This window comes from uncultured Pseudokineococcus sp. (assembly GCF_947499845.1).
Taxonomy (GTDB): Bacteria; Actinomycetota; Actinomycetes; order Actinomycetales; family Quadrisphaeraceae; genus Pseudokineococcus.
In genome coordinates this window covers 1-57671 of sequence record NZ_CANMPM010000009.1, presented here as the reverse complement: position 1 = coordinate 57671, position 57671 = coordinate 1, and the positions used below count along the sequence as shown (strand labels likewise).

At 77.3% G+C, this 57671-nt stretch carries 47 protein-coding genes, 2 tRNA genes and 1 pseudogene (1 of these 50 running past the window's edge); 12 read left to right on the top strand and 38 right to left on the bottom strand.

Annotation, left to right across the window (positions count from 1 at the left end; translation table 11 throughout):
- Nucleotides 1-1578, bottom strand: partial view of an ATP-dependent DNA helicase RecG gene (recG, locus tag Q0789_RS10120; RefSeq protein WP_366917710.1) — the 5' portion only. It extends 714 nt beyond the left edge of the window; 1578 of the gene's 2292 nt are visible here — the first part of the coding sequence; the start codon lies at nt 1576-1578; its stop codon lies off the left edge, out of view.
- Between the two features lie 395 nt (nt 1579-1973).
- Here recG and rpmB point away from each other — a divergent pair, with 395 nt between their 5' ends.
- Entirely contained in the window at nt 1974-2159 is a 186-nt protein-coding gene (gene rpmB / locus Q0789_RS10115; protein WP_171203836.1) for a 50S ribosomal protein L28, read from the top strand.
- A gap of 143 nt (nt 2160-2302) precedes the next feature.
- Here the strand turns inward: rpmB and Q0789_RS10110 are convergent, their stop codons facing one another.
- On the bottom strand, nt 2303-3361 hold the full coding sequence (locus tag Q0789_RS10110; RefSeq protein ID WP_298804748.1) for a thiamine-phosphate kinase: 1059 nt from the start codon (nt 3359-3361) through the stop codon (nt 2303-2305).
- Between the two features lie 404 nt (nt 3362-3765).
- Between Q0789_RS10110 and Q0789_RS10105 the strand changes: the two genes are divergently transcribed.
- Nucleotides 3766-3996, top strand: coding sequence for an Lrp/AsnC ligand binding domain-containing protein (locus Q0789_RS10105; RefSeq protein ID WP_171202175.1), 231 nt, complete (start codon nt 3766-3768; stop codon nt 3994-3996).
- The gene (locus Q0789_RS10100) at nt 3993-4457 is read left to right on the top strand and encodes a DUF3515 family protein (RefSeq protein ID WP_298804745.1); all 465 of its coding nucleotides are present in this window, start codon (nt 3993-3995) and stop codon (nt 4455-4457) included. Before Q0789_RS10105 ends, Q0789_RS10100 begins: the two co-directional genes overlap by 4 nt.
- 24 nt (nt 4458-4481) lie before the next feature.
- On the opposite strand, the gene Q0789_RS10095 is transcribed toward Q0789_RS10100, so the two are convergent.
- On the bottom strand, nt 4482-5693 hold the full coding sequence (locus tag Q0789_RS10095; protein WP_298804744.1) for a D-alanine--D-alanine ligase family protein: 1212 nt from the start codon (nt 5691-5693) through the stop codon (nt 4482-4484).
- 133 nt (nt 5694-5826) lie between these two features.
- On the opposite strand from Q0789_RS10095, the gene Q0789_RS10090 reads away from it, so the two are divergent.
- Nucleotides 5827-7014 (top strand): PLP-dependent aspartate aminotransferase family protein, encoded by a 1188-nt coding sequence (locus Q0789_RS10090; RefSeq protein ID WP_298804742.1) that lies wholly within the window; start codon nt 5827-5829, stop codon nt 7012-7014.
- A gap of 113 nt (nt 7015-7127) precedes the next feature.
- Here Q0789_RS10090 and Q0789_RS10085 read toward each other — a convergent pair whose 3' ends face one another.
- Nucleotides 7128-7829 (bottom strand): pentapeptide repeat-containing protein, encoded by a 702-nt coding sequence (locus tag Q0789_RS10085; protein WP_298804740.1) that lies wholly within the window; start codon nt 7827-7829, stop codon nt 7128-7130.
- Between the two features lies 1 nt (nt 7830).
- Nucleotides 7831-8835: an NAD(P)H-dependent glycerol-3-phosphate dehydrogenase gene (locus tag Q0789_RS10080; protein ID WP_298804738.1), complete on the bottom strand. Its 1005-nt coding sequence runs from the start codon at nt 8833-8835 to the stop codon at nt 7831-7833.
- 173 nt (nt 8836-9008) lie between these two features.
- On the opposite strand from Q0789_RS10080, the gene Q0789_RS10075 reads away from it, so the two are divergent.
- Complete coding sequence (locus Q0789_RS10075) at nt 9009-9761, top strand: hypothetical protein (protein ID WP_298804736.1); 753 nt, start codon at nt 9009-9011, stop codon at nt 9759-9761.
- 38 nt (nt 9762-9799) lie between these two features.
- Here the strand turns inward: Q0789_RS10075 and murA are convergent, their stop codons facing one another.
- The 4 genes from murA to leuC form a co-directional block, all read right to left on the bottom strand.
- Nucleotides 9800-11161, bottom strand: a complete 1362-nt coding sequence (gene murA, locus Q0789_RS10070) for a UDP-N-acetylglucosamine 1-carboxyvinyltransferase (protein WP_298804933.1) — start codon at nt 11159-11161, stop codon at nt 9800-9802.
- Between the two features lie 212 nt (nt 11162-11373).
- Nucleotides 11374-11994, bottom strand: a complete 621-nt coding sequence (locus tag Q0789_RS10065; protein WP_298804734.1) for an HU family DNA-binding protein — start codon at nt 11992-11994, stop codon at nt 11374-11376.
- A gap of 121 nt (nt 11995-12115) precedes the next feature.
- Nucleotides 12116-12706, bottom strand: coding sequence for a 3-isopropylmalate dehydratase small subunit (leuD, locus tag Q0789_RS10060; RefSeq protein WP_298804732.1), 591 nt, complete (start codon nt 12704-12706; stop codon nt 12116-12118).
- A gap of 76 nt (nt 12707-12782) precedes the next feature.
- On the bottom strand, nt 12783-14210 hold the full coding sequence (leuC, locus tag Q0789_RS10055) for a 3-isopropylmalate dehydratase large subunit (protein WP_298804730.1): 1428 nt from the start codon (nt 14208-14210) through the stop codon (nt 12783-12785).
- Between the two features lie 146 nt (nt 14211-14356).
- Between leuC and Q0789_RS10050 the strand changes: the two genes are divergently transcribed.
- Nucleotides 14357-15076 (top strand): IclR family transcriptional regulator, encoded by a 720-nt coding sequence (locus tag Q0789_RS10050; RefSeq protein WP_298804728.1) that lies wholly within the window; start codon nt 14357-14359, stop codon nt 15074-15076.
- A 343-nt stretch (nt 15077-15419) separates the two neighbouring features.
- Here the strand turns inward: Q0789_RS10050 and Q0789_RS10045 are convergent.
- From Q0789_RS10045 to Q0789_RS10030, 4 genes are all read right to left on the bottom strand, one after another.
- Nucleotides 15420-15492, bottom strand: a tRNA-Glu gene (locus Q0789_RS10045).
- A 42-nt stretch (nt 15493-15534) separates the two neighbouring features.
- Nucleotides 15535-15606: transfer RNA gene (locus Q0789_RS10040), tRNA-Gln, on the bottom strand.
- Nucleotides 15607-15749: 143 nt separating this feature from the next.
- Nucleotides 15750-17237 (bottom strand): glutamate--tRNA ligase, encoded by a 1488-nt coding sequence (gene gltX, locus Q0789_RS10035; protein ID WP_366917709.1) that lies wholly within the window; start codon nt 17235-17237, stop codon nt 15750-15752.
- A gap of 95 nt (nt 17238-17332) precedes the next feature.
- The gene (locus Q0789_RS10030; protein ID WP_298804724.1) at nt 17333-18109 is read right to left on the bottom strand and encodes a fumarylacetoacetate hydrolase family protein; all 777 of its coding nucleotides are present in this window, start codon (nt 18107-18109) and stop codon (nt 17333-17335) included.
- A gap of 106 nt (nt 18110-18215) precedes the next feature.
- On the opposite strand from Q0789_RS10030, the gene Q0789_RS10025 reads away from it, so the two are divergent.
- Nucleotides 18216-19136 carry a 3-methyladenine DNA glycosylase gene (locus Q0789_RS10025; RefSeq protein WP_298804723.1) on the top strand — a complete coding sequence of 307 codons (921 nt, stop codon included), beginning with the start codon at nt 18216-18218 and terminating at the stop codon, nt 19134-19136.
- Nucleotides 19137-19314: 178 nt separating this feature from the next.
- Here the strand turns inward: Q0789_RS10025 and Q0789_RS10020 are convergent, their stop codons facing one another.
- The 3 genes from Q0789_RS10020 to Q0789_RS10010 all read right to left on the bottom strand — a co-directional run bounded on the left by Q0789_RS10020 (nt 19315) and on the right by Q0789_RS10010 (nt 22453).
- On the bottom strand, nt 19315-20502 hold the full coding sequence (locus Q0789_RS10020; RefSeq protein ID WP_298804721.1) for a branched-chain amino acid aminotransferase: 1188 nt from the start codon (nt 20500-20502) through the stop codon (nt 19315-19317).
- A gap of 64 nt (nt 20503-20566) precedes the next feature.
- The gene (locus Q0789_RS10015) at nt 20567-21610 is read right to left on the bottom strand and encodes a 3-isopropylmalate dehydrogenase (RefSeq protein ID WP_298804719.1); all 1044 of its coding nucleotides are present in this window, start codon (nt 21608-21610) and stop codon (nt 20567-20569) included.
- Between the two features lie 57 nt (nt 21611-21667).
- On the bottom strand, nt 21668-22453 hold the full coding sequence (locus Q0789_RS10010) for an alpha/beta fold hydrolase (protein WP_298804717.1): 786 nt from the start codon (nt 22451-22453) through the stop codon (nt 21668-21670).
- Between the two features lie 102 nt (nt 22454-22555).
- Here Q0789_RS10010 and Q0789_RS10005 point away from each other — a divergent pair, with 102 nt between their 5' ends.
- Nucleotides 22556-22870: an antibiotic biosynthesis monooxygenase gene (locus Q0789_RS10005; protein WP_298804715.1), complete on the top strand. Its 315-nt coding sequence runs from the start codon at nt 22556-22558 to the stop codon at nt 22868-22870.
- Between the two features lie 15 nt (nt 22871-22885).
- Here Q0789_RS10005 and Q0789_RS10000 read toward each other — a convergent pair whose 3' ends face one another.
- The 3 genes from Q0789_RS10000 to Q0789_RS09990 all read right to left on the bottom strand — a co-directional run bounded on the left by Q0789_RS10000 (nt 22886) and on the right by Q0789_RS09990 (nt 25499).
- Complete coding sequence (locus Q0789_RS10000) at nt 22886-23827, bottom strand: NADP-dependent oxidoreductase (protein ID WP_298804713.1); 942 nt, start codon at nt 23825-23827, stop codon at nt 22886-22888.
- 97 nt (nt 23828-23924) lie between these two features.
- Nucleotides 23925-24470: a hypothetical protein gene (locus Q0789_RS09995; protein WP_298804711.1), complete on the bottom strand. Its 546-nt coding sequence runs from the start codon at nt 24468-24470 to the stop codon at nt 23925-23927.
- Between the two features lie 141 nt (nt 24471-24611).
- On the bottom strand, nt 24612-25499 hold the full coding sequence (locus tag Q0789_RS09990; protein WP_298804709.1) for a LysR family transcriptional regulator: 888 nt from the start codon (nt 25497-25499) through the stop codon (nt 24612-24614).
- Nucleotides 25500-25642: 143 nt separating this feature from the next.
- On the opposite strand from Q0789_RS09990, the gene sdhA reads away from it, so the two are divergent.
- A complete protein-coding gene (sdhA, locus tag Q0789_RS09985) occupies nt 25643-27409 on the top strand; it encodes a succinate dehydrogenase flavoprotein subunit (RefSeq protein ID WP_298804707.1) in 1767 nt (588 codons plus the stop codon).
- Nucleotides 27410-27509: 100 nt separating this feature from the next.
- Here sdhA and Q0789_RS09980 read toward each other — a convergent pair whose 3' ends face one another.
- The 13 genes and pseudogenes from Q0789_RS09980 to Q0789_RS09920 all read right to left on the bottom strand — a co-directional run bounded on the left by Q0789_RS09980 (nt 27510) and on the right by Q0789_RS09920 (nt 43814).
- Entirely contained in the window at nt 27510-28691 is a 1182-nt protein-coding gene (locus Q0789_RS09980) for a zinc-dependent alcohol dehydrogenase (RefSeq protein ID WP_298804705.1), read from the bottom strand.
- Nucleotides 28692-28785: 94 nt separating this feature from the next.
- Nucleotides 28786-29334, bottom strand: a complete 549-nt coding sequence (locus tag Q0789_RS09975) for an ASCH domain-containing protein (RefSeq protein ID WP_298804703.1) — start codon at nt 29332-29334, stop codon at nt 28786-28788.
- Between the two features lie 186 nt (nt 29335-29520).
- The gene (gene ilvC / locus Q0789_RS09970; RefSeq protein ID WP_363326029.1) at nt 29521-30546 is read right to left on the bottom strand and encodes a ketol-acid reductoisomerase; all 1026 of its coding nucleotides are present in this window, start codon (nt 30544-30546) and stop codon (nt 29521-29523) included.
- Between the two features lie 91 nt (nt 30547-30637).
- A complete protein-coding gene (gene ilvN / locus Q0789_RS09965) occupies nt 30638-31204 on the bottom strand; it encodes an acetolactate synthase small subunit (protein ID WP_298804699.1) in 567 nt (188 codons plus the stop codon).
- The gene (locus Q0789_RS09960; protein WP_366917708.1) at nt 31201-33027 is read right to left on the bottom strand and encodes an acetolactate synthase large subunit; all 1827 of its coding nucleotides are present in this window, start codon (nt 33025-33027) and stop codon (nt 31201-31203) included. Before Q0789_RS09960 ends, ilvN begins: the two co-directional genes overlap by 4 nt.
- A gap of 547 nt (nt 33028-33574) precedes the next feature.
- Nucleotides 33575-35137: an aldehyde dehydrogenase family protein gene (locus Q0789_RS09955; RefSeq protein WP_366917707.1), complete on the bottom strand. Its 1563-nt coding sequence runs from the start codon at nt 35135-35137 to the stop codon at nt 33575-33577.
- A gap of 178 nt (nt 35138-35315) precedes the next feature.
- Nucleotides 35316-36740: a VOC family protein gene (locus Q0789_RS09950; RefSeq protein WP_366917706.1), complete on the bottom strand. Its 1425-nt coding sequence runs from the start codon at nt 36738-36740 to the stop codon at nt 35316-35318.
- Between the two features lie 110 nt (nt 36741-36850).
- A pseudogene (gene lat, locus Q0789_RS09945) lies at nt 36851-38218 on the bottom strand (L-lysine 6-transaminase); the annotation flags it as partial.
- Between the two features lie 86 nt (nt 38219-38304).
- Nucleotides 38305-39156 carry a DUF1028 domain-containing protein gene (locus tag Q0789_RS09940; protein ID WP_298804692.1) on the bottom strand — a complete coding sequence of 284 codons (852 nt, stop codon included), beginning with the start codon at nt 39154-39156 and terminating at the stop codon, nt 38305-38307.
- A gap of 37 nt (nt 39157-39193) precedes the next feature.
- Nucleotides 39194-40213 (bottom strand): hypothetical protein, encoded by a 1020-nt coding sequence (locus Q0789_RS09935; RefSeq protein WP_298804691.1) that lies wholly within the window; start codon nt 40211-40213, stop codon nt 39194-39196.
- A gap of 170 nt (nt 40214-40383) precedes the next feature.
- Nucleotides 40384-40848, bottom strand: a complete 465-nt coding sequence (locus Q0789_RS09930; RefSeq protein ID WP_298804689.1) for an Lrp/AsnC family transcriptional regulator — start codon at nt 40846-40848, stop codon at nt 40384-40386.
- 123 nt (nt 40849-40971) lie between these two features.
- Complete coding sequence (ilvD, locus tag Q0789_RS09925) at nt 40972-42714, bottom strand: dihydroxy-acid dehydratase (RefSeq protein ID WP_298804687.1); 1743 nt, start codon at nt 42712-42714, stop codon at nt 40972-40974.
- 86 nt (nt 42715-42800) lie between these two features.
- Nucleotides 42801-43814: an NAD(P)-dependent oxidoreductase gene (locus Q0789_RS09920; RefSeq protein WP_298804685.1), complete on the bottom strand. Its 1014-nt coding sequence runs from the start codon at nt 43812-43814 to the stop codon at nt 42801-42803.
- Nucleotides 43815-44088: 274 nt separating this feature from the next.
- On the opposite strand from Q0789_RS09920, the gene Q0789_RS09915 reads away from it, so the two are divergent.
- Entirely contained in the window at nt 44089-45285 is a 1197-nt protein-coding gene (locus tag Q0789_RS09915) for a PQQ-dependent sugar dehydrogenase (protein ID WP_298804683.1), read from the top strand.
- Between the two features lie 230 nt (nt 45286-45515).
- Here Q0789_RS09915 and Q0789_RS09910 read toward each other — a convergent pair whose 3' ends face one another.
- From Q0789_RS09910 to ligA, 6 genes are all read right to left on the bottom strand, one after another.
- Entirely contained in the window at nt 45516-48236 is a 2721-nt protein-coding gene (locus Q0789_RS09910; RefSeq protein ID WP_298804681.1) for an ATP-dependent helicase C-terminal domain-containing protein, read from the bottom strand.
- Nucleotides 48237-48293: 57 nt separating this feature from the next.
- Nucleotides 48294-49529, bottom strand: a complete 1236-nt coding sequence (locus Q0789_RS09905; RefSeq protein ID WP_298804679.1) for a GNAT family N-acetyltransferase — start codon at nt 49527-49529, stop codon at nt 48294-48296.
- A gap of 126 nt (nt 49530-49655) precedes the next feature.
- Nucleotides 49656-51194, bottom strand: coding sequence for an Asp-tRNA(Asn)/Glu-tRNA(Gln) amidotransferase subunit GatB (gene gatB, locus Q0789_RS09900; protein ID WP_298804677.1), 1539 nt, complete (start codon nt 51192-51194; stop codon nt 49656-49658).
- Entirely contained in the window at nt 51191-52780 is a 1590-nt protein-coding gene (gatA, locus tag Q0789_RS09895; RefSeq protein WP_298804675.1) for an Asp-tRNA(Asn)/Glu-tRNA(Gln) amidotransferase subunit GatA, read from the bottom strand. The genes gatB and gatA overlap by 4 nt, the downstream gene beginning before the upstream one ends.
- Nucleotides 52780-53076, bottom strand: coding sequence for an Asp-tRNA(Asn)/Glu-tRNA(Gln) amidotransferase subunit GatC (gene gatC / locus Q0789_RS09890; RefSeq protein WP_298804673.1), 297 nt, complete (start codon nt 53074-53076; stop codon nt 52780-52782). Before gatC ends, gatA begins: the two co-directional genes overlap by 1 nt.
- Nucleotides 53077-53141: 65 nt before the next feature.
- Entirely contained in the window at nt 53142-55520 is a 2379-nt protein-coding gene (gene ligA, locus Q0789_RS09885) for an NAD-dependent DNA ligase LigA (protein WP_366917705.1), read from the bottom strand.
- A gap of 220 nt (nt 55521-55740) precedes the next feature.
- Here ligA and Q0789_RS09880 point away from each other — a divergent pair, with 220 nt between their 5' ends.
- Together Q0789_RS09880 and Q0789_RS09875 are read left to right on the top strand one after the other, a co-directional pair.
- Nucleotides 55741-56658 (top strand): TIGR01777 family oxidoreductase, encoded by a 918-nt coding sequence (locus tag Q0789_RS09880; protein WP_298804669.1) that lies wholly within the window; start codon nt 55741-55743, stop codon nt 56656-56658.
- Nucleotides 56659-56802: 144 nt separating this feature from the next.
- Complete coding sequence (locus Q0789_RS09875) at nt 56803-57612, top strand: GNAT family N-acetyltransferase (protein WP_298804667.1); 810 nt, start codon at nt 56803-56805, stop codon at nt 57610-57612.
- The last annotated feature ends 59 nt before the right edge of the window (nt 57613-57671 follow it).

Below are 57671 nucleotides of genomic sequence, written 5' to 3'. Positions count from 1 at the left end.
GATCGTCGGGCAGACGACGTAGGCCTGCCGCCCCGCGTCGACCTCCTCGCGCACGCGCTGCCACATCCGCGCGACCCAGGCCGCGTTGCCCGCGTTGACGGCGTGCGAGGCGATGGGCGAGCGGCCGGCGGGCAGCCCGCGGAGCACGGAGGTCTCGAGGTCGCCGAACGACGTCATCGCCACGGTCCGCGGGATCGGCGTCGCCGTCATGACGAGCAGGTGGGGGGTGGCCGAGGCCTTGGCACGCAGGGCGTCCCGCTGCTCGACGCCGAAGCGGTGCTGCTCGTCGACGACGACGAGGCCGAGGTCGGCGAACTGCACGGCCTCCTGCAGGAGGGCGTGGGTGCCGACGACGATGCCGGCCTCCCCGCTCGCGGCCTGCAGCAGCGCCTCCCGCCGGGCGCGGGCGCCGAGGCTGCCCGTGAGCAGCGCCACCCGCGTCGCGACGTCGGCCCCGCCGAGCGTCCCGGCCTCGGCGAGGTCCCCGAGCATCGCCGTGAGCGAGCGGTGGTGCTGCGCGGCGAGCACCTCCGTGGGCGCGAGCAGGGCGGCCTGCCCCCCGGCGTCGACGACGGCGAGCATGGCGCGCAGGGCGACGACGGTCTTGCCGGAGCCCACCTCGCCCTGCAGGAGCCGGTGCATGGGCGCCGTGCGCGCCAGGTCGGCCGCGACCTCCTCGCCCACCTGCCGCTGGCCGTCGGTGAGCGCGAAGGGCAGCCGCGCGTCGAAGGCGGCGAGGAGCCCGTCGGGGCGGGGCCGCCGCGGCACGGCGGTCTGGGTGCCCACGCGCAGCCGGCGGCGCGCGAGCTCGGCCTGCAGGACGAAGGCCTCCTCGTAGCGCAGCCGCTCGAGCGCGCGCTCCTCGTGGCCCGGGTGCTGCGGCTGGTGGGCGGCGCGCAGCGCGTCGAGCAGGCCGGGGAACCCGTGCCGGGCCAGCACCATGTCGGGCAGGGGCTCGGGGACGTCCTCCTCGGCCAGGACGTCGAGGACGAGCCCGACGGCCTTGGCGATCGTCCAGCTCTGGACGCCCTGCGTCGCCGGGTAGATGGGCAGGACGCCGCTGAGGAAAGCGTCCATCGCGGCGCCCTCGGCGGCCAGGTCCTCGGCGCCGCCGGCGGCGCCGTCGTCCGCGCCCGTCTCCGGGCTGATCTCCGGGCCGCCCCGGGGGCCGCTCATGTGGTGCTCGGGGTGCACCAGCTGCAGCGAGCCCCGGTAGAGGTTCACCTTCCCCGAGAACAGACCGGTGCGGCCGACGACCATCTCGCGCAGGAGGTGGGCGAGCGCGCCGCCGTGCCGGGGGAAGAAGGTGAAGGGGACGCGCACCGCGCCGTCCTCGACGACGACGTCGACGACGTAGCCGGGGCGGCGCTGCATCTTCCGGTGGCGCACCGACGACACCCGCGCCAGCACGGTGGCGTGCTCGCCGACCTCGAGGCCGCTGAGGTCGGTGAGCTGGCCGCGGCGGCGGTAGTCGCGCGGGTAGTGGCGCAGCAGGTCCCCCACCGTCACGAGGCCGAGGTGCGCCTCGAGCGCCTTCGCCGTGGGGAGGCCGACGGCGCGGCCGAGGGGCTCGGCCATGCGCCCCGTCGTGACGGGGACGGGGCCGGAGTGCTCGACACCCCGCGGCACGGGCAGCCCCGGGGCGCCGGCCGCGGGCCGCTCGGACGACGGTCCCCCTGCCATGCCCGCACAGTAGGCCCGGCCGCCGACAGCGCTCCTCAGGCACGGCTCGTCGTCCACAGCCTCTCCGCCGGAGGCGGCTCGACCGGCCCTCCGCCGGCCGACGACCGCCGGTGGCCCGCTTTGGGCCGCGGCGCCACCTCGGCTACTGTGTCCCGCGACCGCGGCGAGCGCTGCCCTGCCCAGGGCCGGCGGAGCCGCAGCACCCTGACGAACCGGCGCTCCCGCGCCGGGCGGCCCCCCGCGCACGAGCGGCGGCGGACCGCGACGAGCCGAGCACCGTAGGAGAGACCGTGGCTGCCACCTGCGACATCTGCGCCAAGGGGCCGGGCTTCGGCCACTCCATCTCGCACTCGCACCGGCGCACCAAGCGCCGCTGGGTGCCGAACATCCAGCGCGTGCGCGTCGTCGAGGGCGGCACGCCCAAGCGCCGCAACGTCTGCACCTCGTGCATCAAGGCGGGCAAGATCACGCGCTGACGCATCGCACGTCCCGAGAGGCCGGCACCCCGCACGGGGTCGCCGGCCTCTCGCGTCCCACGAGGGGACCGCGCCGACCGGGGACGCCGCGCCGTCCTCCGCGGGCGACCGAGCACGGCGGCGCGTCCCCGGTCGCCGTCCCCTCAGCCGAAGTGGTCCCAGCCGCCCGCGCCGCCGTAGCGCTCGCCGTCGACGAGGACGGCCGGGGCGGTGCCGGCGCGCACGACCCCGACGGGCGCGAACTGCTCGGGCAGCACCGCCTCCGGGGGGAACGTCGCCAGCAGGCCGTGGTCCTCGCCGCCCTCGAGGACGAGCCGCCAGGCCTCGACGCCGAGGAGGTCGGCGACGGGGAGGACGGCGTCGCGGTGCGGCGCGAGCAGCTCGCTGGACAGGTCGAGGACGACGACGCCCGCGCGGGCCAGGCGGCCGGCGTCGCGGACGAGGCCGTCGGAGACGTCGAGCATCGCGGTGGCCCCGGCCTCCGCGGCCGCCGGTCCGGCGGCGCACGGCGGCCGGGGGCGCCGGTGGGCGCGCACGAGGTCGGCCACGCGCTCGTCCGCGGCGGACTCGACGGGGCTGCCCGCCCACGCCGCCGCCCCCGGCCGGACGCGCCGCTCGAGCACCGCCAGGCCGGCGGCCGAGCACCCCTGGACGCCGGCGAGCGCGACGACGTCCCCCGGGCGGGCGCCGTCCCGGCGCACCGGCGCGAGCCCCCGCAGGTCGCCGAAGGCGGTCACGCTGACGACGACCTCCTCGCCCCCGGTGAGGTCCCCGCCGACGACGCCGCAGCCGTCCGCGCCCTCGAGGGAGGCGCAGGCGGCCGCGAGGCCCCGTGCGAGACCGGTGGTCCACCCGTCGGCCCACGGCTCGGGGGGCGTGCGCGGCACGACGAGCGCGACGACGAGCGCCGTCGGCACGGCGCCCATGGCGGCGACGTCCGCGAGGTTCTGGGCGGCCGCGCGCCAGCCGACGTCCTCGGGCGAGGCCGTGCGCGGGCGGAAGTGGCGCTCGGCGACGAGCGCGTCGGTCGTCACGACGACGCGCCCGTCCTCGGCCCGCACGACGGCGGCGTCGTCGCCCGGGCCCAGGTCCGTCCACGCCCCCTCGGGCAGCTCGGGCACGAGGGCGGCGAGGAGCGCGTCCTCACCGTCCCCCGCGGCCGCGCCGCCGGCGAGCCCCCCTCGGCTGTGGCGTCCTGGCACGCGTCCTCCGGTCCTCGGGGCAGCGCCCGGACGACGCCGCCGGCGCGGCCCGGGCCCGACCGACCGGCCCCGGGCGGGTGCGCGCGGGCGGCGGCGCGGGGCCCCGCCCGGACGGGCTGGGGCGGCGCAGCCCGGCCACGGTAGCGTCGCCCGCGCCCGTCCCGGCGGCGCCGCGGACCGCGGCCCGCCGGAGCGCACGACCAGGCGACGGACGTGTCGGCGGTGCGGCGCGCCGGCCCCACGAGGGCCCGGCCGCCGCGCCGTCGCCGAGGCGGCCGCCCCGCGGCGTCCCGGGCACCCGGGCCGCCACGGCCCACCCGTCCCGTCGCCAGCCCCGCTCGCCCCAGCCCAGCCCAGCCCAGAACGGCGCCGCCCCCGGGCGCGCACCGAGGAGGAGACGCCCCGTGGAGCAGGCGTACGTGCTCGTCCAGACCCAGGTCGGCCGCTCATCGGAGGTCGCGGCCGCCCTCGCCGCCATCGGCGGCGTCGTGCTCGCCGAGGACGTGACGGGCCCCTACGACGTCATCGCCCGCGTCGAGGCACCGACCACCGGCCAGCTCGGCCGGCTCGTCTCCTCGCAGGTGCAGGCCGTGCCCGGCATCACGCGGACGGTGACCTGCACCGTCGTCGCGTGACGGGGACCGCGGCGCGCCGTCGCGCGCTCCCGGCGGCGACGGCCCTCCTGCTGCTCGCCGGCTGCGGGGGCTCGCCCGTCGCGGCCCCGGCCGCGCCCGAGGCGACCGACCCGGGCTGCGCGTCCGTGCTCGTGCTCGTGCGCGAGGTGGACGAGCTGGCCGGCCTCCCGCGCGTCGCGTCGACGGGTCAGTCGACGGCCGCCTGGGCCTCGCCCGACCGGTCCGAGCAGGTGGTCCTGCGCTGCGGCGTCGACCTCCCCGGCCCCACGACGGACGCGTGCCTGTCGGTCGACGGCGTCGACTGGGTGGCCTCCGACGCCGAGGCGTCACCGCCCTGGACGACCTTCGGGCGGGCACCCGCCACGCAGGTCGCCGTCACCGGCGACCTCACGGCCGCCGACGTCCTGCCCGGGCTGGGCGGCGCCGTCGAGGCCCTGGAGGCCCAGCGCAGCTGCTCCTGACGGGCGCCGCGCCGGGTCCCGGTGTCAGCGCAGGCCGGCGCGACGCTCGAGGGCCAGCTCGAGGAGCCGGTCGACGAGCGCCGGGTAGGGCAGGCCCGAGGCCTCCCAGAGCCGGGGGAACATCGACGACGGCGTGAAGCCCGGCATCGTGTTGACCTCGTTGACGACGACCCGGCCGTCGTCGGCGACGAAGACGTCGACACGGGCCAGCCCCTCGCAGCCGAGGGCGTCGAAGGCGCGCAGCGCCGTCGCACGCACGGCCTCGGCGACCTCCTCCGGGACGTCGGCGGGGCAGGTCAGCCGGACGGCGCCACCGTCGAGGTACTTGGCCTCGAAGTCGTAGAAGTCGCGGCCGTCGACGACCGCCACCTCACCGACGACCGACGCCTCCGGCGCCGCCCCGCCGGGGCCGTCCAGCACGCCGCACTCCAGCTCGCGGCCGGCGACGGCCGCCTCCACGAGGACCCTCGGGTCGTGCTCGCGGGCGGCCTCCACGGCCGCGGCGAGCGCCGCGCGGGCGCCCTCCCGCCAGCGGCCGGGGGCCTCGCCCAGCACGACGCGGGTGACGCCCATCGACGAGCCCGCGCGGCACGGCTTGACGAAGACGACGGCGGCCCCGGCGCCCTCCGCGACGGCGAGGGCGGCGTCGAGGCGCTCCTCGCGGTCCGCGCGCCAGGCGCGGTCGGTGACGAGCGCCCACGGGCCGACGGCGACGCCCGCCGCCGCGAGGACGGTCTTGGCGTAGTGCTTGTCCATCGCCACGGCGGAGGCCAGCACGCCCGAGCCGACGTAGCGGGTGTCGGACATCTCGAGCATCCCCTGCAGCGTCCCGTCCTCGCCGAAGGGGCCGTGCAGGAGCGGCAGGACGACGTCGACCTCGCCGAGCGCGCGCGGGACGTCACCGGCCTCCAGCGCGACGAGCCCGCGCTCGACCGGAGAGCGGGGCGCCAGCACGGCGGGCCCCTCCCCCGGCTCGACGACGGGCAGGACGCCGCCGGAGAGCTCCCAGCGCGCGGGGTCGTCGGCGGCGAGGACCCACCGGCCGTCGAGCGCGATGCCGACGGGGACGACGTCCCAGCGGTCGCGGTCGAGCGCGCGCAGGACGCCCGCGGCGGTGACGCAGCTGATGCCGTGCTCGCTCGAGCGCCCGCCGAAGACGACGGCGACGCGGCGACGCCGGGGGGCTCCCTCCTGCGTGCGGTCCTCGGGGTCCCGTCCTGCCGGCTGCGCCTCCACCGCCGGGACGCTACCGGCGGCCCGAGCGCCGTCCGCGACGCCACGCGGCGCCTCGCCGCGCTCGGCCCGGCGCCCGCCGTCGGCGGTGGGACGCGGGTCCGCCGGTCGGGCGCGGGCCCCTACGCTCGCCGCCATGGCGGACGGCACCCCCCACCCGACCGGCTCCGGGGCGAGCGGGCGCCCCTGGTCCCCCGCGACGACCGTCGTCGCCGCGGGACGGCCGCCGCGGACGCCGGACGCGCCGGTCAACCCGCCGCTCGTGCTGTCGTCCACCTTCGTGGGCGCCGGCGAGCCGGGGCCGGGCGCGCGGACCTACGCCCGCTCGTCCAACGCCAGCTGGGAGCCGCTGGAGGAGGTGCTCGCGACCCTCGAGGGCACCGGCGAGGACGGCGGCGCGCTGGCCTTCGCGTCGGGCATGGCCGCCGTGTCGGCGGTGCTCGCGCTCGTGCCCCTGGGCGGGCGCGTCGTCGCGCCCCGCTCGGCGTACAACACCTCCGTCGAGCTGCTCGAGCAGCTCGACGCCGACGGGCGGGCGCGCGTGACCTTCGTCGACGTCGCCGACACCGCGGAGGTCGAGGGCGCCCTCGCGGGCGGCGCCGACCTGCTGTGGCTGGAGTCGCCCACGAACCCGCTCCTGGAGGTGGCCGACCTGCCCGCGTGCGCCGCCGCGGGCCGGGGCGCCGGGGCCGTGGTCGCCGTGGACGGCACCTTCGCCACGCCCCTGGTGCAGCAGCCCCTCGCGCTCGGGGCGGACGTCGTCGTCCACTCGGTCACCAAGCTCCTGTCCGGGCACTCCGACGTCCTGCTCGGGGCCGTGGCGACGTCCGACGCCGCTCTGCTGCAGCGGCTGTCGACCCACCGCCGCGTGCACGGCGCCATCCCCGGGCCCTTCGAGGCGTGGCTGGCGCTGCGCGGCCTGCGGACCCTGGCGCTGCGCGTCGAGCGCACGGGGGCGACCGCCGCCGAGCTCGCGCGGCGCCTCGAGCGCCACCCCGCCGTCGGGCGCGTGCGGCACCCGTCCCTGCCGTCCGACCCCGGCCACGAGCGTGCCCGGGCGCAGATGCGCGGCGCCGGGAGCGTGCTGTCGCTGGAGCTGGTCGGCGACGACGACGGCGCCCTCGCCGCCGGCCTCGTCGAGCGCCTGGGCCTGTGGACGCCGGCGACGAGCCTCGGCGGCGTCGAGTCGCTCGTCGAGCGCCGTCGGCGCCACGCCAACGAGCCGCCGACGACGCCCCTCGGGCTGCTCCGCCTCTCCTGCGGCCTGGAGGACGTCGAGGACCTCTGGGCCGACCTTCAGCAGGCGCTCGACGGCGGGGCCTGAGCCCAGACCCCCTCGACACCAGGCCCGCTCGGCACCGGACCCGCTCGGCACCGGACCCGCTCGGCACCGGACCCGCTCGGCACCGGACCCGCTCGGCACCGGGGCCGCCCGCCTCAGGCCCGCTCGGTGCCGTCCGCCCGGTCGGGCGCGGTCGGCACGACCCGCGCGCCGAGGTGCTCGGCGAGGACGGTCGCGAAGCCGGCGGCCTGGTCCTCGCCGAGGACGACGCCCGCGAGGTCGCCCGGGCCGGTGACGCGCTCGACGCGGGCCCCGCTCACGTCGAGCCCGGACAGGCGCGAGCCGGTGAGCACGAGCCGCTCGACGCGGCAGCCGACCAGCCGCACCCGCACCGCCCGCGCGTCCGTGAGGTCGAGCTCCCCCACGACGCAGTCCTCGAGCAGGACGTCCGCGAGGTCGGCGCCCCGGGCGTCCAGGTGGTGCAGCCGGCACCCGCTGAGGCGGGTGCGGACGAGGTCGGCCTCCCCGAGCCGCAGCACGCCGGCGCGGGAGCCCTCGACGACGACGTCCCGCCAGGACGAGCCGGTGAGGTCGAGGTCCGTCGCAGCCAGCTCCTCGAGGCGGGTCGAGACGAGGCGGGCGCCGCGCAGGGCGGCGCCGTCGAGGCGGCAGGCGACGAGGGCGCACTCGAGCAGGCGCAGGTCGGGCAGCGCCGCCCCCGCGAGGTCAAGGCCGCTGAGCAGCAGCCCGTCGAGGTCCTCCCCCGCCCCCGGCGGCGCCGTGCGCGGCACGAGGTCGGGCAGGACCACCTCGACCCGCGCCCCGCGCGAGCGCCCCGCCGCGCCCCGGGACGCCACCTCAGCCGGCCTCGTGCTTGAGGTCGCGGGCCAGGAGCAGCCGCGCCGCCTCCCGCGCGTGGACCCGCCCCTCGACGACGTCGACGACCTGCTCGACGATGGGCATCTCGACGCCGGCGGACCGGGCGAGGGCCAGGACCGACGGGGCCGAGCGGACGCCCTCGGCCGTCTGGCGCACGACCCGCGCCGCCGCTCCGACGTCGAGGCCGCGACCCAGCTGGACGCCCGTCTGGTGGTTGCGCGACAGGGGCGACGCGCAGGTGGCGACGAGGTCGCCCATCCCGGCGAGCCCGGCCAGCGTGGCCGCCTCGGCGCCCAGGGCGACGGCGAGGCGGGAGGTCTGCGCGAGGCCGCGGGTGATGATCGACGCCTTGGCGTTGTCGCCGTACCCGAGCCCCTCGGCCATGCCGACGGCCAGGCCGACGACGTTCTTGACGACGCCGCCGAGCTCGACGCCGAGGACGTCGTGGTGGGTGTAGGGCCGGAAGACCGGTGTGGCGCAGGCAGCCGCGACCTCGGCGGCGACGTCGGCGTCGTGGGCGGCCACCACCGTGGCCGTGGGCTGCCGCTCGGCGATCTCCCGGGCGAGGTTCGGGCCCGAGACCACGGCCACGCGCTCGCGCGCGGCGCCGGACGCCTCGGCCACGACCTCGCTCATCCGCAGCCTCGAGCCGCTCTCGAGGCCCTTCGCCAGGCTGACGAGCGGGGCCCCGGCGGGGACGGCGTCGGCCACGCCGCCGAGGACGCCGCGCAGCGACTGCGACGGCAGGGCGAGCACCACGACGTCGGCGCCCTCGAGGGCGCGGCGCGGGTCCGTCGTCGCCGTGACGGCGTCCGGCAGCGCGACGCCCGGCAGGTAGGCCGGGTTGCCGCGCCCGCCCGCGACGGCGGCGACGACCTCGGGCCGGCGGCCCCACATGGCCACCTCGGCGCCGGCGTCGGCGAGCACCAGCGCGAAGGCCGTACCCCAGCTGCCCGTGCCGAGGACGGCGACGCGGCGGCTCACGCGCGGCCGGCCCCGGGGGCCGTCCCGACGCCCGCGGGGGCCGGGGCGCCGGTCGTGCGGCGGGTCGTCCGTCGACCTCGCGTCGGGCGGCGGGGGGTCTCCGGCATCGGTGTCCTCTCGGGTCGGTCGTGGGGCGGTCGTCGAGCCGCGCCCAGGGTGGCAGCATCGCGTGGGTGCCCGCGCCCGACGCCCCCCGCACGCCCGGGGTGCACCGCTGGGACGTCGTGCTGCCCGTCAAGGGCGGCCACGCCGCCAAGAGCCGCCTCGGCGGTGACGCCGCCCTGCGCGGGCGCCTCGCGCTCGCCATGGCTCTGGACTGCCTGGACGCCGTGCTGGCGGCGCCCGACGTCGCCCGTGCCCTCGTGGTGACCGACGACCCCGCCGTGGCGGCCGCCGTCGCCGCCGGCGGCGCCCGCGTCGTCGCCCCCGGTCCGGCGAGCGCTCGGGCCTCGGCCCTGGACGAGGCCGTGCGGGACGGGGCGCGCGCCGCCGAGCGGTGCCGGGCGGTGCCCCGCGACGACGCCGGAGGGGGCGCTGCCAGCGCAGGAGCGGGGGCCGGAGCGGTGACGGGCGTCGCCGTGCTGCTGCCCGACGTCCCCGCCCTGCGCGCGGAGGAGGTGGGCGCCGCCCTCGCGGCGGCCTCGGAGGCCCTGGCGGCCGGGGCGAGCGCCGCTCTCGTGCCCGACGCCGCGGGCCGGGGCACCGCTCTGCTGGCCGCGCGGACCGCCGCCGACCTGCCCGTCGCGTACGGCGAGGGGTCGGCCGGGCGGCACGCCCGTGCGGGAGCGGCCGTGCTGGACCTCGCCCTCCCCGGGCTGCGCCGCGACGTCGACACGCGGGCCGACCTGCGCGAGGCGGTGGCGCTGGGCGTGGGGCCGCGCACGGCCGACGCGCTGGCGCAGGGGCGCCTCCACCTCGCCGGGTAGGCGCCCGGCCGGGGCCGGAGCCCCGGCGCCGGCGGGGCTCAGGCCCCGGCGCCGGCGGGGACGCGCACCCGGGACGCCGCCGCCGTCGAGGACCACTCGACGTCGGCCCCGATGGCCTCGAGCTTCTCGGCGAAGCGCTCGTAGCCCCGGTCGATGAGCTCGATGCCCGAGACCCGCGAGACGCCCGTCGCGGCCAGGGCGGCGACGAGGTAGCTGAACCCGCCGCGCAGGTCGGGCACGACGATGTCGGCGCCGTGCAGCGGCGTGGGGCCGGAGATGGCCGCCGAGTGCCGGAACTGGGCCCCGCCGAAGCGGCAGGGCGTGGAGCCCAGGCACTCCCGGTAGACCTGGATGCGGGCGCCCATGCCGCCGAGGGCCTCGGTGAAGCCGAAGCGGTTCTCGTAGACCGTCTCGTGGACGATCGACAGGCCGTCGGCCTGCGTGAGAGCCACCACGAGCGGCTGCTGCCAGTCGGTCATGAAGCCCGGGTGCACGTCCGTCTCCAGCGCGAGCGAGCGCAGCGGCCCGTCCGGGCTGAGGAAGCGGATGCCTTCGTCGGTGACGTCGAACTCGCCGCCGACCTTCCGGAAGACGTTGAGGAAGGTCATCATCTCGGGCTGCGTGGCGCCCTCGACGAAGACCTGCCCGCGCGTGGCCAGCGCGGCGCAGGCCCAGGACGCCGTCTCGATGCGGTCGGTCAGGGCGCGGTGGTCGTACCCGCGGAGCCGGGCGACGCCCTCCACCCGGATGGTCCGGTCGGTGTCGACCCCGATGATCGCGCCCATCTTCTGCAGCACGGCCACGAGGTCGAGGATCTCGGGCTCCGTCGCCGCGCCGTGCAGCTCGGTGAAGCCCTCGGCCCGCACCGCCGTGAGCAGGACCTGCTCCGTCGCACCGACGCTCGGGTACGGCAGGTCGATGCGGGTGCCCCGCAGCCCGTTCGGCGCGGTGATGCGGATGCCCCCCTCGCGCTTGTCCACCACGGCGCCGAACTGCCGCAGGACGTCGAGGTGGTAGTTGATCGGGCGGTCGCCGATGCGGCAGCCGCCGAGGTCGGGGATGAAGGCCTCGCCGAGGCGGTGCACCAGCGGCCCGCAGAAGAGGATCGGGATGCGGCTGGCCCCCGCGTGGGCGTCGATGTCGGCCACGTGCGCGGACTCGACGTCGGTCGGGTCGAGCACGAGGACGCCGTCGTCCGGCTGGGAGACGTCGACGCCGTGCAGGCCGAGCAGGCCCGTGACGACGCCGACGTCGCGGATCTCGGGGACGTTGCGCAGGACGCTAGGGCTCTCGCCCAGCAGCGCCGCCACCATCGCCTTGGAGACGAAGTTCTTCGCCCCGCGGACGGCGACGGTGCCGTCCACCGGTCGTCCGCCGCGCACGTGCAGCACGTCGCCCATGGGCACCCAGACCTCCTGCCGGCGGCACCCGCGCGGCGCCGCCCCGGCCGACCATCATGCCCCCGGCGGGCCCGTGCCCCGCGCCACCGGCCCCGGCGCGGCGCGCCCCCGGCCCCGACGGCGCCCCCTAGGGACCGGGCCCGGGCGCCGCGCGGGCCCCGGCCCGCCAGCCGGGGCCGGGTGGTCCGCGGCGGCCGCGGACCACCCGCCCGTCAGGACTTCTTCTTGGCCTTCTTGCCGTCCTTGCCGTCCTTCTTCTTCGCCTTCTTGCCGTCCTTGCCGTCCTTGCCGTCCTTCTTGCCGTCCTTGCCCTTGCCGCCCGGGGCCTTCTCCGGCGCGGGCTCGGCGGCCGCGGGCGCGTCGGGGACCTCCGCGGCCGGCGGCTGGTCGTCCGGGGCGGCCGCCGTCGCCGGGGCGGTGCTCGACGTGCGCGAGGACGGTGCGCGCCGGCTGCGCACGGGCGCGCCGTCGGCGAGCTCGACGCCGCCGCGGCGGGTCGTCACGGCCCGCAGGGCCCCGCCGGCGAACGGGTCGGTCTGGACGGCCTCGGGCATCGAGCCCGGGTCGGAGACGTAGGCGCGGAACGCCGTGCCGGGCTTGAAGCGGGGCACCGAGGTGCCGGCGATGGGCACCGTCTCCCCCGTCCGCGGGTTGCGGCCGGTCCGCGGGGCCCGGTCGGCCCGCTCGAAGGTGCCGAACCCGCTGATGGCCACGCGCTCCCCGCGCGCCACGGCGCGCACGACGGCGTCGAGGACGGCCTCCATGGCGTCGCTGGCGGCGCGGCGGCTCCCGAGCCGCTCCTCGAGGACGTCGACGAGCTCACCCTTGTTCACGAGACCTCCTGCGGCGCCCACGAGCCCGACGGTCGGGCGCGCTCCGCCTGGGCCCGCACCGTAGGGGCAGCCCGGGGCCCGCACCAGGCCTGGCGGCGCCCCTCGCCCCGCCGACCTGCTCTCAGGCGAGCGTGCGCGGCTTCCAGGACGGCCGCTCGCGCTCGAAGGCGTCGATCGCGTCGACGTCGCGCAGCGTCAGACCGACGTCGTCGAGCCCCTCGATCAGCCGCCAGCGGGTGTAGTCGTCGATCTGCAGCGGCGCCACGAGCTCGGCGCACAGCACGACCCGCTCCTGGAGGTCCACGGTCACCTCGGTGCCGGGGCGGGCCTCGAGCTGCTTCCAGATGAGCTCGACGTCCTCCTGCGCCAGCTGGCCGGCCACGAGGCCCTGCTTGCCGGCGTTGCCGCGGAAGATGTCGGCGAAGCGCGAGGAGAGGACGGCGCGGAAGCCGTAGTCCTTCAGCGCCCAGACGGCGTGCTCGCGGGAGGAGCCGGTGCCGAAGTCCGGGCCCGCCACGAGGACGCTGCCCGAGGAGTACGCCGGCTGGTTGAGGACGAAGGACGGGTCCTGGCGCCAGCCGGAGAACAGCCCGTCCTCGAAGCCGGTGCGCGAGACCCGCTTGAGGTACACGGCGGGGATGATCTGGTCGGTGTCGACGTCGCTGCGGCGCAGCGGCACGCCGACGCCGGTGTGGCGGGTCACGGGGTCCACGGGGGCGCTCCTCGTCGGTGCTGGCGGGTGGTGGCCGGGGTCGTGCGGGCGACCGGGGGCGGGCGGCGGCGCTCGCTCAGGCCGGCACGAGGGGCTGCGGCGCCTCGAGGTCGGCCGGCGAGGAGAGGGTGCCGCGCACGGCCGTGGCCGCGGCCACGAGCGGCGAGACGAGGTGCGTGCGCCCGCCGCGGCCCTGGCGGCCCTCGAAGTTGCGGTTCGACGTCGACGCCGCCCGCTCCCCCGGCGCCAGCTGGTCGGGGTTCATGCCGAGGCACATCGAGCACCCCGCGAAGCGCCACTCGGCGCCGAAGTCGGTGAAGACGCGGTCGAGGCCCTCGGCCTCCGCCTGCAGGCGCACGCGCGCCGAGCCGGGGACGACGAGCACGCGCACGCCGTCGGCCTTCGTCCGCCCTCGGACCACCTCGGCGGCGGCGCGCAGGTCCTCGATGCGCCCGTTGGTGCACGAGCCGATGAAGACGGCGTCCACCGCCACCTCGCGCAGCGGGGTGCCGGGCGCGAGGTCCATGTACGCCAGGGCCCGCCGGGCCGCGGCGGCCTGGCCCTGGTCCGCCATCGCCTCGGGGTCGGGGACGGCGGCCGACAGCGGCAGCCCCTGGCCCGGGTTGGTCCCCCACGTGACGAAGGGCTGCAGGTCGGCGGCGTCGATGACGACCTCGGCGTCGAAGACGGCGTCGTCGTCGGTGCGCAGCGAGCGCCAGTGCTCGACGGCGGCGTCCCAGTCGGCGCCCGTCGGGGCGTGGTCGCGGCCCTGCACGTAGGCGAAGGTCGTCTCGTCGGGCGCCACCATGCCGGCGCGGGCGCCCGCCTCGATCGACATGTTGCAGATGGTCATGCGCGCCTCCATCGAGAGCGCACGGATGGCCGAGCCGCGGTACTCGAGGACGTAGCCCTGGCCGCCTCCCGTCCCGATGCGCGCGATGACGGCGAGGATGACGTCCTTGGCGGTGGAGCCCTCGGGCAGCTCGCCCTCGACCGTGATCGCCATGGTGCGCGGGCGTTGGAGCGGCAGGGTCTGGGTGGCGAGGACGTGCTCGACCTCGCTCGTGCCGATGCCCATGGCGAGCGCGCCGAAGGCGCCGTGCGTCGAGGTGTGGGAGTCCCCGCACACGACCGTCATGCCCGGCTGCGTGAGCCCCAGCTGCGGCCCGACCACGTGGACGATGCCCTGCTCGGCGTCCCCCAGCGGGTGCAGGCGGACGCCGAACTCCGCGCAGTTGCGGCGCAGCGTCTCGATCTGCGTGCGGCTCGTGGGGTCCGCGATCGGCTTGTCGATGTCGAGGGTGGGGGTGTTGTGGTCCTCGGTCGCGATGGTGAGGTCGAGGCGCCGCACGCCGCGACCCTCCAGGCGGAGGCCCTCGAAGGCCTGCGGCGAGGTGACCTCGTGGAGGAGGTGGAGGTCGATGTACAGGAGGTCGGGCTCGCCGTCGCCGCCGCGGCGCACCACGTGCTCGTCCCACACCTTCTCGGCCAGGGTCCGGCCCATCTCGTCCTCCTCCGGGCGCCGTGCGGCGCCGCCGCTGCGGCCTGTGCGGACGCGCCCCCGCCGCCCCGGTCGGGGGTGGCGCGGGCGTCCCGCCGCTCCGGGCGGGTGACTTGCCATCTCATAGTGAGAGACGGCAATATCGTCCTATGGACAAGTCTAGCGGAGTCGGCGTCCTCGACAAGGCCGCCGCCGTCCTCGCCGCGCTCGAGGCCGGCCCCGCCAGCCTCGCGCAGCTCGTGGCCGCCACGGGCCTGGCGAGGCCCACGGCGCACCGCCTCGCGGTCGCGCTCGAGCACCACCGCCTCGTCGGTCGCGACATGCAGGGCCGCTTCGTGCTCGGCCCGCGACTGCCCGAGCTCGCCTCGGCCGCCGGGGAGGACCGCCTCATCGCCGCCGCGGGCCCCGCCCTGACGGCGCTGCGCGACCACACGGGCGAGAGCGCCTCCCTCTTCCGCCGCCAGGGCGACGCGCGCGTCTGCGTGGCCGCCGCCGAGCTGCCCATGGGGCTGCGCGACTCCGTGCCGGTCGGCGCCACCCTGTCGATGCTCGCCGGCTCGGCCGCCCAGGTGCTCCTCGCGTGGGAGGAGCCCGACCGGCTGCACCGCGGCCTGCAGGGCGCCCGTTTCACCGCGACCGTCCTGTCGGGCGTCCGCCGCCGCGGCTGGGCGCAGAGCATCGGCGAGCGGGAGGCCGGCGTCGCCTCGGTCTCGGCGCCGGTGCGCGGGCCGGCGGGCCGCGTCGTCGCCGCGGTGTCCATCTCCGGCCCCCTGCAGCGCCTCACGCGCCAGCCCGGGCGCCTGCACGCGGCCGCCGTCGTCACGACCGCGCAGCGCCTGTCGGAGGCCCTCAAGCGCGCGGAGGGCTGACCCGCGCGCACCCCGCCACTCCGACCCCTCCCCCGGGGGCGACGTGTGGCCATGTCGCCCCCGGCACAGGTTCCCGGACGGCGACGTGTGGCCATGTCGCCCCGCCCGCGCCTCCGGACGGCGACGTGTGGCCATGTCGCCCCCGCACAGGCCCCCCGACGGCGACGTGTGGCCATGTCGCCCTCACCCGGCCGCCGGCGGGGCGACATGGCCACACGTCGCCCCGAGCGGAGGAGGGGACACGCGCTCGGACGTCGCCTTGGACAGAAGAAGGGCTCGCCCGGAGCAGCCCCGGAGAAGCAGAACGGCCCGGCCTCCCTGCTGGGAGACCGGGCCGTGCCTGTAGCCCCGACCGGATTCGAACCGGCGCTACCGCCTTGAGAGGGCGGCGTGCTAGGCCGCTACACAACGGGGCCTTGCGTGTCCGCTCTGATGCGGACGGTGGTGCGGGTGAAGCGCTGGGGTACCAGGACTCGAACCTAGACTAACTGAACCAGAATCAGTCGTGCTGCCAATTACACCATACCCCACCGGGGTATGACGCTGGCCGCCTGGCCGAGCGCCGTACCGGGAGTAGACAGTAGCGGCTGCCGCGCCCGGCGCCAAAATCGGCCACCGCTCGCGGGAGGCGACCGCTCGTCCTCCCCGCGGCGAGGAGGACGAGCGGGGCCGCTCAGCCGAGCTGCCGACGCAGCGCCGCGATCCGCAGCATCGAGCTCTCGCGCCCGAGCAGCTCCAAGGACTCGAAGAGCGGGGGCGAGACGCGCCGGCCCGTCACCGCCGTCCGCAGGGGGCCGAAGGCGAACTTCGGCTTCACCCCGAGCCCGTCGACGACGGCGGAGCGCAGCGCCGCCTCGACGGCGGCGGCGTCCCACTCGGGCAGGTCGACGAGGGCCGCGGCGGACGCGTCGAGGACGTCGGCCGCCTCCGGGCGCAGCGCCCCCAGCGCGTCCTCCTCGACGACGAGGTCCTCGTCGGCGACGAGGAGGAAGCCGAGCATCCCCGGCCCCTCGGACAGCACTCCCATGCGCGTCTGCACGAGCGGGACGGCGCCCTCGAGCAGCCGGCGCTGGGTCGGCGTCGGGTCGCCGTCGAGCAGGCCGGCGGAGCGCAGGTGCGGCAGCAGCCGGTCGAGGAGCACCTCGGGGGCCAGCATGCGCAGGTGGTCCCCGTTGATGGCCTCGGCCTTCTTCTGGTCCCACCGGGCGGGGTTCGCGCCGATGTCGCGCACGTCGAAGGCGGCGACGAGCTCCTCGCGCGTGAAGACGTCGCGGTCGGGGGCGAGGGACCACCCCAGCAGCGCGAGGTAGTTGACCATCCCCTCCGGCAGCAGCCCGCGCTCGCGGTGGAGGAACAGGTCGGACTCGGGGTCGCGCTTGCTCAGCTTGCGGTTGCCCTCCCCCAGCACGAGCGGGAGGTGGCCGAACTGCGGGACCCGCTGCGAGAGGCCCATCTCCACGAGCGCGCGGTGCAGCACCACCTGGCGCGGCGTCGAGGACAGGAGGTCCTCGCCCCGCAGCACGTGCGTGATGCCCATGACGGCGTCGTCCACCGGGTTGACCAGCGTGTAGAGCGGCTGCCCGTTGGCGCGCACGACGACGAAGTCGGGCACCGAGCCGGCCGGGAAGACGACGCGGCCGCGCACGAGGTCGTCGACCTCGACGTCCTCGTCGGGCATCCGCACGCGCAGCACGGGCTCGCGGCCCTCGTCGCGGAAGGCCTGCACCTGCGCGGCGGAGAGGTCGCGGTCGAAGCCGTCGTAGCCGAGCTTCGGGTCGCGGCCCGCCGCGCGGTGGCGCTCCTCGACCTCCTCGGGGGTCGACCACGACTCGTAGGCGTAGCCCTCCGCGAGCAGCCGGCGCGCGACGTCGGCGTAGAGGTCGCGCCGCTCGCTCTGGCGGTAGGGCGCGTGCGGGCCCCCGACGCCCGGCCCCTCGTCGTAGTCGATGCCCAGCCAGGCGAGGCCCTCGACGATGGCGTCCATCGACTCCTGGGAGTCGCGGGCGGCGTCGGTGTCCTCGATGCGGAAGACGAGCTTCCCGCCCGTGTGCCGCGCGTACGCCCAGTTGAAGAGGGCCGCGCGCATGACGCCGACGTGCGGCGTCCCCGTCGGCGAGGGGCAGAAGCGCACGCGCACGTCCGCGCCGCTCGCCTCGGCCAGGCCGGTCGCGGTCGCGGCGCGCGGCGAGGCGCCCGAGCCGGTGGTCGCGCTCTCCCCCGCGGAGGGGCCGGACGGCGTGCCCGGTGCGGTCGCGCTCATCGGGCCACCACCGGGTTGCTCAGGGTGCCGACGCCCTCGATCTCGACGTCGACGCGCTGGCCGGCGGAGACGAGCCCGACGCCGGCGGGCGTGCCGGTGAGGATGACGTCGCCGGGCAGCAGCGTGAAGGCCGCCGAGACGGCCGCCACGAGGGAGGGCACGTCGAAGACCATGTCGGAGGTGCGGCCGTCCTGGACGAGCTCGCCGTCCACGCGGGTGCGCAGCGACAGGTCGGCGGGGTCGAGGTCGGTGGTGATCCACGGGCCGAGCGGGCAGGAGGAGTCGAAGCCCTTGGCGCGGGCCCACTGGCCGTCGTCGCGCTGGGCGTCGCGCGCCGTCACGTCGTTGGCGCAGGTGTAGCCGTAGACGACCTCGCCCACGCGCTCGCGCGGCACGTCCTTGCAGATGCGGCCGATGACGACGGCGAGCTCGCCCTCGTAGGAGACCTCCTGGGAGAACGACGGCAGCACGACCGGGTCGTCGGGGCCGACGACGGCGGTGTTCGGCACGAGGAACATCAGCGGCTTCGAGGGGACCTCGTTGCCCATCTCGCGCGCGTGGTCGTGGTAGTTGCGGCCGATGCCGACGACCTTGCTGCGGGGGATGACGGGGGCCAGCAGCCGGACCTCGTCGAGGCCGACGACGGCGCCGGTCGGCGTGAGCTTCGTGTACAGGGGGTCGCCGCCGATGACGTGCAGGCGCTCCTCCCCCGGCTCGCCCTCCACGAACCCGTAGCTGATGTCGTCGTCCCGGGTGAACCTCGCGATGCGCACGGCTCCGAGGCTATCGGCGCGCGCGGAGGCGGCGCCCGTGCCGCCCTCCTCCCCGGGGGGCCGGACGACGTCGGTCGCCCCGGGGCGACGCGCCTACCGTGGCCGCGTGCTCGCGACCGCCCCGACCGTCCTCGCCGAGGAGGAGTGGGTCCCCGTGGCCGAGGAGCACCGGCGCGCGGTCGAGGCGCTCACGGCCGGCCACCGCGAGCGGGCCCTGGCCGGCGAGCCGCACCCGGTCGAGGACTTCCTCTTCACCTACTACCGCTTCCGCCCCGGCCAGCTCGCCCGTTGGCACCCAGGTGCGGGGGTCGTCCTCCTCGGGGACGCGGCGCGCGAGCGGCTCGGCTGGCGGGGCTACGTCGCGTGGGCGGACCAGGACGGGCGCGAGGGCGTCGTCGTCGACGCGGCGGGCGTCGCGGCGTCGCAGGGGCGGCGGCTGAGCCACGTGCGCGACGTCGTCGCCGCGACCCGCGGTCGCGCCCCCGAGCTGGGCTGCTTCGGGCTGCACGAGTGGGCGATGGTGCACGGCTCGGCGACGGACCCCTCGGTGCTGCGGCACGAGCGCCAGCCGCTGCGCCTCGGCGCCGAGGGCACCGACGCCGTCGTGGAGGAGGGCGCGCGGCGCGGGTGGCTGCGGTGCACCCACGTCGACGCGTTCCGCTTCTACCCGGGCAGCGCCGTCGAGCTCAGCCCCCTGCGCCCGACGCGGGACACCCAGGCGGCGCTCGAGCAGCCGGGCTGCCTGCACGCCGGGATGGACCTCTACCGCGCGGCCTTCCTCCTCGTGCCGCTCGCGCCGTCGTCGCTGGTCCTCGACGCCTTCCGCCTGGCGCGGGACATCAGGGAGCTCGACATGCGCGCGTCGCCGTACGACCTCAGCCGCTACGGCCGCGAGCCCGTCCGCGTGGAGACGGCCGAGGGCCGGGCGCAGTACGCCACGGAGCAGCGCGCGCTCGCCGTCCGGGGCCAGGACCTGCGCGACCGGCTGCTCCCGCTGCTCGACGCCGTCGTCGCCCCCGCCCGCTGACGCCGCCCTTCCCCCGCGCTTCGTCGACACATCGCCGTCCGAGAGCGCTGTTCCGAGGGCACGTCGTCGACACATCGCCTCTGCGGAGCTCCCGCCGGGGCACGGTGACGACGGAATGCGGGGAAGGGCGACCGCGACAGGGAGGGGTGGACGGGCGACGAGGCGTGAGGGACGGGCCTCAGACGAGCCGGTGCATCCAGCCGTGGGCGTCCTCGGCGCGGCCCTGCTGGACGTCGGTGAGGCGCTGCCGGATCGCCGCCGTTACCGCGCCGGTGCCGCCGTCACCGGGGACGGAGCGCCGGCCCGGCTCGACGAGCGCGCCGACGGGCGTGACGACTGCCGCGGTGCCGCACGCGAACACCTCGGTGATGCGTCCGGTCTCGCAACCCTCGCGCCACTCGGCGACGTCGACGCGGCGCTCGACCACCTCGTGGCCCAGGTCGGCGGCGATCTGCAGCACCGACGAGCGCGTGACGCCCTCGAGGATGGTGCCGGTGAGCTCGGGGGTGACGACGGTGCCGTCGTCGTGGACGAAGAAGAGGTTCATGCCGCCGAGCTCCTCGACCCAGCGGTGCTCCACCGCGTCGAGGAAGGCGACCTGGTCGCACCCGTGCTCGGCGGCCTCGGCCTGCGCCTGCAGGCTCGCCGCGTAGTTGCCGCCGCACTTGGCCGCGCCGGTGCCGCCGGGGGCGGCGCGGCTGTACTCCTGCGAGAGCCAGATGGACACGGGCGTGATCTCGCCGCCGCCGAAGTAGGAGCCGGCCGGCGAGGCGATGCAGAGGTAGGTGACCTCCGCGGCCGGGCGCACGCCGAGGAAGGACTCGGACGCGAACATGAACGGCCGCAGGTAGAGGCTGTTCTCCCCGCCGCCGGGCACCCAGTCGACGTCGGCCGCGACGAGCTGCTCGACCGAGCGCAGGAACGCGGCCTCGGGGAGCACGGGCAGCGCCAGCCGGCGGGCCGAGGCCGCGAAGCGGCGGGCGTTGGCGTCGGGGCGGAAGGCCCACACCGAGCCGTCGGCGTGCCGGTAGGCCTTCATGCCCTCGAAGACTTCCTGCGCGTAGTGCAGGACGGCGGCGGCCGGCGACAGCGTGATCGGGCCGTGGGCGACGACGGCGTCCTGCCCCCACCCGGCCGGCGTCCACACCGCGCGAGCCATGTGGTCGGTGAAGTGCCGGCCGAAGCCCGGGCTCTCGAGGATCTCCGCGCGCTCGGCCTCCGGCAGGCGCGGGACGCCGTCGGCGACGGGGAACTCGAGCCGCACGCCCTGGTCGACGGACGTCGGGACGCCCGCCGTCGAGGACGCCCGGGCGTCCGGCGCCGGGGCCGGCGCGCCGGCGGGGCTCGTGCTCGTGTCGCTCGCCATGGCGGTCACGGTAGCGCCGGGCCGCAAGGGCCCAGCGACGCTCGCGGGGGCGCCGGGCACCGCCTCAGGCGAGGGCGGCGGCGATGGCGTCGCCGGTCTCGGACGTCGTCCGCGGCCCCGCGCCGGCGCGCGCGGCGAGGTCGTCCCCGACGGCCCGGACGACGCGCTCGGCGGCGTCGGGGTGCCCGAGGTGCTCGAGCAGCATCGCGACGGACAGCACCGTGGCGGTCGGGTCGGCGCGGCCCGTGCCGGCGATGTCCGGCGCCGAGCCGTGGACGGGCTCGAACATGCTCGGCGACCGGCGGGTCGGGTCGACGTTGCCCGACGCGGCGAGCCCGATGCCGCCGGTGATCGCCGCGGCGAGGTCGGTGACGATGTCGCCGAAGAGGTTGTCGGTGACGACGACGTCGAAGCGCCCCGGGTCGGTGACGAGGTGGATCATCGCCGCGTCGACGTGGGCGTAGTCGACGGCGACGTCGGGGTGCTCGGCGCCCACCGCCTCGACCGTGCGGCGCCACAGGTGCCCGGCGTGGGCCAGGACGTTGTGCTTGTGCAGCAGCGTCAGCCTCTTCCGCGGGCGCGCCCGCGCTCGCGCGAAGGCGTCGCGGACGACGCGCTCGACGCCGAAGGCCGTGTTGACGCTGACCTCCGTCGCGATCTCGTGGGGCGTGCCCACGCGCAACGCCCCGCCGTTGCCCGTGTAGGGGCCCTCGGTGCCCTCGCGGACGACGACGAGGTCGACCTCGCCGGGCTCGACGAGCGGCGAGGTGACGCCCGGCAGCAGGCGGCTGGGGCGCAGGTTCACGTACTGGTCGAGCTCGAAGCGCAGCCGCAGCAGCAGCCCGCGCTCGAGCACGCCGCTCGGGACGCCCGGGTCGCCGACGGCGCCGAGCAGGATCGCGTCGTGGCCGCGGATCTCCTCGAGGGCGCTGTCCGGCAGCGTCTCCCCCGTGGCGTGCCAGCGCCGGGCGCCGAGGTCGTACTCGGTGCGCTCCACCGCGAGGCCGAGGTCGGCGGCGACGACGTCGAGGACCTTGAGGCCCTCCGCGACCACCTCCGGGCCGATGCCGTCCCCCGGGAGCACTGCCAGCCTGACCGTCTGCGCCATGCCGGCGAGGCTAGTGACGCGTCCCGCCCCTCAGGACCCGCGTCCCGGCGTGCGGACTCATCGGCCGGTGCTCTCGAGGACGAGCCGCACCGTCTCCTCGGGCTGGTCCCACATCGGGAAGTGGCCGCAGGACTCGAACCAGTGCAGCTGCGCGTCCGGGAAACGCTCGGTCGCCACGGCGGCCTGGCTCGGCGTGACGACGCGGTCCTGGCGGCCCCAGCCGAGGACCACCCGGCCTCGCGTCCCCCCGGCGGGTGCGCCCTCCTGCGGCGGCCCGTGGACGAGGGCGGCGAGCAGCGCGTCGTAGCTCGGCGCGGCGGCCCATCCCCGCAGCTCGCGCAGCACCAGCGCCGGCGGCAGCGCCCACGGGCGGGGGCTGAGCTGCGCCAGCAGCGCCGAGCGCGTCACCGGGTTGCCGGTGAGCACCGGCAGGACGGGGCGGAGGCCTCGGACCAGGCGGACGGAGGCCCCGATGGTGGCGCCGAACACGGCCAGCTGGCGGCGGTCCCAGAAGCCGCCCGGGTCGAGGGCGACCACGTCGCCGCCGACGCCGCGGCGGGCGAGCTCGAGCACGAGCCGGGCGCCGACGGAGCTGCCCACGAGGTCCGCGTCCCGGAGCCCCTGCTCCTCCAGGAAGCTGACCAGGGCGTCGGCGAGGGAGGCGATCGACACCTCGCCCTCCAGCGGCGGGGTGCCGCCGAAGCCGGGGAGGTCGACGGCGACGACGTCGCGGTGGGCGGCCAGCCCGGGCAGGACGGGGTCCCAGCTGCGCCAGGTCGACCCGAGGCCGTGCACGAGGACGAGAGGGGCGCCGGCGCCGCGGCGCTCGTGGTGGATCTCCATGCACGACGGTCGCACGCCCGCGCTGGTGCAGCACCTCGCCGCCGCACCCGCGCCTCCTTCCCCCGCCCCGCCCCGTCCCGCCCGCTGCGCGATGCTGGACCCATGCCCGTCGTGAAGATCAACGCCATCTCGGTGCCCGAGGGCGCCGGCCCGGAGCTCGAGCGTCGCTTCGCCGCCCGCCTGGGTGCCGTCGACGGCACGCCCGGCTTCCTCGGCTTCGAGCTGCTGCGTCCGACCGCCGGCGAGGACCGCTACTTCGTGCTCACCCGCTGGGAGGACGACGCCTCCTTCCGCGCCTGGAGCGAGGGCGGCGACGCGGCCCGCGCCCACGGCGGCGAGCGCTCGCGCCCCGTCGCCACGGGGGCGAGCCTGCTGGAGTTCGAGGTCGTCGACCTCGCGGGACCCGAGACCTCCTGACGCCCGGCCGCGGGCTCAGAAGGTGATGACGACCCGCCCGCGCTGCCCGCCGGCCTCGAGGCGCCGGTGGGCGTCCGCGGCGCGCTCGGGCGGCACCGTCCCGGCGACGCGCAGCACCAGGGTCCCGTCGACCACCCGCTCCACCAGCTCCCGCAGCGACGCCGTGTCCTCCAGGTGCTCGAACACCATGACCGGCGCGTAGCGGACGCCCCGCGCGTCGGGACGGCCACCGCCGTCGTAGCCGCGGACGGTGGCGACGACGCCTCCGTCCCGGACGGCGGCGGCGTGCTGGTCGTCGGTCACCGCGGCGTCCACCAGGCCGTCGGCCCCGCCGGGCACCAGCGCGCGGACGGCGTCGGCGAAGCCGTCGCCGCGGGGCAGGACGTCGTCGGCGCCGAAGGAGCGCACCAGGTCCTCCTCGCCCTCCTTCGCGTCCGCGACGACGCGGTGCCCGGCGTGGTGCGCCAGGGCGACGACGTAGGCGCCGAGGGTGCCCGCGGCGCCGGTGACGGCGACCGTCCCGCGCTCCGGCAGCCGGAGCGAGCGCAGGGCGTGCACGGCCGTGAGCCCGTTCATCGGCAGCGTCGACGCAGCCAGGAGGTCGACGTCGTCGGGCACGCGCACCACCGAGGCGGCCGGGACGACCAGGCGCTCGACGTAGGCGCCGCCCTCCGGTCGGCGGGGGTTCACGACAGCGGCGACGCGGTCGCCGACCGCGAGGTCCACGCCCTCCCCGACCGCGTCCACCACTCCCGCGGCGTCCATGCCGGGCACCCACGGGGGCGGCACGTCCTGCGGCGCCATCTGCGGGACGGCGCGCAGCCCGGTGTCGGTGGGGTTCACCGCGGCGCCGGCGACGGCGATCCGCACCTCGCCGCGCCCGGGCTCCGGCTCCGGGAGCTCGACGACGGTGAGGACCTCAGGCCCTCCGGTCTCCTGCAGTCCGACGGCGCGCATGCCCACCGCGAGCGCCCTGGCCGCGCTCGGCATTCCCGCCGCCGCACCGCCGGAGAGGACCCGCAGACGGGTCGCCGGCAGCGCCGCGCCGTCGCCGTCACCAGCGGTGCGCCACGTCGACCACCAGCCGGGAGCCGTCCCCGGGGCCGTCGAGGGTGAAGACGCGGAAGGGGAGCCGGGCGCGCACCCCGAGCCCGAGGTCGGTCGTGCCCTCGAAGCTCCCCGCGAGCGCGACCTGGCGGAAGGTCCGGTACCCGGTCACGTCGACGACCTCTCCCGCGTCGGCGGGGAGGTACGTCGCGCTGCCGTCCCGGGCGTCGTACGCCGGGACGTACGGGACGACCTGCAGGGCCGCACCCCCGCGCAGCGGCACGACCTCCCCGCTGCCGGGGCGGCGCACCTGGTCGACGTAGGCGACCCAGTAGCCGTCGACCTCGCCGTCCACGTCGACGACGAGGCGGTCGAAGCACGCGTGGCGCCCCGCCCGGACGTCGGACACCGTCCCGGTCGTCGAGGGCAGGACCTGCTCGGGCAGCGAGCCCCACCGGATGCCGCAGTAGGGCGCGGCCGAGGCAGGTGCGGCCGCCGGGACGAGGAGGGCGGCTCCGAGGAGCACGGCCAGCGCTGCGCGGATCGACGTCATGACAGACCCCCAGGACGAGCCACCGCACGGGTGGGCGCGGCTCACCGTCGAGCCCCGCCGTCGTCACGGTACGCCGGTGCGCCCCGACGCGACAGGGCGCGAACAGGGTGCGGAGACGACGCGAGAGGGCGGCGTCGGGACTCAGGACGTCTGCTCGACGAGCAGCCGGCGCACCTCGGCGGCCGCCCGCCCCAGGGGCACGTCCTTGCGGTGCGCCACGCCCACGGTGCGGTGCAGCGCGGGCCCGCGCAGCGGGGTGGCCCGCAGCGCCCCGCCGGCGCCGTCGACGACCGTCCGCGGCAGCACCGCGGCGCCCACCCCGGCGCGCACGAGCGCGACGACGACGTCGAGCTCCCCGCCGTCGGCGACGACGCGCGGCTCGACCCCGGCGGTGGCGCAGGCGGCGAGCGTCGTCGCCCGCAGGTCGTAGCCCTCGCCGGGCAGCACGAGGTCGACGTCGGCGAGGTCGCCCGCAGCGGCGCTGGGGCCCGCGACCGGCGCGGGGCCGTCCGTGGCGCTCGCGAGCACCAGGGCGTCGCGCAGCAGCGGCGTCGTCGCCAGGGCCCCGCCGTGGGCGGCCACGGGCAGGACGACGACCGCGAGGTCGAGCGCCCCCACGGCCAGCTGCTCGACGAGGTCGCGCGAGCCCGCCTCCGCGAGGTGCAGCACGACGCCCGGGTGGGCGTCGTGGAAGCGCCGCAGGACCGGGGGCAGCAGGGCGGTGCCCGCGCTCGGCGTCGCCCCGACGCGCAGCACGCCCGTCTCGAGTCCGCGCACCCGCCGCATCTCCGCGCTCGCGGCGGCCGCGTCGGCGAGGATGCGCCGCGCGTAGGGCAGGAGCCGCTCGCCCGCCTCGGTCGGGCGGACGTCGCCGCGCCGCCGGTGCAGCAGCGGCCCGCCGACCTCGCGCTCCAGCGAGCGCACCTGCGCGGACAGGGACGGCTGCGCCAGGTGCAGGCGCTGGGCGGCGCGCGTGAAGTGCGCCTCGTCGACGACGGCGACGAAGCAGGCGAGCTGCTGCAGCTGCACGGGCCGACGGTAGCGCCGCCGGCAGCGTCGATAGGCAGAGCCTCGCGTCCGGGCGTCGTCGATCGCCCGGCAACCACCTACCCTGGCGAGGACGACGTCCCGGGCCCGGGGCGTGACGCGGTCCCGACCGAGAGGTGGCCCCCGTGGTCCAGACGCACATCTTCGACGTGGTGATCGTCGGTGCCGGCGGCGCCGGCATGCGCGCCGCCATCGAGGCCGGCCAGCGCTCGCGCACCGCCGTGCTCACCAAGCTCTACCCGACCCGCTCCCACACCGGCGCCGCCCAGGGCGGCATGTGCGCCGCCCTCGCGAACGTCGAGGAGGACAACTGGGAGTGGCACACCTTCGACACGGTCAAGGGCGGCGACTACCTCGTCGACCAGGACGCCGCCGAGGTGATGTGCCGCGAGGCCATCGACGCGGTCCTCGACCTCGAGAAGATGGGCCTGCCCTTCAACCGCACGCCCGAGGGCACCATCGACCAGCGGCGCTTCGGCGGCCACACCCGCAACCACGGCGAGTCCGCCGTCCGCCGCTCGTGCTTCGCGGCCGACCGCACCGGCCACATGATCCTGCAGACGCTCTACCAGCAGTGCGTCAAGCACGAGGTCGAGTTCTACAACGAGTTCTACGTGCTCGACATGGTCATGGGCACCAACCCGCTCGGCGAGAAGGCCGTGGCCGGCGTCGTCGCCTACGAGCTCGCCACCGGCGAGATCCACGTCTTCCGCGCCAAGGCCGTCGTCCTCGCGACCGGCGGCGTCGGCAAGGTCTACAAGACGACGTCCAACGCCCACACGCTCACCGGCGACGGCATGGGCATCGCCTACCGGGCGGGCCTGCCGCTGGAGGACATGGAGTTCTTCCAGTTCCACCCGACGGGCCTCGCGGGCCTCGGCATCCTCCTGTCGGAGGCGGCGCGCGGCGAGGGCGGCATCCTGCGCAACAAGGACGGCGAGCGCTTCATGGAGCGCTACGCCCCCACGATCAAGGACCTCGCGCCGCGCGACATCGTCGCCCGCTCGATGGCCAACGAGGTGCGCGAGGGCCGCGGCGCCGGGCCCGACGGCGACTACGTCCTCCTCGACCTGACCCACCTCGAGCCGGCGCACATCGACGCCAAGCTCCCCGACATCACCGAGTTCGCCCGCACCTACCTCGGCGTCGAGCCCTACACCGAGCCGGTGCCCGTGTACCCGACGGCGCACTACGCCATGGGCGGCGTGCCGACCAACGTCGACGCCGAGGTGCTCTCGGACAACGACACCGTCGTCCGGGGCCTCTACGCCGCCGGCGAGGTCGCCTGCGTGTCGGTCCACGGCTCCAACCGCCTGGGCACGAACTCGCTGCTCGACATCAACGTCTTCGGCAAGCGCGCCGGCCTCGCGGCCGCGCACTTCGCCAACGACGAGACGACGGCGCTCGTCGACATGCCCGAGGGCGCCGAGGCCGGTGTCGTCGGCACGCTCGAGGGCATCCGCGGCCGCGAGACCGGCGAGCGCGTGGCGCCCCTGCGCCAGGCCATGCAGGAGACGATGGACGCGAACGCCCAGGTCTTCCGCACCGAGGCCAGCCTCAAGCAGTGCCTCACCGACCTCGCCGGGCTGCGCGAGCGCTACGAGCGGGTCGTGGTGCAGGACAAGGGCAAGCGGTTCAACACCGACCTGCTCGAGGCCGTCGAGCTCGGCTTCCTCCTCGAGCTGTCCGAGGTCATCGTCGTCGGCGCCCTGGCCCGCCAGGAGTCCCGCGGCGGCCACTTCCGCGAGGACTACACCGCGCGCGACGACGTGAACTTCATGCGCCACACCATGGCCTATAAGGCGGTCGACGACGAGGGCCGCGAGGCCGTCCGGCTCGACTACAAGCCGGTCGTGCAGACGCGCTACCAGCCGATGGAGCGCAAGTACTGAGCAGCGCCCCGCGCTGACGACGACGCCCGCCCCGGCTGCTGCCGGGGCGGGCGTCGTCGTCGGGCCCCTCGCTCAGGGCTTCTGGCTCAGGGCCCCTCGCTCAGGGCTTCAGCTGCACCTTGACGCAGCCGTCCTCCTTCTCGGCGAACATCCGGTACGCCTCCGGCGCGCTCTCGAGCGGGAGCCGGTGCGTGGCGAAGTCGTCGACGCCCAGCGGGTCCTCGTCGGTGAGCAGCGGCATGATCTCGGGGACCCACCGCTTGACGTTGCACTGCCCCATGCGCAGCTGGACCTGCTTGTCGAAGAGGGTGACCATCGGCAGGGGGTCGGCCGCCCCGCTGTAGACGCCGGACACGGAGATGGTGCCGCCGCGGCGGACGACGTCCACGGCGGTGTGGAGGGCCTTCAGCCGGTCCACACCGGCCGTCTTCAGCAGAGGGCCGGCGAGGGCGTCGGGCAGGACCCCGGCGAACTTCTGGACCGCCGTGGTCGCGGGCGACCCGTGGGCCTCGAGGCCAACGGCGTCGAGCACCGAGTCCGGCCCGCGCCCGTCCGTCATGTCGCGCAGGACGTCGCCGAGGTCGTCCTCGTGGTCGGTGAGGTCCACGACCTCCACCCCCCGCGCGCGGGCCCGGGCCAGGCGCTCCGGGACGGTGTCCACGCCGATCACGCGGTAGCCCTTGTGGAGGCCGATCCGGGCGGCGAAGTCGCCGATGGGGCCGAGCCCGAGGACGACGAGGGTCCCGCCGTCGGGGACGTCGGCGTAGGCGACGCCCTGCCAGGCGGTGGGGAGGATGTCCGAGAGGTAGGCGAAGCGGTCGTCCGGCGGCCCCTCCGGCAGCTTGACGTGCGTGGACTGGGCCTGCGGCACCCGCAGGTACTCCGCCTGGCCACCCGGCACCTCGCCGTACAGCTGCGAGAAGCCGAACAGCGCGGCCCCCGTGCCCTGGTCGCGGACCTGCGTCGTCTCGCACTGCGTGTAGAGCTGCCGGTCGCACATCCAGCAGTGACCGCAGCTGATCTGGAAGGGGATCGACACGCGGTCGCCCACCCGCAGGTCCCCCGTCTGGGAGCCGACGGCCTCGACGACGCCCATGGTCTCGTGGCCCAGCACGTCGCCGACGCCCATGAAGGCGCCCAGCGGTTCGTACAGGTGCAGGTCCGACCCGCAGACGTTCGTCGTCGTCACCCGCACCACCGCGTCGGTGGGCTCCTGGATCGTCGGGTCCGGCACCTCCTCCACCCGCACGTCGCGGGTGCCGTGCCAGGTCACTGCCCTCATATGTCTGCTCCAGTCATCCCGCGAGGCTGGTCGCTGCGCCGGGCCCCTGCAAGGCGGAGCACGACGCCGCGCCCGCGCACAGGAGGAGGCCGGCTCAGGCGTCGACGGGCTGGGGCGCGCGCTCGCGCACCGGGCGGCGCTCCGGGTGCAGCAGCTGCAGGCCCTCGCAGACGACGAGGAGGCCGTCGTCGAAGCCCCGGCCGACCTCGGCCAGCGTGGCGGAGAAGAAGCGCTCGTGGACGGCGCGCCAGTGCGCCAGGGACCGGTCGCCCTCCCCCTCGGCGCGGGCGTGCTCGGCGCTGACCTCGCGGAAGGGCACGACGTCGACGCTCGTCGTCCGCACGAGCGCCCGGGGGTGGCCGGCGCCGTCGAGGACGATCGACAGGTCGCCGGGGCGGGGCAGCGCCTCCCCCTCGGCCTCGTACTCCCAGCGCGCGCTGGCCGTCGCCGTCTTGGCGCCCTCGAGCACGAGCGCCAGCAGCTCGTCGGCCTGCTGGGGGTCGGCGCCGAAGGCCCACGCCGGCGGCGCTACGGCCGTCGCGGCGCTCGTGCCCGTGACGACCGACAGCCGCCCGAGGCCGGCGCGGCTGCGCGCCGTCTCCCAGAAGCGGACGATCTCGTCGGCGGGGCGGTCGGCGTCCATGCGCCCCATCCTCCCCGGTCCGGCCTCCGGGCCGGCACGCCACCGCCCGGACGGCGAGGCGTCCCGGCCTCGGCGCCGCGCCTGCCGCTCGAGTCCGACGAACGGCGGGACACCGAGCTCGGGTGTCCCGCCGTTCGTCGGTGCCGCGGGCCCGACCCTCGCGCAGGGCCGGTGGCGCGGCCGGTGTCAGCGCGCCGCGGTGCCCTCGGTGTAGTCGTCGTCGCTCGTGACCCAGCTCATGAGACCGCGCAGCTGGCGCCCGGTCTCCTCGATGGGGTGCTGCTCGCCCTGCTCGCGCAGGCGCGTGAACTCGGGCTTGCCGGCGTCCTGGTCGGCGATGAAGCGCTTCGCGAAGGTGCCGTCCTGGATGTCGGAGAGCACGGCCTTCATGTTCTCCTTCACGCGGGCGTCGATGACGCGCGGCCCGGAGACGTAGTCGCCGTACTCGGCCGTGTCGGAGACGCTCCAGCGCTGCTTGGCGATGCCGCCCTCGTACATGAGGTCGACGATGAGCTTGAGCTCGTGGAGGCACTCGAAGTAGGCGACCTCGGGCTGGTAGCCCGCCTCGACGAGGGTCTCGAAGCCGGCCTGGACCAGTGCGGACGCGCCGCCGCACAGGACGGCCTGCTCGCCGAAGAGGTCGGTCTCGGTCTCCTCGGTGAAGGTCGTGCGGATGCCGCCGGCGCGCAGGCCGCCGATCGCCTTGGCGTAGGAGAGGGCCAGCGGCCACGCCTCGCCGCTCGCGTCCTGCTCGACGGCGACGATGACGGGCACGCCGCGCCCGTCGACGTACTCGCGGCGCACGAGGTGCCCGGGGCCCTTGGGGGCGACCATGACGACGTCGACGCTGGCGGGCGGCTGGATGTAGCCGAAGCGGATGTTGAAGCCGTGCGCGAAGAGCAGCACGTCGCCGTCGGCGAGGTTGGGGGCGATCGCCTCGGCGTAGAGGCCGCGCTGGGTCTGGTCGGGCGTGAGGACGACGACGAAGTCGGCCTCCGCGGCCGCCTCGGCCGGCGTGACGACGCGCAGGCCCTCGGCCTCGGCCTTCGCCCGGCTGCGGCTGCCCTCGGCGAGGCCGACGCGGACGTCGACGCCGGAGTCGCGCAGGCTCAGGGCGTGCGCGTGGCCCTGGCTGCCGTAGCCGATGACGGCCACGGTGCGGCCCTGGATCAGGGACAGGTCGGCGTCGGCGTCGTAGAACATGTCGGCCACGGGGTGGGCTCCTCGCATCGGTCGGTGCTGGTCGGTGGTGCGGGTGGGACGGTCCGTCCCGCGTCGGGCCCGGTCACGGGCCCGACGAGGCTCAGGCGGAGCGCAGCGGACGGTCGGCCGCGCGGTCGGTCATCGCCCGCGAGCCGCGGGCGAGGGCGACCTGCCCGGACTGGACGAGCTCGCGGACGCCGAAGGGCTCGAGCATCCGCAGCAGCGCGGCGATCTTGTCGGGCTCGCCCGTCGTCTCGATCGTCAGGGCCTCCGGTGCCACGTCGACGACGTGCGCGCGGAAGAGCTGGACGACGTCGAGCACCTGCGCGCGGGTCGTCGCGTCGGCGCGGACCTTGACGAGCAGCAGCTCGCGCTGGACGGCCGCCCCCGGGTCGAGCTCGACGATCTTCAGCACGTTGACGAGCTTGTTGAGCTGCTTGACGACCTGCTCGAGCGGGAGGCTCTCGACGTCGACGACGACCGTCATGCGGGAGACCCCGACCTGCTCGGTCGGGCCGACGGCGAGGCTCACGATGTTGAAGCCGCGCCGCGAGAACAGGCCCGCGACGCGGGCGAGCACGCCCGGCACGTCCTGGACGAGGACCGACAGCGTGTGCCGGGTCGTCGGCGTCCGCCCGACCTGCTGGGCCGGCTGCAGGAGCGTCATCGCTGCCCCTCCCCCTCGTGGGCCACGCCCGCCCCGGTGGGGGTCGGCGCGGCGTCGTCCTCGGTGCTGGTCTCCTCGTCGCGGTCCCACTCGGGCGAGACGCCGCGCGCGTACTGGATCTCGTCGTTGCTCACGCCCGCGGCGACCATCGGCCAGACCATCGCGTCGCGGTGGACGACGAAGTCCACGACCACGGGCCGGTCGGTGACGGCCATGGCCGCCTCGATCGTCGCGTCGAGGTCCTCGGGACGCTCGCAGCGCAGGCCCACGCAGCCGTAGGCCTCGGCGAGCTTGACGAAGTCGGGGATCCGCTGGCCCATCGCCACCGCCGAGCCGGTGTGGAGGTCGGTGTTGGAGTAGCGGCCCTCGTAGAAGAGGGTCTGCCACTGCCGGACCATGCCGAGGCTCGAGTTGTTGATGACGGCGACCTTGATGGGGATGCCGTTGAGCGCGCACGTGGCGAGCTCCTGGTTGGTCATCTGGAAGCAGCCGTCGCCGTCCACCGCCCAGACGACGCGGTCGGGGTCGCCGACCTTGGCGCCCATGGCCGCCGGCACGGCGAAACCCATGGTCCCGAGGCCGCCGGAGTTGATCCAGCTGCCGGGGCGCTCGTAGCCGATGAACTGCGCGGCCCACATCTGGTGCTGGCCCACGCCGGAGACGTAGATCGCCTCGGGGCCGGCGATCTCGCCGAGCCGCGTGATGACCCGCTGCGGGGCCAGCGAGCCGTCCTCGGCCTCGGCGTACCCCAGCGGGTAGGTGCGGCGGAGCTGGTCGAGCTGGCGCCACCAGGTCGTCAGGTCGGCCCGGTGCCCGTCGGCGTGCTCGGCGCGCAGCGCGGGCACGAGCTCGGCGAGCACCTCCCGCGCGTCGCCGACGATCGGCACGTCGACGACGCGGTTCTTGCCGATCTCGGCCGGGTCGACGTCGGCGTGGACGACGGCGGCGTCCGGGGCGAAGCTCGAGAGCTTGCCCGTCACCCGGTCGTCGAAGCGGGCGCCGAGCGCCACGAGCAGGTCGGCCTTCTGCAGGGCCGTGACCGCGGCGACGGTGCCGTGCATGCCGGGCATCCCGAGGTGGCTGGGGTGGCTGTCGGGCAGCGCGCCCCGGGCCATGAGCGTCGTCACGACGGGGGCGCCGGACAGCTCGACGAGCTCGGCCAGCTCGGCCGCGGCGTGGGCCTTGAGCACGCCGCCACCGACGTAGAGCACGGGGCGCTCCGCGGCGGCGAGCAGCTTGGCGGCCTCGCGGACCTGCCGGCGGTGCGGCGTCGTCGTCGGCCGGTACCCGGGCAGGTCGAGCGACGCCGGCCACAGGAAGGTCGTGCGCGCCTGCAGCGCGTCCTTGGAGACGTCGACGAGCACCGGGCCCGGCCGGCCCGTCGAGGCGATGTGGAAGGCCTCGGCGATCGTCCGCGGGATGTCGTCGGGGTCGGTGACGAGGAAGTTGTGCTTCGTCACCGGCATCGTCATGCCGACGATGTCGGCCTCCTGGAAGGCGTCCGTGCCGATGGCGGCGGAGGAGACCTGGCCGGTGATGGCGACCATCGGCACCGAGTCCATGTGCGCGTCGGCGATGGCGGTGACGAGGTTCGTCGCGCCGGGGCCCGACGTCGCCATGCAGACGCCGACGCGGCCCGTGGCCTGCGCGTAGCCCTGCGCCGCGTGGCCCGCGCCCTGCTCGTGGCGGACGAGGACGTGGCGGACGCTCGCGCTGTCGAGCAGCGGGTCGTAGGCGGGGAGGATCGCGCCGCCGGGGATGCCGAAGACGACCTCGACCTGCGCCGCCTCGAGGGAGCGGACGAGGCTCTGCGCGCCCGTCATCGGCTCGCCGCGCTCGGCCGCGGCGGCGGGCCGGCCGGCCGCGGCCTGGCCGACGGTGGCCTGGGCGTGCGCGGGCGGGGTGGGCCGGGGGCCCGGACGCGGGGCGGTGCGCTGGTCGGCGCTGGCCATGGTGTCCTCCGTGCGAGGGGTTCCGACGGCGCCCCGGAGGGGCCGCTGGGCCTGGCGGGCCCGGGTGGTGCGCTGCTGCGTCTCGGTCGAGCTGGCGGTGCGGTCGAGCTGGCGGTGCGGTCGAGCTGGCGGTGCGGTCGGGCGGTCGAGCCCCTCAGGCGGTCTCACCTGCGGACTGCGGCGCCGGGGTCCAGTGTGACGACCCCAGACATGACGAGACCCCTCGGCCCGCGCGGAGCGGGCGGTCGAGGGGTCGCGTGCGGAGCCGTCAGGGCGCTGGGCTCACGCACGCCCGGGAACTACGAGGACGCCCTGCTGGCTCGACATGCCGCAACAGTGCTCCTGCCGCCGGGCGGCGTCAACCGCCGAGACGCCCGTCCCGACATGCGGGACGGGCGTCTCGCGGACGCGGGGCGGGTCAGCCGAAGTCGACGCCCTGCGCCAGCGGCAGCTCCCGGCTGTGGTTCACCGTGTTGGTGGCCCGCCGCATGTACGCGCGCCAGGAGTCCGAGCCCGACTCGCGGCCGCCCCCGGTCTCCTTCTCGCCGCCGAACGCCCCGCCGATCTCGGCGCCCGAGGTGCCGATGTTGACGTTGACGATGCCGCAGTCGGAGCCGTCGGCCGCCATCCACCGCTCTGCCTCGCGGGCGTCGAGCGTGAAGATCGCGCTCGAGAGGCCCTGCGGGACGTCGTTGTGGACGGCGATCGCCTCGTCGAGGTCGTCGTAGGTCATGACGTAGAGGACGGGCGCGAAGGTCTCGGTGCGGACGACGTCCGTCTGCGCCGGCATGCGCACGACCGCCGGGCGCACGTAGCGCGCGGCCGGCGCCTCGTCGACGAGGACGCGCTCCCCGCCGACGAGGACCTCGCCGCCGTCGGCGCGGGCCCGCGCGAGCGCGGCCTCCATGGCCTCGTGCGCGCGGGGCGCGACGAGCGGGCCGACGAGCGCGCCCTCGGCGGAGGGGTCGCCGACGGGCAGGCGCCCGTAGACCTCGACGAGCCGTGCGAGCAGCTCGTCGGCCACCGAGGTGTGGACGAGCAACCGGCGCAGGGTGGTGCACCGCTGGCCGGCCGTGCCCGCCGCGGCGAAGACGATGCCGCGCACGGCGAGGTCGAGGTCGGCCGACGGGGCGACGACCGCGCAGTTGTTCCCGCCGAGCTCGAGCAGGGTGCGGCCGAAGCGCGCGGCCACGCGGGCGCCGACGTCGCGGCCCATGGGCACGGAGCCGGTGGCGGAGACGAGGGGGACGCGCGGGTCGTCGACGAGCTGCTGGCCGACGTCGGCGCCGCCGAGGACGAGGGGGACGAGGCCCTCGGGCGCCCCGCACTCGCGGGCGGCGCGCTCGGCGAGCGCCGTGCAGGCCAGCGCCGTCAGCGGGGTGAGCTCCGAGGGCTTCCACACCACCGGGTCGCCGCACACGAGGGCGAGCGCGCTGTTCCAGGACCACACCGCGACGGGGAAGTTGAAGGCGCTGACGACGGCGACGGGGCCGAGCGGGTGCCAGGTCTCCATGAGGCGGTGGCCGGGGCGCTCCGAGGGCATCGTGCGGCCGGTCAGCTGGCGGGAGAGGCCGACGGCGAGGTCGCAGACGTCGACCATCTCCTGCACCTCGCCGCGGGCCTCCGAGGGCGTCTTGCCGACCTCGGTGGTGACGAGCGCGGCCAGGTCGTCGAGGTGCTCGACGAGCAGCTGGCCGAGCCGCTTGACGAGGAAGCCGCGCACGGGGGCCGGCGTCGTGCGCCACACGGCGAAGGCGCCCTCGGCCAGGCCCACGGCGGCGGCGACGCCGTCGGCGCTCGTCGCGGGCAGGGGGAAGAGGTCCTCCCCCGTCACGGGCGTGCGAGCGGTGACGACCGGAGCGCCCGCGGACGCGGCGGCCTCGCCCTCGGACCGCAGCGCGTCGACGTCCACGCCGCACGCGCGCAGCGCGGCCAGGGCCCTCTCGCGGATCTCGTCGGTGCCGGCGACGAGGCCGAGCACTCCTGCCGGGCGCTGGCCGCCGGGTCCGGCGAGCGCCCCCTCGAGCGGCTCCCCCTCGGGGGTGCGGTCGGCGGTCGGGGGCGTGCTGCTGGTCACGGGACGGAGCTCCTTCGGGGTGGGACGGAGTGGTGGGGGCCGGGGGCCGACGTCGGCAGCCTCCCAGGTCGGCGCCTGCGGCTCAGGCGGTGGCGACCGGCGCGTCGAGCACCTCGCCCAGGGGCCGGGCGGCGGGCTGCTCGAGCGGGGGCAGCCCCAGGGCGCGGGCCGCCTCGGCGGCGCTCGTCGTGCTGGTGGCGGCGTAGAGGTCCGCCGGGTCGAGCACCTCGCGCCCGAGGGCGTCGGCGAGCCAGCCGGCGTCGCGGGAGCTGCCGCCGGCGTCCTCCCGGCGCTCCCCCGTGCCGTCGAGGTTGGACGCGAAGATGCCGGCGGCGGAGGCGGGCAGGAAGTCCTCGTAGACGACCGGCTCGGCGCGCACCCACCCGTCGGCGAGCAGGCGGGCCAGGTCGTGCGGCGGCGTCGCGCCGTCGCGGGGCCGGTCGGCGACCGGCACCCAGCGCACCTGCGTGAGCCCCGCAGCCGCCTGGGCGTCGGCCTCGTCCGGGAAGAGCCTGCGCCACAAGACGTCGCGGTGGGACGCCGAGCTGTGCGCGGCCATCCAGGCGTCGTACCGGGCGCGTCCCGCGGGCGTGACGGCGCAGCCGCGGGCCTCCACCTCGCCGAAGCGGACCCGCAGGGCGCCCGCCCGCACCGAGCCGTCGGGGTCGCGCATCGCCCGCGGCTCGGACAGGGCGCGGAAGCTCGTCTGCCGCAGCAGGACCGGCGCACCGCCGCCCGGCGGGCCCTGGATGGCGTCGATCATCGTCACGCCGCGCTCGGTCATCCGGGCGTAGAGGGCGTCGATGTCGAGCACCCGCGGCGTGAGGTGGTTGACGTGCGTCGAGCCGACGCCGCCGATGTCCGCCGCCACGCCGGACACGCGCTCCAGCTCGGCGTACCAGGCGGCGTCCACCGGCTCGGGCGAGAGGGCGAAGGCCGCCGTCGCGGCGCCGACGAGGGCGTCGGCGTCGTCCGGGGCGAGGCCGCCGTCGGCCTCGGCGCGCGCCGCGAGGTCGAGCAGCGCCGGGCTGAAGAGCTCGCGCCCGGCCAGCCGCGCCTCGAGGCGGGCCTGGAGGTCGGCGTCGAAGAAGCGGCGGTCGTCCGTGGCCAGCACCGAGGTGAAGACGCGGAACGGGTTGGCCGCCAGCTCCGCGTCGTCCACGGGGCGGAAGGCCGTCGAGACGACGGGGACGGGCTGCCCGGCCTCGCGCAGGTCGTAGAAGCCGACCGGGCGCATGCCGAGCGCGGCGAAGACCTGCCCCACCTGCGCGAGCTCACGGGCCGTCCCGACACGGATCGCGCCGTGCCGCTCCGCCGTCACCCGCTCGATGCTCCCGAGCTCCTGCGCCGCCTCCGGGTCCGCGGCGAGGACGGCGGCGTTGACCTCCCCGGCGACCTCCACGAGCGTGCCGTAGGCCGGCACCTCGGTGGCGTAGAGCGCCGAGAGGGCGGCGGCGAAGCGGGCCCGCAGCGCCGTCGTGCCGACGAGCCCGCCGTCGGCGCTCAGGAGCCCTCCCCCGCCACCGGGGCGGGGCCGCCCGGCGCCGGCGCGCCGACGGCCGCACCGGCCGCCGCACCGGCCATCGCCGTGTCGCCCGCCGCGGCGCCGGCGAGGGCGGCCAGGGCGCGGTCGACGGCGGCGAGGGCCTCGTCGAGCTCGTCGGTGGTCACGATGAGGGCCGGGCGGAAGCGCACGCTGCGCGAGCCGCACCCGAGGGCGAGCACGTGCTCGTGGGTCTCCAGGTGGGCCAGCAGGGCGCCGCGGCGCTCGCCGTCGGGCAGGTCGAAGGCGCACATGAGGCCGCGGCCGCGCACGTCGGTGACCTCGGGGTGCCGGGCGGCGAGGTCGCGCAGGCCGGCCAGCAGGTGCTCGCCGGCGCGGGCGGCATGGCCCACGAGGTCGTCCCGCTCGAGCACCTCGAGGATGCGCCGCGCGCGGACCATGTCGACGAGGCCGCCGCCCCAGGTCGAGTTGATGCGGCTCGAGACGCGGAAGACGTTGTCGGGCACGAGGTCCACGCGGCGGCCGGCCATGATCCCGCAGACCTGCGTCTTCTTGCCGAAGGCGACGACGTCGGGCTCGAGCCCGAGCTGCTGGTGCGCCCAGGCCGTGCCCGTGAGCCCGCAGCCGGTCTGCACCTCGTCGCAGACGAAGAGGGCGTCGAACTCGTGGCAGAGCGCCTGCAGGCCCTGCAGGAAGCGGGGGGTGAGGTGGTTGTCCCCGCCCTCCCCCTGGATCGGCTCGACGATCGCGCAGGCGATGTCGTGCGCGTGCTGCTCGAAGGCGGCGCGGGCCTGGGCGAGCGCCGCGTCCTCGCGGGCGCGCAGGACGGCGTCGTCCTCGCCCTCGACGGGGTGCGGGTTGTCGATGCGCGGCCAGTCGAACTGCGGGAAGCGCGCGACCTTGGTGGGGTCGGTGTTCGTCAGCGACATCGTGTACCCGGTGCGGCCGTGGAACGCCTGGCGCAGGTGGAGCACCTTCGTGCCGAGGGCCGGGTCGATCCCGTGGGCCTCGTTCCAGCGGCTCTTCCAGTCGAACGCCGTCTTGAGCGCGTTCTCGACGGCGAGCCCGCCGCCCTCGACGAAGAACAGGTGCGGCAGCTCGGGGACACCGAGGACGCGCGCGAAGACGTCGACGAAGCGCGCCCGCTCCACGGTGACGATGTCGGAGTTGCTCGGCTTGGACAGGGCCGAGAGGAGCAGCTCCTCGCGGAAGGCCTCGTCCTCGGCGACGTCGGGGTGGTTCATGCCCAGCGCCGAGGAGGCGAAGAAGGTGAACATGTCGAGGTAGGAGCTGCCGTCGCGGGCGTCCACGAGGCGCGACCCGCGCGAGGCCGCCAGGTCGAGGACCATCCCCAGGCCGTCGTCGAGCATGTGCGCCGCGACGTGCTCGTGGGCGGTGGCGGCCGTCACCGGCCCGCTCGGGCCGGGCCTGCTCGCGTCGGAGGCGGCGCTCGTGGGGCGGTCGACGGTGGGTGCGCTCATGACCCGGAGGCTAGACGGGAGATCCTCCGCTCGACAAGGCCCTGCGGGCCGGTCGCGTCCCGTCGAGACCGGCTACGACGGGAGGATCATCCGTCCGCGCGGCGCAACTGCGCGAGGAGGACGGGGTCGAGGCGGTCGACGCCTCCCGGGCGCACGCGCTCCTCGAGGTTCTGCGCGCCGGCCCACCGCTCGAGGTCCCCGTCCAGGTCGCCGCCGGCGGTGCCGGTCGCGTCGAGGAGCCGGCGGACCTCGGCGCGCAGGCCGTCGTCCCAGGCCAGCAGCTCCTCGGGCGGCGTCCGGCCGAAGAGGAGCTCGTGCTCGCCGAGCATCCGGGCGAGGTGGGCCACGGGGGCGGCGTCGTCGTCGCTGCGGAGGTCGACGACGACGTCCGAGCCGCCGTACCCGCCGCCCGGTGCGACGACGACGAGGGCCGCGGACTGGCGGCCGCGGCGGTCGCCGCCCGCGGCGTCACCGGCCTCCAGCGCGGCGAGCAGGCGGCGCGGCAGGGACCGCTCCGCCGCGGAGGCCCGCCACGCGGCGACCATCGCCTCGATGACCTCCGGGCCGACGAGGATGTTGCCCTGCGCGGCGAAGGACCCCTCGGGCCCCTCGTCGGCCTCCCCGCCCGCCCACGGGTGGCACGCGCTGCCGGTGCGCGTCGCCGCCCGCCCGTCGGCGTCGACCGCGCCGGCCTGGCGCTCCGCGCGCCCCTCGTCGGCGGCGAGGAAGCGGTCCAGCGCCTCGGCGGCGCTCGCGCCGCCGCGCATCAGCGCCAGCCCCTCGGCCTTGAGCGCGAGGTTGACGGCCGCCTGGGTCGCGAGCGCCCCGACGCCCACCTCGAGGGCGGGGACGAAGCCGCCGACGGCGAGGAACTTGGAGGCCACGGCCACGCCGAGCGCCGTGCCGTCGGGGCTGCGTCCCACGATCGAGAAGGTCACGCGCGCGACCGTAGCCGCGGGGCGCCGCCCCGGCGGGTCAGCCGGCGGCGCCGCCGGGGTCCGCGGCCAGGAGCTCGAGCACGGCGGCCTCGAGGAGCCGGCCGGTGAGGGCGTCGGCGTCGCCGGCCGCCGGGTGCTGCACCTGGACCCCGACGACGAGGTCGCCCGTGCGGGCGGCGCCGAGCAGGATCACCGACCCGTCGCCCACGGGGCTCCGGCGCACGCCGGCCCAGGCCTCGTCCGCCGAGGGGACGGCGACGTCGGCGGGCGACGGCACGTCGTCGTACCAGGCGCAGGGCCCGTCGTCCTCGACGACGTCGGCGAAGGCCGAGGGGCCGCCGCCCTCGGGCCACCCCGTGACGACGAGGCCGACGGTGGTCTGGTCGAGCCGGTTCGAGTCCTCCTCCGCCCACATCCACTGCCGTCCCGCCACGGAGCGCGGCGAGGACGACCCGCCGTTGCAGCTCTGCCCCGGCACGGTGGGCTGGAAGCGGTACTGGCCCAGGTCGCCGAGCCCCACCTGACCGTCGGGCAGGGCCGCCGACCAGGTCGCCCCGACGTCGGGCACCTCGTACGCGACGGCCCAGGGGTCGGCGTCCTCGCCGTAGGACTCGCCCGGCGCGAGCGGCTCGACGCGCACCACCGGCTCCGGGACGTCCACCGGCTCGGGCGGCGGGGGCGGCGGCGGGGTCTCGGTCGGGGCCGTGAGCGAGGCGAGGTAGGCGTCGTCCGCGCCGTCGGGGGCGGTCCCGCCGTCGGAGGCCTCGGGCGCCACCGGGGAGGCCGCGCGCGCGAGGACGACGTCCGGCCCGCCGAGGCCGGTCACGACCACGGCTCCGGCGGCGGTGAGCCCGAGGGCGACCGCCGCGGTCGCGCCCGCCGCGACGAGGGCCTTGCGGCGCCCCCGAGGGGCTCGCCCGTTCGGGCCGGCCTCCTCGCCCGGGGCGCCGGCCACCGCCGTCACGTCGTCGACGCGGTCACCCGAGCCGGCCCGGTCCCCGGCGTCAGCCCCGTCTCCCCCGTCGGTCCTGAAGAACCAGTCGTCCTGCGGCACCACGTCGTCCCCGTCCCCCGTCGTCCCCCGTCATCGCCCCGGAGGGCGCGTCCGCCGGGCAGTCTGCCCGCCGAACGCCCGCTGCGGGGCCGAGCGCCGTCCCCCGGTGGAGTGGTCCACGGGCGTGACCGTGCACGGTCACGGTCGTGGACGACTCCCCCGTCTCCGCGGTGTCAGGGCGTGCGGCGCCGACCCTCGAAGGGGGTGGAGAGGATCACGGTGGTGCGCGTGGCGACCGAGCCGGCCGTCCGGATCTCGGCGAGGACCTCCTCGAGGCGGCCCGGCGTCTCGGTGCGGACGAGGAGGACGTAGCTCTCCTCGCCGGCGACGGACCAGCAGGACTCGACCTCGGCCACGCGGGCGAGGCGCTCGGGGACGTCGTCCGGCGCGGCGGGGTCGAACGGCGTGACGGAGACGATGGCCGACAGCGGCAGGCCCAGGGCCTCGGGGTCGACGACGGCCGTGTAGCCGCGCAGGACGCCGCGCTGCTCGAGGCGGCGCACGCGCTGGTGCACGGTCGACGTCGGCAGCCCGACCTGCCTGCCCAGGTCGGTGTAGCTGAGGCGGCCGTCCGCGACGAGCGCGGCGACGACGGCGCGGTCGACGTCGTCGAGGTCCGGGCCGGGGGGCGAGGGCATGGCGGGGACCGTACCCAGCGCCGTCCGGGCGCCCGACGTCACCGGGCGCCGGGGCCTGCTCGTCGCTCGCGTCCGTGCACGGTCACGAGCGACGAGCGGGTCGGGCCCGGCGGTCCGCGCGCCTCAGGCCAGGACGGCCCCGCCCGACGCCGAGCCGACGAGCTTGGCGTACTTCGCGAGGACCCCGCGGGTGTAGCGCTGCGGGAGCGGCTGCCAGCCGTCGGCGCGGCGCTGGGCCAGCTCGGCGTCGTCGACGAGGACGTCGAGGGTCTTGGCCGTGACGTCGAGGCGGATGCGGTCGCCGTCGCGGACGAAGGCGATGGGGCCGGCGTCGACGGCCTCGGGGGCGACGTGGCCGACGCACAGGCCCGTCGTGCCGCCGGAGAAGCGGCCGTCGGTGAGGAGCAGGACGTCCTTGCCGAGGCCGGCGCCCTTGATGGCGCCCGTGATGGCGAGCATCTCGCGCATGCCCGGGCCGCCCTTGGGGCCCTCGTAGCGGATGACGACGACGTCGCCGGCGCTGATGGTGCCGTCCTCGAGGGCGTCCATCGCGGCGCGCTCGCGGTCGAAGACGCGGGCCGTGCCCTCGAAGACGTCCGACTCGAAGCCGGCCGACTTCACGACGGCGCCGCCGGGGGCGAGCGAGCCTTTGAGCACGGTGATGCCGCCGGTGCGGTGGATCGGGGCGTCCATCGCCCGGAGCACGGCGCCGTCGACGTCCGGGGGCGCGATGTCGGCGAGGTTCTCGGCCATCGTCTTCCCCGTCACCGTGAGGACGTCGCCGTGGAGCAGGCCGGCGTCGAGCAGCGCGCGCATGACGACGGGGACGCCGCCGACGCGGTCGACGTCGGTCATGACGTGGCGGCCGAAGGGCTTCACGTCGGCCAGGTGCGGGACCTGGCTGCCGATGCGGTCGAAGTCGTCGAGCGTGAGGTCCACCTCGGCCTCGTTGGCGATGGCGAGCAGGTGCAGGACGGCGTTGGTCGACCCGCCGAAGGCCATGACGACGGCGATGGCGTTCTCGAACGCCTCCTTCGTCATGATGTCCCGGGCCGTGATGCCCCGCTCCAGCAGGCCGACGACCGCGGCGCCGGACCGGCGGGCGAAGCCGTCGCGGCGGCGGTCGGTGGCGGGCGGCGCGGCCGAGCCGGGCAGCGACATGCCGAGCGCCTCGGCGGCGCTGGCCATGGTGTTGGCCGTGTACATGCCGCCGCAGGCGCCCTCGCCGGGGCAGATGGCCCGCTCGATGGCGTCGACGTCCTCGCGGCTCATGAGCCCGCGCGAGCAGGCCCCGACCGCCTCGAAGGCGTCGATGATCGTCACCTGCTTCTCGCTGCCGTCGGACAGCTTGGCGACGCCGGGGAGGATCGAGCCGGCGTAGAGGAAGACGCTGGCGAAGTCGAGGCGCGCGGCGGCCATGAGCATGCCCGGCAGCGACTTGTCGCAGCCGGCGAGGAGCACCGAGCCGTCGAGGCGCTCGGCCTGCATGACGGTCTCGACGCTGTCGGCGATGACCTCGCGGCTCACGAGCGAGAAGTGCATGCCCTCGTGGCCCATGGAGATGCCGTCGGAGACCGAGATGGTCCCGAACTCCAGCGGGTAGCCCTGGGCGGCGTGGACGCCGTCCTTGACCGACTTCGCGAGCCGGTCGAGGGAGAGGTTGCACGGCGTGATCTCGTTCCACGAGCTCGCGACCCCGATCTGGGGCTTGGCGAAGTCGTCGTCGCCCATCCCGACGGCGCGGAGCATGCCGCGCGAGGCCGTGGCCTCGAGCCCGTCGGTGACCTGGCGGCTGCGCGGCTTCCGGTCGACACCCGCGGCGGCGGGGGTCGTGGTGGAGCTGCTGCGCTCGGGTGCCTGCGTCATGCCGCGGAGTGTAGGAGCGCCCGTCCCGGCGCCCCGGCGGGCGTCCGCCCTGCGGTCCCTGGCCGCCAGGCCCCGCCGCGCAGCCGTCAGGCCCCGCGGACGACGTTCTCGAGCGGCTCCCCCGCGGCGAGCGCCGCCAGCTGGCGGCGCAGCAGCGCGACGACGCGCGGGCGCATGGCGTCGGTCGCGCCGCCGACGTGGGGCGTGACGATAGCGCCGGGCAGCCGCCACAGCGGGTGCTCGGGCGGCAGCGGCTCGGGGTCGGTGACGTCGAGCGCCGCCCGCAGGCGGCCGGCGGCCACCTCGGCGACGAGGGCGTCGGTGTCGACGACGGGCCCGCGCGCGACGTTGACGACGACGGCGCCGTCGGGCAGCGCGGCCAGCACCCCGGCGTCCACGAGGCCGCGCGTCCCGTCGGTCAGGGGGACGGCGAGGACGAGGGCGTCCGCCCGCGGCAGCAGCGCGTCCAGCTCGTCGACGCCGTGGACGGGCCCGAGGTCGTCGGTGCGGGCGCGGGTGGCGACGCGGACGACGTCCACCTCGAACGGCCGGAGGCGGCGCACGACGGCGTCGCCGATGCCGCCCGCCCCGAGGACGACGACGGTGCGCCCGGCGAGCCCCGGGCGCAGGCCCTCGGGACCCCGCCAGCGGCCCTCCTGGGCGTCGCGGACGGCGTCGTCGAGCCGCCGGACGCTCGCGAGCAGCAGCGCGAGCGCGATCTCGCCCGTCCCGGCGTCGTGGGCGCCCGCGGCCGAGGCGAGCGCGACGCCGTCGGGCACGTGCGCCGCGACGGCGTCGACCCCGGTCGTCTGGGTCTGCACGACCCGCAGCGCGGGCAGGTCGCGCAGGGAGCCGAGCGCCGCCGGGCGGCCCTGGTAGGGCAGGACGACGAGGGACAGCCGCTCGACCTGCTCGGCGGCCAGCGCGTGCGCCGGCGGCTGCTCGAGGTCCCACACGACCGCCTCGACGCCCGGGCCGTCGGGCATGTCAGTGCCGTCGGAGCCGGCGCCGTCCGGCGTGCCGGCCTCCCCGACGAGGGGGACGCCGACCTCGCGGGCGAGCGCGGCCTCGGGCAGGGACACGAGCGGTCGACCGGCCATGCGGCCATCGTGGTGGGACCTCGTCCCGGCGGCGCGGTGGCGGCTCCTCGCCGGCGGGAGGGGAAGGTTCGGGGAGGGGACGGTTCGGGGAGGGGACGGTTCGGGGAGGGGACGGTTCGGGGAGGGGACGGTGCCGGGAGTGACGCTGCCCCGCCGACCGCCCGCGGACCCGGCTCGGACGCCGGCCGGGGATCACGCGGGCGCACCCGGTCGTTCTCCCCCCATGGCCGCCTCCCTCCGTGCCGGACGCCCGATCGCCAGCTCCCGCCGAGCCGTGCGCGCCTCGCGCGCGGCCGTCGCCGCCGTCGCGGCGCTGGGCCTCGCGGCCTGCGGCGGCGAGGACCCGGGCGCCTCCCCCGCGCCGACGGGCGAGGTGCCCGCGTCGACGGCGGGCTCCTCGCCGACGACCCCCTCGCCGTCAGCCGTCGCCGACGCGCCGACGACGACCCCGACCCCCACCGCCCCGAGCGCGAGCGGGACGCCCGCCGGACCCGCCGAGGTGGTCGCCGAGGGCCTGCCGCTCCCCTGGTCGGTCGTCGCCCTCCCGGACGGCTCGTCGCTGCTGAGCCTGCGCGACGAGGCCCGGGTGGTGCGGCTCACCGCGGACGGCCAGGTGTCCGACGTGCCGACGACGAGCCCCGACGAGACCTTCGGCGGCGCCCTGCCGCGCGGCGAGGGCGGCCTCCTGGGGCTCGCGCTGTCGCCGTCCTTCGTCGAGGACGGGCTCGTCTACGCCTACGTCACGCGGGCCGACGACAACGCCGTCGTGCGCGCCGTCCTGTCCGGTGACGGGCTCGGCGAGCCGGAGACGGTGCTCGCGGGCATCCCCCGCGCGCAGGTCCACAACGGCGGCCGCCTCGCCTTCGGGCCCGACGGCCTGCTCTACGTGACGACGGGCGACGCGCGGCAGCCCGAGCTGGCCCAGGACGCGGCGTCGCTCGCCGGCAAGGTCCTGCGCGTCACGCCGGACGGCGCGCCGGCCCCGGGCAACCCCACGGAGGGCTCCCCGGTCTGGACGCTGGGCCACCGCAACGTCCAGGGGCTGGGCTGGGACGCGCAGGACCGCCTGTACGCCAGCGAGTTCGGCCAGGACACCTGGGACGAGCTCAACCTCCTGGAGCCCGGGCGCAACTACGGCTGGCCGGAGGTCGAGGGCCCCGGCGGGCAGGACGCCGCCGACGCCGGCTTCACCGACCCCCTCGTCTGGTGGCGCCCGTCGGAGGCCTCCCCCAGCGGCCTGGCGGTGACCGACGACGCCGTGTGGGTGAGCGCCCTGCGCGGGCAGCGGCTCTGGCGGGTGCCCGTGGCGACGTCGTCGGAGGGCGGTCCGGTCGGGCAGCCCGAGCCGTACCTCGTCGGCGAGCACGGGCGCCTGCGCGACGTCGCCGTGGCCCCGGGCGGCGGCGCGCTGCGGGTGCTGACGAACGACGGCGACGGCGAGGACCAGCTGCTGCGGCTGCCGCTCGGCTGAGCCGGACGTCGTCGCCCCGGCCCTCGTCGTGAAGGTGACGCCTCCTTCACCTCGGGAAGCCCTCTCGACGGGAAGGTGACGCCTCCTTCACCCCCTGGGCCCTTCCCCACGCGAAGGTGACGCCTCCTTCACCTCAGAAGCCTCTCCCCACGCGAAGGTGACGCCTCCTTCACCCCTGGGAACGCTCCCCACGCGAAGGTGACGCCCCCTTCACCGCCGGAGGCCCGGGCTCATCGAGCGAGCGGGTCCTCGGGCCAGGCGTGCTTGGGGTAGCGCCCGCGCATCTCGGCGCGGACCTGCGCGTAGGGGCCGCGCCAGAAGGACGCGAGGTCGCCCGTCACCGCGAGGGGGCGGCCCGCCGGGGAGAGCAGGTGGACGACGACGGCGGTGCGCCCGTCCGCCACGCGGGGCGCGTCCTGCCAGCCGAGGACGTCCTGCAGCCGGACGGCGAGGACGGGCGCGAGCGGGTCGGCGTAGTCCAGGCGCGCCGTCCGTCCGGACGGCAGGGCCAGCCGCTCGGGCGCCAGCTCGTCGAGGCGGGAGGCCTGCGGCCACGGCAGCAGCCGCCTCAGGGCGGTCGCGACGTCGGTGCGCGCGAGGTCGGAGCGACGCCGTGCCGCGGCGAGCTCGGGGCCCAGCCACCCCGCGGCGCCCGCGACGAGCGCCTCGGGCGAGACGTCGGGCCACGGCTCCCCGAGGGCGGCCCCCAGCGCGGCGAGGCGCAGCCGCAGGCGCTCCGCGGCGTCCGAGGGGGCGAGGAGGGCGAGGCCCGCCCGCCCGAGCCCGTCGAGCAGGGCGGCCTGCAGCGCCTCCGGCGGCGGGTCGGTGAGGGGCGCCTCGGCGAGGACGACGGCGCCCAGCCGCTCGACGCGGCGGGCCCGGACGTCGCCACCCGCGCCCCCGACCCAGGCGACCTCCTCCTCCGTCTCCAGCAGCGGCGCCGCGGCGAGGCGGGCGGCGTCCTCGGAGACCGGCGCGGCGAGGCGGACCACGGCGTCGGCCGACCCGAGGGGCCGGTCGAGACGCGCGACGGCCAGCCAGCCGTCCGGCGCCGGGCCGTCCCCGCGACCCGTCGGCGCGCCCGAGCGCGACCAGGACGACCCCGACCAGGCCGACCCGGGGACGAGCCGCGCGCCCGTGCCGCCGACGAGGAGCAGCTCGTCGCGCTCGCCGCCGTCGGCCCCGCGTCGACGGCGCCCCACCCGCTCCGGGTGCGCCAGGGCGACGACGAGGCCGGCCACCGCCTCGTCGTCGCCGGCGAGCCCACCTGCACCGCTCCCCGGGCCGGCGGTCGTCGGCCGACGGTCCGCGGCGGAGCGGAGCGACCCCCGCAGCCGCTCGACCTCCCGCCGCCAGGCCGCCGAGCGCGCGGCGTCGTCCCCGCGCCGCAGCGCGCGCCACGCCGCGACGAGGTCGTCGCCCGCCCCAGTGCCGCCCCCAGGGCCGTCCTCGGACAGCAGCGCCACGACCTCCGCCGCCGCGCGCGACCCGACGGCCCGGGCGCCCAGCAGCAGCGCCCGGCCGAGCCGCGGGTCCAGCCCCGTGCCCGCCACCTCACGCCCCAGCGGCGTGGCGCGGCCCGCGGCGTCGAGGAGCCCGCGGTCGCCGAGGGCCCGCTCGGCCGCGGCGACGGCGCCCGCGGGCAGCGGGTCGGGCAGCGCCAGCCCCTCCCCGCGGGGGCTGCCCCAGCAGGCGAGGGCCAGTAGGGCGCCGGCGAGGTCCGCCGTCGCCACCTCCGGCTCCGGGCGCGGCGGCAGGCGGGCGTCGTCCGCGGCCGACCAGCAGCGGACGACCACGCCCGGCCCCTCCCGGGCCGCGCGGCCGGCGCGCTGCTCGGCCGAGGCGCGCGAGACCCGCACGGTGTCCAGCCCCGCCAGGCCGCGGGCGTGGTCGGTCCGCGGCACCCGCGCGAGGCCGGCGTCCACGACGACGCGCACGCCGGGGACGGTGAGGCTCGACTCCGCGACGGCGCTGGCGACGACCACGCGCCGGCGCGGGCCCGGCCGCAGCGCTCGGTCCTGCTCCGCCCGCGGCGTGCGCCCGTGCAGCGCGAGGACGTCGACGTCGGGGCGCGCGGCCCGCAGCCGGGCCTGCACGCGAGCGATCTCGCGCGCGCCCGGGAGGACGACGAGCACGTCGCCGGGGTGGGCGTCGAGCGCCCGGGCCGTGGCCGCGGCGACGTGCTCGAGCAGCCGCGGGTCCACCCGCAGGCCCTGCGGCGGGTCGAGCCCGGGCGGCGGCGGGTCGTGCACCACCGCGAGCGGGTGCACGGGCGCCGTCGCGACGACGACGGGCACCGGCCCCGCGGCGCCGTCCGCGACCTCGGACGACGCCGACGGGTCGGGCGGCGAGGGGTCGGGCGCCGAGGGGTCGGGCGGCGGGGCCCCCGCGAGCGCGCGCCGCAGGGCCGCCTGGTCGAGGGTCGCGGACGCCGCCACGAGCCACAGGTCGGGGCGGAGCACCGCGCGGGCGTCGACGACGAGCGCCAGGGCGAGGTCGGCGTCCAGCGCCCGCTCGTGCACCTCGTCGAGCAGCACGGCGCCCGCGCCCGGGAGCTCGGGGTCGGCCTGGAGCCGGCGCAGGAGCAGCCCGGTCGTCACGACCTCCACGCGGGTGCGCGCGCTCGTGCGCCGCTCGCCGCGGACGGCGTACCCGACGGCGCCGCCCACCTCCTCGCCGAGGAGCGCCGCCATCCGCCCGGCGGCGGCGCGCACCGCGACGCGCCGCGGCTCGGTGACGACGACGCGGGCGGGGCCGCCGCGCTCCGCCAGGGCGTCGGCGAGCGCGAGCGGGGCCAGCGTCGTCTTGCCCGTTCCGGGCGGCGCGACGAGCAGCGCCCGGCCCGCGCCGCCCAGGGCGGCGAGGAGCTCGGGCAGAGCAGCCGCCGCGGGCAGGTCGACGCCGTCGCGGGAGAGGGCCGCGAGCGCGGTCGCGAGCAGCCCGCCGCTCATGCCGGGGGCGTCGGGCGACGTCGAGCGGGGCGCTCGCGCCCGGGTGGGGTGCGCACGTCAGAAGTAGTCGAGCACCTCGACGAGGTCGCCGCCGGCGAGCACGTCGAGCGCCCCGAGGGCGGCGTCCTCGTCGTCGCCGAGCACCTCGGCGCCCGCGGTGCGCACGGCGCCGAGCGCGGTGACCGACCCGGCGTAGAGGGCGGCCAGGCCGGAGGGGGTCAGGCGGACCACCGGCGCGGCGTCCGTGCGGACCGCACGGCCGCGGCCCCCGGAGACCGACAGCTCCCAGGTGCCGGAGTTCCACGGCGCGAGGTCGTCCTGCAGCTCGACGACCACCGACCCCGACAGCGGCTGCGGCCAGCCGCGCTGCACCATGGCCTGCTCGAGGTCCACCACCCGGTGCATGACAACCTTGCGGTCGACGACGCGGGCGAGCTCGACGGGCAGCGCGGTGGCGACGGCGTCCCCGCGCAGCAGGCGCAGGTGGAGGTTGCGGGCGACCGGCGCCCAGCCGGCCAGCACTCCCAGCAGCGTCCGCGCGGCCGCCGGGGTGTCGGCGACGACGTCGCGGACCGTGAAGACGGCCTCGCGGCCGTAGCCCCGGCCGCGGTGCCAGCTCGCGGCGGCGACGAGCCGGTCGCCGTCCTCGACGAGGGTCAGGCCGTCGACGCCCTCGGGCAGGCGGTCCGTCCCCGGCGCCGGGCGGACGAGCATGCCGCTGCGCGCGCGGGCCTCGCGCTCGTAGAGGGCGGCCACCGCGGGCAGGTCGGCGGCCCCGCCGGTGCGCGTGGTGAGGCCGGGCGCCGCCCCGCTGCGCGCCAGGGCGTGCGTGGGCACCTCGACGGTCGTCAGCGTGCCCGTGACCTCCCAGCCGGCGCGGCGGTAGAGCCCGGCGACGGTCGGGAAGAGCGCCGAGACGGCGGCGCCCCGCTCGCGGGCGCCCTCGAGGAGGGCGCGGAGCAGGGACGTCGCGACGCCCGCGCCGCGGGCCTCCGGCTGGACGGCGACGTCGGTGACGTCGGCGGCCACGACGCGCCGCCCGCCCCACCAGTGCTCGCGCGGCAGGAGCGTCACCGCGCCGAGGAGGTCGCCGTCGTCGCCCAGCGCGCCGTAGCGGACGGCGCCCTCGGGCTCCGTGCCGGGATCGGGCGGCGACGACAGGTCCTCGCCGAAGGACAGCGCGTGCAGGCGCCACTGCCGGGCGTGGTCCTCGGGCCCGAGCGGACGGACGACCGGGCCCGGCCGGGGGGCGCGGGGCTCGCTGGCGGACGGGGCGGCGGTCTCGGGAGGCACCCCGGAACGCTACCGGCGGCGACGCCCTCGCCCTGACGACCGAGCCCTGACGACCGAGCCCTGACGACCGAGGCCCGACGGCCGAGTCCCGACGGCCGGGCCCGGCCGCCGGGACCGCGCTCGGGCTCAGGCCTGCGGTGCGCCGACCCGCTCGAGCACGAGCTCGCGCACGCGCTTGGCGTCGGCCGCCCCGCGGGTGGCCTTCATGACGGCGCCCACGACGGCGCCGGCGGCCTGCACCTTCCCGCCGCGGATCTTCTCCGCGACGTCCGGGTTCGCCGCCAGCGCCTCGTCCACGGCCGTGACGAGCGCCGACTCGTCGGAGACGACCTCGAGGCCGCGGGCGGTGACGACCTCGGTGGGCGTCCCCTCCCCCGCGAGCACGCCCTCGAGCACCTCGCGCGCCATCCGGTCGGTGATGCGCCCCGACTCGACGAGCCTGGCGAGCTCGGCGACCTCGGCGGGGCCGACGGGCAGCGCCGTCACCTCCACCTCGCGGGCGTTGGCGGTGCGCGCCAGCTCCCCGCCCCACCACTTGCGGGCGGCGGCCGGGCTCGCGCCCTGCGCCACGGTCGCGGAGATGACGTCGAGGAGCCCGGCGTTGACGACGTCGCGCATCTCGAGGTCGCTGTAGCCCCACTCCGCCTGCAGGCGCGCGCGGCGGGCGACGGGCAGCTCGGGCAGGGACGCGCGGACCTCCTCGACCCAGGCGCGCGACGGCGTCAGGGGCACGAGGTCGGGCTCGGGGAAGTAGCGGTAGTCGTCGGCGTCGGACTTCACGCGCCCGGACGTCGTGATGCCCGTGTCCTCGTGCCAGTGCCGCGTCTCCTGCAGCACCGACCCGCCCGCGTCGAGGACCGCGGCCTGGCGCGACACCTCGTACCGCACGGCCCGCTCGACGGAGCGGAAGGAGTTGACGTTCTTCGTCTCCGTGCGCGTCCCGAGCGGCGCGTCGGGCGAGGGCCGCAGCGAGACGTTGACGTCGGCGCGCATCTGGCCCTGCTCCATGCGGGCCTCGGAGACGCCGAGCGCGCGCAGCAGGTCGCGCAGCGCGGCGACGTAGGCGCGGGCCACCTCGGGGGCGCGCGCCCCGGCGCCGGCGACGGGCCGCGTGACGATCTCCACGAGCGGGATGCCGGCGCGGTTGTAGTCGACGAGGGAGTGGTCGGCGCCGTGGATGCGGCCCGTGGCCCCGCCGACGTGCGTCGACTTGCCCGTGTCCTCCTCCAAGTGCGCCCGCTCGACCTCGACGCGCCACGGCGTGCCGTCCTCGAGGACGACGTCGAGGTGCCCGTCGGCCGCGAGGGGCTCGTCGTACTGCGACGTCTGGAAGTTCTTCGGCATGTCCGGGTAGAAGTAGTTCTTCCGGGCGAAGCGGCACATCTCCGCGATGCTGCAGTCGAGCGCCAGGCCGATGCGGATGCCGTGCTCGACCGCCGTGCGGTTGACCACGGGCAGCGCGCCCGGCAGGCCGAGCGACACCGGGGACACCTGGGTGTTGGGCTCGGCGCCGAAGGCCGTCGAGGAGCCGTCGAACATCTTCGTCGCGGTGCCGAGCTCGACGTGGACCTCGAGGCCGATGACGACGTCGTAGCGCGCCGTGGCGTCGTCGTAGGCGACGAGCGGCTCGCCGCCGGTGGCGGCCGGTGCGGTGGCGGTGCTCATGCGGTGGCGACCTCCGGTCGGGCGGGCACGGTGTCGAGGGCCGGGGCCGAGGCGAGCAGCGGCCCGCCCCAGCGGTCCTCGAGCAGCGCCTCGAGGGCGCCGCCGAGGCGGTAGAGGCGCTCGTCGGCGCGGGCCGGCGCCATGACCTGGAAGCCGACGGGCAGGCCGTCGGCGGCGAGTCCGCTCGGCAGCGACATGCCCGGCACGCCCGCGAGGTTGGCGGGGATGGTGGCGATGTCGGCGGCGTACATGGCGAGCGGGTCGTCGAGGCGGCTCCCCAGCGGGAACGCCGTCGTCGGCGCCGTCGGCGAGACGAGGACGTCGGCCTGCTCATGCGCCGCCGCGAAGTCGCGCTGGACGAGCGTGCGGACCTTCTGCGCCGAGCCGTAGTAGGCGTCGTAGTAGCCGGCCGACAGGGCGTACGTGCCGAGGATGATCCGGCGCTTGACCTCGGGGCCGAAGCCCGCGCCGCGCGTGGCGGCCATGACGCGCTCGGCCGTCACCGGGCCCTCGGACGGCTCCACCCGCAGGCCGAAGCGCATGCCGTCGAAGCGGGCCAGGTTGCTCGAGGCCTCGCTCGGCATGACGAGGTAGTAGGCGTCGAGGGCGTGGGCGAAGGTCGGGCAGGAGACCTCGACGACCTCGGCCCCGGCGTCCGCCAGCAGGTCCACCGCGGACCGGAAGCTGGCCATGACCTCGGCCGAGAAGCCCTCGCCGGTGAGCTCGCGCACGACGCCGACGCGCATGCCGCGCACGTCGCGCGAGCGGGCGGCCTCGGCGAGCGGGCCGACGGGGTCGGGCAGCGACGTCGCGTCGCGGGGGTCGTGGCCGCCCATGACCTCGTGCAGGAGCGCCGCGTCGAGCACGGACCGGGCGCAGGGTCCCGCCTGGTCGAGGCTCGAGGCCATGGCGATGAGCCCGTAGCGCGAGATCCCGCCGTAGGTGGGCTTCACGCCGACCGAGCCGGTGACGGCGGCGGGCTGGCGGATCGAGCCGCCGGTGTCGGTGCCCACGGCCAGGGGCGCCTCGAAGGCGGCGACCGCCGCGGCGCTGCCGCCGCCGGAGCCGCCCGGCGTCCGCGAGGTGTCCCAGGGGTTGCGCGTCGGCCCGTAGGCGGAGTGCTCGGTCGAGCTGCCCATGGCGAACTCGTCCATGTTCGTCTTGCCGAGCACCGGCATCCCCGCGACGCGAAGCCGCTCGACCAGCGTGGCGTCGTACGGCGGCACCCAACCCTCGAGGATCTTCGAGCCCGCCGTCGTGGGCGTGCCGCGCGTGACGACGACGTCCTTGACGGCGACGGGGACGCCGGCGAGGGCGTGCAGCTGCTCGCCGGCCGCGCGGCGGGCGTCGACGTCGCGGGCCGTCGCCAGCGCCTCCTCGCCGCTGACGTGGAGGTAGGCCGCGACGCCGCGTCCGTCGCCGGGCGCGCCGTCGACGGCGGCGATGCGGTCGAGGTGCGCGCGCACGACGTCCTCGCTCGTGACCTCGCCGGCGGTGAGGCGGCGGGCGAGGTCGGCGGCGCTCGCGCGGACGAGCTCGTCCGCGCCGTTCTGCGGGCCGCTGCTCCGGTCGGCCGAGGGGGCCATCAGTCCTCCTCGAGGATCTGGGGGACGAGGAAGCGGCCGTCCTGGGCCGCGGGCGCGCCGGCGAGGACGTCCTCCGCGGGCAGGGACGGCTCGACGACGTCCTCCCGGTAGACGTCGACGAGCGGCAGCGGGTGGCTCGTGGCGGGCACGTCGTCGGACACGACGGAGGACACGGAGGCGACCGCGGCGACGACGGCGTCGAGCTCGCCGGCCAGCCGCTCCAGCTCCGCGGGCTCGAGGTCGATGCGCGCGAGGGCCGCGAGGCGCGCCACGTCGTCGGGTGAGAGGGCGGGCATGCGCGTGAGTCTAGGAGCCGGGAGGCGGCCGGCCCGACCCGCCGAGCGGGAGGGGTGCCACCCCGTCAGGCTCCCTCGCGGGCGTCGTAGGCGTCGAGGACCGCCTGCCGGACGCGGCCCCGCGCGGCGACGTCGTGCCCGTTCTCCCGGGCCCAGGCCCGAACGTCGTCGAGGTCGGTCCTGCGCGGCCTCGTCGCGGGCGCCTCGACGGCGAGCCCGTCGTCCCCGGGCTCGTCGGCCGCGGGCTCGTCGGCCGCGGGGGCGGCCGCCGCCCCGCCCTCGTCCGCGGCCCCGCCGTCCGCCTCGCCCGCCGCCTCGACGTCGGCCTGGTCGGCGGGCGGCTCGGGCGCCGGCAGCGCGCCGGGCCCTTCCTCCAGCAGCAGGCGGAAGCCGTCCTCGTCGAGGATCCGCAGCCCCAGCTCGCGGGCCCGCACCTCCTTCTGGCCGGCGTTCTCGCCGACGACGACGAAGTCGGTCTTCTTGGACACCGAGCCGGAGGCCTTTCCGCCGCGGGCGAGGATCGCCTCCTTGGCGCCGTCGCGGCTGAAGCCCTCGAGCCCGCCGGTGACGACGACGGTGACGCCCTCGAGGTGGCGCGGCGCGGACGCGTCCTGCTCGTCCTCGAGCCGCACGCCGGCCTCGCGCCAGGCCTCGACGATGGCGCGGTGCCAGTCGACGGCCCACCAGGCGCCCACGGCCTCGGCGATGACGGGGCCGACGCCGTCGGCCGCGGCCAGCTCCTCGGCGCTGGCGCCGACGACGGCGTCCAGGCTGCCGAAGCGCGTGGCGAGCGAGCGCGCCGCGGTGGGGCCGACGTGGCGGATCGAGAGGGCGACGAGCACCCGCCACAGCGGCTTCTCGCGGGCGGCCGCGAGGTTGTCGAGCAGGCGCCGCCCGTTGGCCGACAGGTCGCCGTTGCTGTTGCGGAAGAGCGGGACCCGCAGCAGGTCGGCGTCGGTGAGGGCGAAGAGGCCGCCCTCGTCGGTGAGCACGCGGTCGCCGGCGTCGACCGGCGCGCCGTCGTCCTCGGGCCGCGCGTCGCGGCTCCCCCCGGCGTCGGGCACCCCGCCGAGCAGCGCTCCGGCGGCCTCCCAGCCGAGCGCCTCGACGTCCAGGGCGTTGCGGGAGGCGATGTGGAACAGGCGCTCCCGCAGCTGGGCCGGGCAGGTGCGCGCGTTCGGGCAGCGGATGTCCTTGTCGCCCTCGCGCTCGTGCCGCAGCGGGGTGCCGCAGGACGGGCAGTCGGTCGGCATCTGCCACTCCGGGCCGCGGGCGGCCGGGTCGGCGCCCTCGGCCAGCACCGGGCCGAGCACCTCGGGGATGACGTCGCCCGCCTTGCGGACGACGACGAGGTCGCCCGGCCGCACGCCCTTGCGCCGCACCTCGTCGGCGTTGTGGAGCGTGGCGAGCTCGACCGTCGAGCCCGCCACGAGGACGGGCTCCATGCGGGCGAAGGGGGTGACCCGGCCGGTGCGCCCGACGTTGACGGAGATCTCCAGCAGGCGGGTGGTGACCTCCTCGGGCGGGAACTTGTAGGCGATGGCCCAGCGCGGGGCGCGGCTCGTCGCGCCGAGGCGGCGCTGGATGGCCAGGTCGTCGACCTTGACCACCGCGCCGTCGATCTCGTGCTCGACGTCGTGGCGGCCCTCCCCCGTGCGGGCGACGAAGGCGCGCACGGCGTCGACGTCGTCGACGACCCGCACGTGGCTGCTGACGGGCAGGCCCAGGGCCGCGAGGCGCTCGTAGGCCTCGGACTGGCTCGCGACGTCGAAGCCCTCGCGGCGGCCGAGGCCGTGGACGAGCACGCGCAGGGGACGTCGGGCGGTGACCCGGGGGTCCTTCTGCCGCAAGGACCCCGCCGCGGCGTTGCGCGGGTTGGCGAAGGGCTGCTTGCCCGCCTCGACGAGGCCGGCGTTGAGCTCGGCGAAGGCCTCGACGGGGAAGAAGACCTCGCCGCGCACCTCGAGGAGCGCGGGCACGGGCGCCGAGGAGCCGTCGAGGCGGTGCGGGACGCCGTGCAGCGTGCGGACGTTGAGCGTGACGTCCTCCCCCGTGCGCCCGTCCCCGCGCGTGGCGGCCCGCACCAGGCGGCCCTCCTCGTAGACGAGGTCGACGGCGAGCCCGTCGATCTTCGGCTCGCAGAGCCAGCGCAGCCGCGCCCCCTCGCCGGCCTCGCGGACGACGCGCTCGACCCACTCGTCGAGCTCGTCCGCGGTGAAGACGTTGTCGAGGCTGAGCAGGCGCTCGAGGTGGTCGACGGGGGTGAACTCCGTCGAGAAGGTGCCGCCCACGCGCTGGGTCGGCGAGTCGGGCGCCGCCAGGTCGGGGTGCGCGTCCTCCATCTCCTGCAGGCGCCGCAGCAGGGCGTCGAAGGTGGCGTCGGGCACCTTCGGGGCGTCGCGCACGTAGTAGGCGAACTGGTGCGCCCGCACCTCGTCGGCCAGGGCGGCCCACGCGCGGCGGTCGTCCTCGGTGGCGGGGCTCGGCGGGGCGGGCGCGTCGCCCGCGGGGACGCCGTGCAGGTCGTCGGCGGGCTGCTCCGGCGGGGTCGCGCTCACGCCCGGCATCCTGCCCCAGCCCCCCGACACCCGGCCCCTCGGCGGCGCTCTCGAGGGCCGCCGCGGCCCGCGCCGCCCCGGTCCGGCGCGGCCCTACGGTGAGCCGGTGAAGGTCGTCATCGCCGGTGGCAGCGGCGCCCTCGGCCGGCGTCTGGGCGACGACCTCGCCGAGCGCGGCCACGACGTCGTCGTCCTCAGCCGCACCCCCGACCCGCGGGCCCGTCCCCGGCAGGTGGGCTGGGACGGCGCGACGCCGGGCCCGTGGGCCCGCGAGCTGCGGGGCGCCGCCGTCGTCAACCTCGCCGGCGCGCTCGTGGACCGGCGGCCGACCCCTGCGAACGTCGACCTCCTCACGACCTCGCGGGTCCGCCCCACCCGCGCGCTCGCGACCGCAGCGGCCGCGCTCGACGAGCCCGTGCCGGTGTGGGTGCAGGCCTCCACCGCCGCGATCCACGGCGACGCCGGCGACGCCGTCCTCACCGAGGACTCCCCCGTCGCCGACGGGCCGCCCCAGATGGCCGGGGTCGCCCGCGCCTGGGAGGCCGCCGCGACGGACCTGCCCGCGCGGCGCACCGTGGTGCTGCGGACGAGCGTCGTGCTCGACCGGGGCACCCCGGCCCTCGACCGGCTCCTCCTCCTGACCCGCTGGGGCCTGGGGGGCCGTGTCGGCTCGGGGCGGCAGTGGTTCTCGTGGATCCACGTCGAGGACTGGCTCGCCGTGGTCCGCACCGCGCTCGAGCAGCCGACGCTGTCCGGCGTCGTCCTGGCCACCGGCCCCGTCCCGGTCCGCAACGCCGAGCTCATGGCGACCCTGCGCGCCGTCGTGGGACGGCCGCCGGCACCGCCGACGCCCGCCCCCCTCCTCCGGGCCGGGGCGCTGCTGCTGCGGACCGACCCGGCGCTCGGGCTCACGGGCCGCCGCGTGGTGCCGGCGCGCCTGCAGGCCGCCGGCTTCGCCTTCGCCCACCCGACCCTGCGCCCCGCCCTGACCGACCTGCTCGGCGGCCGGTCCACCGCGTCCTGAGCGAGCGGTCCCGTGCACGCCGCGACCCCCTCCGAGACGGACGTCGCCGTCGGGGGGAGCGCCCGTGGTGGGAGCCGGTCCGACGGCGGCGCGGCTCCCGGAAGTCCCTTGCCCGGCCCGGCCCCGCCCGCGCAGGGTCCCGGCGTGGACCTCGCCCCCGCCGCCCTCCTCGCGCTCTACGACGACCAGCTGCGCACCGACGCCGAGACCCCCAGCGCCCGGGCGGTCACCCGCCTCGGCCCGCTGCGGCTGGTGACCTTCGACGGCGGCCGGGGGTTCGTCACCTACCGCGACCTCGCCGGCGCGGACGCCGCCACCGTGCGCGAGCTGGTGGCCGGGGCGCTCGAGCACTACCGCGCCGACCCCGTCGTCGAGCGGGTGGAGTGGAAGGCGCGGGGCCACGACGCCGCACCCGGTCTGCACGCGGCCCTGCGCGAGCACGGCTTCGTCCAGCAGCAGCAGGAGGTGGTGGTGATGGGCGACGCGCGGCTCCTGGCCGTCGACGTCCCGCTGCCGCCGCAGGTGGTCCTGCGCCGGGTCACCTCCGAGGACGACGTGCGGGCGATGAGCGCGATGCAGGACGAGGTCTTCGGCTACCCCGTCTCCCCGCGGTACGCCGACGCCCTCCTGCGGCGCCTGGCCACCGGGGACGGCACGGAGCTGTGGGTCGCCGAGGTCGACGGGCGCGTCATCGGCGCCGGGCGCCTCGAGCCGGTGGCGGGCAGCGACGTCGCCGGCCTGTGGGGCGGGGCCGTCCGCCCCGGGTGGCGCGGGCGCGGCGTCCACCGCGCGCTGACGGCGGCGCGGGCGCGCTCGGCGCTTCGCCTCGGCAGGCGGCTCCTGCACAGCGACTGCAGCCCCGCCTCCCGGCCCGTGCTCGAGCGGTCGGGGATGGTGCCCGTCACCACCACGACACCCCACGTCTGGCACCGCGGCGCGCCCTCCGGTGCGTGAGCCGACGACCACGTCCTCGGGCTGCTGACGCGGCGGGGCCGCCCGGTCCGCCCCCGGGA

Excerpts from the sequence above, each read along its gene's own strand:
- Q0789_RS09910 (WP_298804681.1), bottom strand. The coding sequence starts at position 48,236 with ATGAGCGGCGGGCTGCTCGCGACCGCGCTCGCGGCCCTCTCCCGCGAC.
- Q0789_RS09980 (WP_298804705.1), bottom strand. The coding sequence starts at position 28,691 with ATGAGGGCAGTGACCTGGCACGGCACCCGCGACGTGCGGGTGGAGGAG.
- Q0789_RS09920 (WP_298804685.1), bottom strand. The coding sequence starts at position 43,814 with ATGGCCGGTCGACCGCTCGTGTCCCTGCCCGAGGCCGCGCTCGCCCGC.
- gatC (WP_298804673.1), bottom strand. The coding sequence starts at position 53,076 with ATGCCCGCCCTCTCACCCGACGACGTGGCGCGCCTCGCGGCCCTCGCG.
- Q0789_RS10090 (WP_298804742.1), top strand. The coding sequence starts at position 5,827 with ATGGCGGACGGCACCCCCCACCCGACCGGCTCCGGGGCGAGCGGGCGC.
- Q0789_RS10015 (WP_298804719.1), bottom strand. The coding sequence starts at position 21,610 with ATGGCGCAGACGGTCAGGCTGGCAGTGCTCCCGGGGGACGGCATCGGC.
- Q0789_RS09960 (WP_366917708.1), bottom strand. The coding sequence starts at position 33,027 with ATGACGGGCGCGCAGAGCCTCGTCCGCTCCCTCGAGGCGGCGCAGGTC.
- Q0789_RS09995 (WP_298804711.1), bottom strand. The coding sequence starts at position 24,470 with ATGACGTCGATCCGCGCAGCGCTGGCCGTGCTCCTCGGAGCCGCCCTC.
- Q0789_RS10050 (WP_298804728.1), top strand. The coding sequence starts at position 14,357 with ATGGACAAGTCTAGCGGAGTCGGCGTCCTCGACAAGGCCGCCGCCGTC.
- murA (WP_298804933.1), bottom strand. The coding sequence starts at position 11,161 with ATGGGCGACGTGCTGCACGTGCGCGGCGGACGACCGGTGGACGGCACC.
- ilvN (WP_298804699.1), bottom strand. The coding sequence starts at position 31,204 with ATGACGCTCCTGCAGCCGGCCCAGCAGGTCGGGCGGACGCCGACGACC.
- ilvD (WP_298804687.1), bottom strand. The coding sequence starts at position 42,714 with ATGACGCAGGCACCCGAGCGCAGCAGCTCCACCACGACCCCCGCCGCC.
- Q0789_RS10010 (WP_298804717.1), bottom strand. The coding sequence starts at position 22,453 with ATGGAGATCCACCACGAGCGCCGCGGCGCCGGCGCCCCTCTCGTCCTC.
- Q0789_RS09930 (WP_298804689.1), bottom strand. The coding sequence starts at position 40,848 with ATGCCCTCGCCCCCCGGCCCGGACCTCGACGACGTCGACCGCGCCGTC.
- leuC (WP_298804730.1), bottom strand. The coding sequence starts at position 14,210 with ATGGGCCGGACCCTGGCCGAGAAGGTGTGGGACGAGCACGTGGTGCGC.
- Q0789_RS10000 (WP_298804713.1), bottom strand. The coding sequence starts at position 23,827 with ATGCGCGCCGTCGGACTGCAGGAGACCGGAGGGCCTGAGGTCCTCACC.
- gatB (WP_298804677.1), bottom strand. The coding sequence starts at position 51,194 with ATGAGCACCGCCACCGCACCGGCCGCCACCGGCGGCGAGCCGCTCGTC.
- Q0789_RS10020 (WP_298804721.1), bottom strand. The coding sequence starts at position 20,502 with ATGGCGAGCGACACGAGCACGAGCCCCGCCGGCGCGCCGGCCCCGGCG.
- gatA (WP_298804675.1), bottom strand. The coding sequence starts at position 52,780 with ATGGCCCCCTCGGCCGACCGGAGCAGCGGCCCGCAGAACGGCGCGGAC.
- Q0789_RS10005 (WP_298804715.1), top strand. The coding sequence starts at position 22,556 with ATGCCCGTCGTGAAGATCAACGCCATCTCGGTGCCCGAGGGCGCCGGC.
- Q0789_RS09975 (WP_298804703.1), bottom strand. The coding sequence starts at position 29,334 with ATGGACGCCGACCGCCCCGCCGACGAGATCGTCCGCTTCTGGGAGACG.